Source organism: Streptomyces sp. NPDC005963 (assembly GCF_040638655.1).
Taxonomy (GTDB): Bacteria; Actinomycetota; Actinomycetes; order Streptomycetales; family Streptomycetaceae; genus Streptomyces.
Genome location: NZ_JBEXVD010000007.1, coordinates 1 through 57,671, shown reverse-complemented (window position 1 = coordinate 57,671; position 57,671 = coordinate 1). Strand labels below are relative to the sequence as shown.

Annotated in this window: 32 protein-coding genes (1 of these 32 running past the window's edge); 7 read left to right on the top strand and 25 right to left on the bottom strand. The window is 68.7% G+C overall.

Translation table 11 applies throughout. The features are described from left to right. The 7 genes from ABZ348_RS13020 to ABZ348_RS12990 form a co-directional block, all read right to left on the bottom strand. Positions 1–1,126 carry the 5' portion of a class I SAM-dependent DNA methyltransferase gene (locus ABZ348_RS13020; protein WP_358932296.1) on the bottom strand. Its footprint begins 4,454 nt before the window's first position, so the window shows 1,126 of its 5,580 coding nt (coding positions 1–1,126); the start codon lies at positions 1,124–1,126; its stop codon lies off the left edge, out of view. Position 1,127: 1 nt separating this feature from the next. Then, positions 1,128–4,148, bottom strand: a complete 3,021-nt coding sequence (locus ABZ348_RS13015) for an SNF2-related protein (RefSeq protein ID WP_358932294.1) — start codon at positions 4,146–4,148, stop codon at positions 1,128–1,130. 101 nt (positions 4,149–4,249) lie between these two features. After that, on the bottom strand, positions 4,250–5,422 hold the full coding sequence (locus ABZ348_RS13010) for a serine/threonine-protein kinase (RefSeq protein ID WP_358932292.1): 1,173 nt from the start codon (positions 5,420–5,422) through the stop codon (positions 4,250–4,252). A gap of 596 nt (positions 5,423–6,018) precedes the next feature. Continuing rightward, on the bottom strand, positions 6,019–8,751 hold the full coding sequence (locus ABZ348_RS13005) for a DUF3962 domain-containing protein (protein WP_358932290.1): 2,733 nt from the start codon (positions 8,749–8,751) through the stop codon (positions 6,019–6,021). Continuing rightward, positions 8,739–12,305: a hypothetical protein gene (locus ABZ348_RS13000; RefSeq protein ID WP_358932288.1), complete on the bottom strand. Its 3,567-nt coding sequence runs from the start codon at positions 12,303–12,305 to the stop codon at positions 8,739–8,741. Before ABZ348_RS13000 ends, ABZ348_RS13005 begins: the two co-directional genes overlap by 13 nt. Continuing rightward, positions 12,298–13,356, bottom strand: a complete 1,059-nt coding sequence (locus tag ABZ348_RS12995) for a hypothetical protein (protein WP_358932286.1) — start codon at positions 13,354–13,356, stop codon at positions 12,298–12,300. Before ABZ348_RS12995 ends, ABZ348_RS13000 begins: the two co-directional genes overlap by 8 nt. Continuing rightward, positions 13,353–14,363 carry a PD-(D/E)XK nuclease family protein gene (locus ABZ348_RS12990; protein WP_358932284.1) on the bottom strand — a complete coding sequence of 337 codons (1,011 nt, stop codon included), beginning with the start codon at positions 14,361–14,363 and terminating at the stop codon, positions 13,353–13,355. The genes ABZ348_RS12995 and ABZ348_RS12990 overlap by 4 nt, the downstream gene beginning before the upstream one ends. Before the next feature lie 676 nt (positions 14,364–15,039). On the opposite strand from ABZ348_RS12990, the gene ABZ348_RS12985 reads away from it, so the two are divergent. Next, entirely contained in the window at positions 15,040–15,897 is an 858-nt protein-coding gene (locus tag ABZ348_RS12985) for a serine/threonine-protein kinase (protein ID WP_358932282.1), read from the top strand. 22 nt (positions 15,898–15,919) lie between these two features. Here the strand turns inward: ABZ348_RS12985 and ABZ348_RS12980 are convergent, their stop codons facing one another. Together ABZ348_RS12980 and ABZ348_RS12975 are read right to left on the bottom strand one after the other, a co-directional pair. Continuing rightward, entirely contained in the window at positions 15,920–18,568 is a 2,649-nt protein-coding gene (locus ABZ348_RS12980) for a tetratricopeptide repeat protein (RefSeq protein WP_358932281.1), read from the bottom strand. Positions 18,569–21,027: 2,459 nt separating this feature from the next. After that, positions 21,028–22,698 carry a TIGR04141 family sporadically distributed protein gene (locus ABZ348_RS12975; protein ID WP_358932280.1) on the bottom strand — a complete coding sequence of 557 codons (1,671 nt, stop codon included), beginning with the start codon at positions 22,696–22,698 and terminating at the stop codon, positions 21,028–21,030. A 147-nt stretch (positions 22,699–22,845) separates the two neighbouring features. On the opposite strand from ABZ348_RS12975, the gene ABZ348_RS12970 reads away from it, so the two are divergent. Further along, entirely contained in the window at positions 22,846–24,510 is a 1,665-nt protein-coding gene (locus tag ABZ348_RS12970; protein WP_358932279.1) for an N-6 DNA methylase, read from the top strand. A gap of 73 nt (positions 24,511–24,583) precedes the next feature. Here the strand turns inward: ABZ348_RS12970 and ABZ348_RS12965 are convergent, their stop codons facing one another. The 7 genes from ABZ348_RS12965 to ABZ348_RS12935 all read right to left on the bottom strand — a co-directional run bounded on the left by ABZ348_RS12965 (position 24,584) and on the right by ABZ348_RS12935 (position 35,623). After that, positions 24,584–26,719, bottom strand: coding sequence for a UvrD-helicase domain-containing protein (locus ABZ348_RS12965; RefSeq protein ID WP_358932278.1), 2,136 nt, complete (start codon positions 26,717–26,719; stop codon positions 24,584–24,586). 27 nt (positions 26,720–26,746) lie between these two features. Further along, on the bottom strand, positions 26,747–28,072 hold the full coding sequence (locus ABZ348_RS12960; RefSeq protein WP_358932276.1) for a restriction endonuclease: 1,326 nt from the start codon (positions 28,070–28,072) through the stop codon (positions 26,747–26,749). After that, on the bottom strand, positions 28,069–29,868 hold the full coding sequence (locus ABZ348_RS12955; protein ID WP_358932274.1) for an AAA family ATPase: 1,800 nt from the start codon (positions 29,866–29,868) through the stop codon (positions 28,069–28,071). The genes ABZ348_RS12960 and ABZ348_RS12955 overlap by 4 nt, the downstream gene beginning before the upstream one ends. 112 nt (positions 29,869–29,980) lie before the next feature. After that, positions 29,981–32,500 carry an Hsp70 family protein gene (locus ABZ348_RS12950; RefSeq protein WP_358932272.1) on the bottom strand — a complete coding sequence of 840 codons (2,520 nt, stop codon included), beginning with the start codon at positions 32,498–32,500 and terminating at the stop codon, positions 29,981–29,983. A gap of 47 nt (positions 32,501–32,547) precedes the next feature. Beyond that, positions 32,548–33,141 carry a nucleotide exchange factor GrpE gene (gene grpE / locus ABZ348_RS12945; RefSeq protein ID WP_358932270.1) on the bottom strand — a complete coding sequence of 198 codons (594 nt, stop codon included), beginning with the start codon at positions 33,139–33,141 and terminating at the stop codon, positions 32,548–32,550. After that, positions 33,138–33,410: a hypothetical protein gene (locus ABZ348_RS12940; protein WP_358932268.1), complete on the bottom strand. Its 273-nt coding sequence runs from the start codon at positions 33,408–33,410 to the stop codon at positions 33,138–33,140. The genes grpE and ABZ348_RS12940 overlap by 4 nt, the downstream gene beginning before the upstream one ends. Further along, on the bottom strand, positions 33,407–35,623 hold the full coding sequence (locus ABZ348_RS12935) for a hypothetical protein (RefSeq protein ID WP_358932266.1): 2,217 nt from the start codon (positions 35,621–35,623) through the stop codon (positions 33,407–33,409). The genes ABZ348_RS12940 and ABZ348_RS12935 overlap by 4 nt, the downstream gene beginning before the upstream one ends. Positions 35,624–35,940: 317 nt before the next feature. On the opposite strand from ABZ348_RS12935, the gene ABZ348_RS12930 reads away from it, so the two are divergent. Further along, positions 35,941–36,132 (top strand): DUF397 domain-containing protein, encoded by a 192-nt coding sequence (locus ABZ348_RS12930; RefSeq protein ID WP_358932595.1) that lies wholly within the window; start codon positions 35,941–35,943, stop codon positions 36,130–36,132. 58 nt (positions 36,133–36,190) lie between these two features. On the opposite strand, the gene ABZ348_RS12925 is transcribed toward ABZ348_RS12930, so the two are convergent. The 3 genes from ABZ348_RS12925 to ABZ348_RS12915 all read right to left on the bottom strand — a co-directional run bounded on the left by ABZ348_RS12925 (position 36,191) and on the right by ABZ348_RS12915 (position 49,769). After that, the gene (locus tag ABZ348_RS12925) at positions 36,191–40,318 is read right to left on the bottom strand and encodes an N-6 DNA methylase (RefSeq protein WP_358932265.1); all 4,128 of its coding nucleotides are present in this window, start codon (positions 40,316–40,318) and stop codon (positions 36,191–36,193) included. After that, on the bottom strand, positions 40,318–43,299 hold the full coding sequence (locus tag ABZ348_RS12920) for a DEAD/DEAH box helicase (RefSeq protein ID WP_358932263.1): 2,982 nt from the start codon (positions 43,297–43,299) through the stop codon (positions 40,318–40,320). The genes ABZ348_RS12925 and ABZ348_RS12920 overlap by 1 nt, the downstream gene beginning before the upstream one ends. Before the next feature lie 92 nt (positions 43,300–43,391). Next, the gene (locus ABZ348_RS12915) at positions 43,392–49,769 is read right to left on the bottom strand and encodes a protein kinase (protein ID WP_358932261.1); all 6,378 of its coding nucleotides are present in this window, start codon (positions 49,767–49,769) and stop codon (positions 43,392–43,394) included. 661 nt (positions 49,770–50,430) lie between these two features. On the opposite strand from ABZ348_RS12915, the gene ABZ348_RS12910 reads away from it, so the two are divergent. Beyond that, positions 50,431–51,288 carry an IS982 family transposase gene (locus ABZ348_RS12910; protein ID WP_358932259.1) on the top strand — a complete coding sequence of 286 codons (858 nt, stop codon included), beginning with the start codon at positions 50,431–50,433 and terminating at the stop codon, positions 51,286–51,288. A 278-nt stretch (positions 51,289–51,566) separates the two neighbouring features. On the opposite strand, the gene ABZ348_RS12905 is transcribed toward ABZ348_RS12910, so the two are convergent. Beyond that, the gene (locus tag ABZ348_RS12905; RefSeq protein ID WP_358932593.1) at positions 51,567–52,175 is read right to left on the bottom strand and encodes a helix-turn-helix transcriptional regulator; all 609 of its coding nucleotides are present in this window, start codon (positions 52,173–52,175) and stop codon (positions 51,567–51,569) included. 1,068 nt (positions 52,176–53,243) lie between these two features. Here ABZ348_RS12905 and ABZ348_RS12900 point away from each other — a divergent pair. Continuing rightward, complete coding sequence (locus tag ABZ348_RS12900) at positions 53,244–53,636, top strand: hypothetical protein (protein WP_358932257.1); 393 nt, start codon at positions 53,244–53,246, stop codon at positions 53,634–53,636. Between the two features lie 271 nt (positions 53,637–53,907). Here ABZ348_RS12900 and ABZ348_RS12895 read toward each other — a convergent pair whose 3' ends face one another. The 3 genes from ABZ348_RS12895 to ABZ348_RS12885 all read right to left on the bottom strand — a co-directional run bounded on the left by ABZ348_RS12895 (position 53,908) and on the right by ABZ348_RS12885 (position 55,619). Further along, entirely contained in the window at positions 53,908–54,570 is a 663-nt protein-coding gene (locus ABZ348_RS12895) for a hypothetical protein (RefSeq protein WP_358932255.1), read from the bottom strand. Positions 54,571–54,939: 369 nt separating this feature from the next. After that, positions 54,940–55,320, bottom strand: a complete 381-nt coding sequence (locus tag ABZ348_RS12890; protein WP_358932253.1) for a hypothetical protein — start codon at positions 55,318–55,320, stop codon at positions 54,940–54,942. Between the two features lie 122 nt (positions 55,321–55,442). Beyond that, complete coding sequence (locus ABZ348_RS12885) at positions 55,443–55,619, bottom strand: hypothetical protein (protein ID WP_358932251.1); 177 nt, start codon at positions 55,617–55,619, stop codon at positions 55,443–55,445. Between the two features lie 323 nt (positions 55,620–55,942). Here ABZ348_RS12885 and ABZ348_RS12880 point away from each other — a divergent pair, with 323 nt between their 5' ends. Both ABZ348_RS12880 and ABZ348_RS12875 read left to right on the top strand, forming a co-directional pair. Next, positions 55,943–56,092 carry a hypothetical protein gene (locus ABZ348_RS12880; RefSeq protein WP_358932249.1) on the top strand — a complete coding sequence of 50 codons (150 nt, stop codon included), beginning with the start codon at positions 55,943–55,945 and terminating at the stop codon, positions 56,090–56,092. A gap of 539 nt (positions 56,093–56,631) precedes the next feature. Then, positions 56,632–56,871, top strand: coding sequence for a hypothetical protein (locus tag ABZ348_RS12875; RefSeq protein ID WP_358932247.1), 240 nt, complete (start codon positions 56,632–56,634; stop codon positions 56,869–56,871). A 219-nt stretch (positions 56,872–57,090) separates the two neighbouring features. On the opposite strand, the gene ABZ348_RS12870 is transcribed toward ABZ348_RS12875, so the two are convergent. Both ABZ348_RS12870 and ABZ348_RS12865 read right to left on the bottom strand, forming a co-directional pair. Beyond that, positions 57,091–57,276 (bottom strand): WD40 repeat domain-containing protein, encoded by a 186-nt coding sequence (locus ABZ348_RS12870; protein ID WP_358932245.1) that lies wholly within the window; start codon positions 57,274–57,276, stop codon positions 57,091–57,093. A gap of 128 nt (positions 57,277–57,404) precedes the next feature. Beyond that, positions 57,405–57,671, bottom strand: a 267-nt coding sequence (locus ABZ348_RS12865; RefSeq protein ID WP_358932243.1) for a transposase, incomplete at its 5' end; no start/stop codon positions are given.

The window sequence follows — 57,671 nt, the reverse complement described above, 5'->3', positions numbered from 1 at the left end:
GGTCGCCGAGACGCTGGAGCCCGTACCCCCGCTCGTACTCGGGATAGTCGGAGGGGAGGATGCCGAGGGTCGGGCTGGCCTCCGCGTACAGGAGGAAGAGGACGCGGTACAGATAGCGCAGCGACTCGCGGCTGAGTTCCTTCGCGAGACGGGCCGGGTCGTCCAGGTCGACGGGGGAGACGCCGTTCCCGGGTTCGCGCAGGCGGTCCAGGACCTCGTTGGCGATCCACTCGACGCTCAGGCGCAGACCCTCGCGCAGCTCGGTGGAGACGCCGACGGCGTGCTTGGCGGACCGGTCGAGGAAGGCGGCGAGCGGCGCGGTGCCGCCCTCGGCGGGCACGCGCAGCGCGTCGGAGCCGAAGAGCGCGGCCAGGACGTCGAGTTCGCCGCCGTGGCGGTCGTCGCGGCGGTGCAGGGCCGCGTCGAGGGCGGCCGAGAGGTAGCGGCCCTCCGGCCAGGCGAGCCGGTCGGCGAGGACGACGACACCGCCGACGAGCAGGAGGATGTGGCGCGGGGGAGCGTCGCAGCTGAAGAGGAAGTCGGCGAGGGCCTTCGCGTCCAGGATGTCGGGGGCCGAGGTCTCCGTCTCCACCGGGTGGAGCAGGCGGCCCGCGTCGTCCGGGTCGAGCGCCGCGTCGGGTTCGGTGGTCCAGCCGCAGGCGACCGCGTACAGGCCGGGTTCGGCGTGCAGGACCGGGACGGCGTACTCGCGCTCGGCGCGGTGGACGGTGACGGTCTGCTCGTGGGCGGCGGTGTACCCGAGGGCGCGGAGGGTGTCCAGATGGCTCTCGGTATACCGCTTCCGCCACCCCTCGATCGCGGGTGCGTCGGGTTCGGCGAGCGCTGCCGCGTCCTCGGCGAGCGCGGCGCGGCCCGCGAAGTAGGGGCCGTGCAGGGCGCGCAGGCCCTCACGGGGGGTACGGACACGCGGCGGCACGGAGTCGGGGGCCAAACCCTGGCGGGCGACCTCGGCGGCGGCGTCGGTGTGGCGGCGGCGTTCGGTCTCCTCGAAGGCGGCCCAGCGGGTGAGGAGCCCATCCTTCGCCTTCAGGTCCTTCGGGAGGACCTCGGCGAGATAGTGCGGCGAGAGGTAGTCGCCGTGGTTGACCAGCGAGTCGTACGTCACGTCAGTTCTTCTCCGCCTGGGCGTCGGACGGGTGGTCGGCTACCTCGGCCGGACCGGCCGGCCCGATGTCGGAGGTGTCCGGGGTGCCGGGCCGGTCGAGTACGGCGAGGACCCGCAGCAGGGGGCGACCGGTGGTGTGGAGCTGGTCCAGGAGGCGGGCCAGTTCATCGGCGGTCTCTTCGACGGCGCGCTCGCGCCGGCCGGTGAGCCCGGGGAGCAGCGAGTCGGCGCGCCACCGGGCGACATGCTCGCGGTAGGCGGCGAGCGGGCCGCTGATCTGCTCCTCCCAGGCGGCCCGGCCCGCGTCCAGATGGTGCCGGGCGGCGGCGACGGCCGCCGGGACCAGCTCCTGGAGGCGGGCCAGGTCCCGGGGGTCCCCGGTGCGGGCGAGCCTCGGGCCGACCTTCGCGTCCCGCAGCGCGTCGGCCATGGGGCGCACCTCGGGGGTGCCGGTGCCATGGGCGCCGAGCCCGGCGACGGCCATCCAGCGGACCACGGTCGGGCGGCCGAGGGCGTTGGAATGGATGCCCTGCACGAGGAAGACCGGGCCGTCCACGTGCGGCGTGGTGATGACCGGGGCCTCCTGGCGGCCGAACTCGACCAGCACCTTGTCCGTCAGCCACTCCACCACCGGGTGGATGTCGGTGAGGAAGGAGACCTCCGGCCACATGGTGCCGGAACTGTCCCGGGCCTCGGTCAGCTTGCGCTGGGCGAGGGCCCGGTCCGAGGTGACCAGCATCCGCTCGGCGACGCGCTGCTCCTTGAGATAGGAGGGCGGCAGGGCCTTGAGGCGGTGGAGCAGGTCGGGCGCCTTCGCCGGAGAGAGGGAGAAGTAGGCGCCGCCCCTGGCGTCGGTGTTCGACGCCAGCCCGATCAGGTCCTCGGCGCGCTCCTCGTACACCTCGTCCAGGGCGGTGGCGACGAAGTCGGCGGTGTCGCCGTCGAAGAGGGAGATCAGCTCGGCGCGGGCGGGCAGTTCCTGTTCGGTGATCGTGTCCACCTGGCCGAACAGGTCGGCGAGCGCCGTGTCGTCGGCGGGGTCGGAACCCAGGAACTCCTCGACCGTGCCGCCGCGCACCAGCTCCTTGATGAGCCGGCGTTCCTCCTCCTCGGCGCGGTACAGGCCGGAGACCGCCTCGGCCGTGCCGTCCAGCTTGTGCGCCTCCTCCTCGCGGCGGAGGAGCTTCTCCGCGACCGTGCGGTCGTCCTTCGCACCAGGGGTGTCCGAGGTGAGGATCAGCGCGTGGAAGCGGGGCTCGTTCTTCTGCCCGTAACGGTCGATACGGCCGTTGCGCTGCTCGATGCGGATCAGCGACCACGGGATGTCGTAGTGGACGAGGTGATGGCACTGGCGGTGCAGGTTGACGCCCTCGGAGGCGACGTCCCCGGTGAACAGCAGCCGGACGGGGGTGTCGGCGAGACCGAACACCTCGATGACCTTGCCCTGCTCGTCGTCGCTGAGGCCACCGTGCATCACGGCCACCGCCTTCGACGTACCGCCGGGCTCGACCGGGAAGCCCAGACGGGCGGGCACGACCTGGGCGAGCCAGGTCAGGGTGCGGACCCGCTCGGAGAAGACCACGGCCCGCGTGGCGGACCGGGGGCCGACGCCGATCTCCCTGAGCTGGGCGACGAGCGCGTCGAGCTTGGCCGAGTCGCCGGACGCGGTGCCGTCGCCCATGCCGGCGACGAGGTCCCGCAGCCGGGCGAGGGCGGCCTGCTCGACGGCGACGGCCGGATCGGGGCGCAGCCCCTTCTCCGCCGCCTTGCGGACCCGTGCGGAGAGGGAGGCGATGCGGTTGGTGACCGTCTCGCGCAGCGCGAGATGCGAGGAGAGGAACGTCTTGAGCAGGTTGTAGGCGAAGACCGGCTCGACGGCCACCGAGACGGGGTCCCGGCCGGCCGTACCGAACTCCGTGTCCGTGGACGGGGCGGGAATCCAGTGCTCGGCCAGCTCGGCGAAGACCCGTTCCTCCGCGTCGGTGGCCGCGCAGTGGAGGGAGACCGTGGGGCCCCGGTCGGGCCACTCGGTGCCCATCTGGTCCCGTACCTCGGGGCTGATCTTGGTACGCCGGATGTAGAGGTGCCCGAGGTCCTGCGCCGGGTCGTAGTCGTCCCGGTCGGAGATGGCCGCCGGGTCGAGGAGGGAGATCAGGTCGGCGAACGACCGCTTGTCACCGTTGTGCGGGGTGGCGCTGGCGAGCAGCAGGGCGTCCGTGCGCGGGGCCAGGATCTCGGCGAGGGCACGGCGCTGGCTCCCCGGGTTGATCAGGTTGTGCGACTCGTCGATGACGACGGCGTCCCAGCGGATGCGCTCCAGGTGGTGCCGGTACTGGCCGATGTTCTTCAGCGTGTCCACGGAGATGATCACGCGCTTGTAGTGCGTGAACGGGTTCCGGCCCGCGGGCAGCTCGCGCTGGACGCGCTGGATGCCGAGCGAGTCGAGCCGCACCAGCGGGATCGAGAACCGGGTCCACAGCTCGTGCTGGAACTGCTCCAGGATGCTCTGCGGGGTCACGACCAGGATGCGTTCGCCCCGGCCCCGGCGGATCAGCTCGGCGAGGGTCAGACCGATCTCCAGGGTCTTGCCGAGGCCGACGACATCGGCGATGAGCACCCGGGGGCGGAGATTGCGCATGGAAAGGGCCAGCTCGGCGGGGCGCTGCTGATAGCCGAGCGGGTCGAGGAGGAAGCGGTCGGCGAGGGCGAGGCCCCGCTCCGACTGGGGCAGCGGCGTCTTGCGCAGCGCTGCCTCCAGGAAGAGGCGGCTGCGCCGGAAGTACGAGGAGGTGTCGGGCACCAGACGGGTCTTCTCCGGGTCCAGGAGCTTCACCCTGTCGATGCCGCTGAAGAAGACGGCCTCCTCGTCCCGGACGAACTCGGAGACGCCGACCGCCTCGATCCGCTCCCCGTCGTGGTCGGTGCTGATGGTGTTCCGGACCAGCCACTCCTCGTCCCGTACGAGGATCTGCGCGCCCGGCGGGAACCGGGTCCCCTCCTGCGTCGCCCCCTGGTCGGTCACCCACGGCCCCTTCGTCTCGCACCTGTCGTCACGCCCACGGCCGCAAGTCTGTCACGGGGCGGAAGCGGGACGTACGGGATCGGGCACGGGGCCGTGCCTGCTCAGAAGCGCGCCTCGCGAGCGTACCCGGCCCGAATCCGCTCGGCGATCCTCAAGGGCGCGGAAGGCCGCACGGCGGTCACCCCGCCGCGTGCGCCCGGCCGGGAATCCCGCCGCGGAGGCGCGGACTCCCCGTGGGCGAAGGCGCCGTCGTCGGCGTCGTCCCCGTCTCCGTCGGGGCCCGCCGTCCGCCGCCCTGCCCCCGCGGACGGGGCGGGGCCCGCCTCCTCGTCGTCCTCGACCGCGGCCTCGTCGATGACGGCGGGCGTGTAGGCAGGTGCGTCGACTCCCCCCGGAGGTTCGGGAGCCGGCACGGGAAGCTGGGGCACGCTGAACTCGGGCGTCAGAGCGATCAGGCGGCGCTTGGCCTGGAGGGCGGTCAGACCCTGCTCCCGGATGACACGCACCAGCCGCCCGGTGACTTCGGGCAGTGCCGGCCGGGCGTCCGGCTCCAGCGCCAGCATGTCCGTGATCAGCGGCACGAGCTCGGGCGGGGCGTCCGTCAGATCGGGAGGGGTCGCCGGGTCCTCGATCTTCAGGGCGACGGCCTGCCAGGTCGGCGCCTCGTACGGGTAGTGCCCGGTCGCGGCGAACAGCAGCACCGCTCCCAGCGCGTACACGTCGGCGGACCGGTCCAGCCGGTGCTCGCCCCGGGCCTGCTCCGGAGGCATGCAGAGCACGCTGCCGACGACGAAACCGGTGGCCGTCAGGGTCGTGCGGCGTTCCGCGAGCACGGCGAGGCCGAAGTCGATCACCTTGGGGCCGTAGGGGGAGAGCAGGATGTTCTGCGGCTTCAAGTCGCGGTGGAGCAGCCCCGCGTCGTGGACCGTGCCGAGCCCCTCGGCGAGCAGTGCTCCCAGGCTGGCGGTCTCGGCGAGCGGCAGTGGCCCCTGCCCGGCGATCAGCGTGCGCAGATCGGGTCCGGCGACGTACTCGACCGCGAGCCAGGGCTGATCAGCGGTCGCGTCGGCGCCGACGAAGGCCGCGACGAAGGGGCCGTAGACGGTCCGCAGGCTCTCCACCTCGGACAGGAAGCGCGCCCGGGTGTCCTCGTCAAGCACGGAGGGCTTGATGACCTTCACCGCGGCCTGGTGGCCCGCCTCGGACTCTCCCAGGAACACCTGCCCCATGCCGCCCGACCCGATCCGACAGACGAGGCTGAAGGTTCCGATCACCCGCGGATCATCGTCTCGCAGTGGTTCCACCGTGTTGCTCCCCCCTCTACCCGGCCTACGACCGCCGGTCCGGAAAGCCGTCGGGAGCGGGGCCGAACCCTGCGAGCCAGAAGTTCCGGATCACTGCTCCGGGGCCTCAGGGCCGATCACTCTGTGAAACCGCCAGGCCGATTGTGTAGGCGCATCAGAGTACAGCGGCCGAACGACGGCCCCGGTGCCCGGTCGGGTGGCGGCCCATGGCCCGCTCCTGTCCTCGGCGCCCCCGGAAAGTCGACACGGCGACCTCGGACGACGTGTGGAGGCCTTGGACGAGGACGACCGGCCTCCGTACGCAGGCAAAGCGCTCCTTCACAGCATTGCGTGACGTTCATGGAGCAGCCGCCGCACGTGCTTGCGGAAGCGGCGGCAGGATCGTCGAGAGCGGCGGTCCGGACTTCGCGAACCGCCCGTCCCGAGTCGTCGCAGTACCAGGGGCGCGGAGAATCCCGAACACCGAATCAGGCTCAGCCGCTCACACACCGGCCCAATCCCGCTGGAGTGCTGGAAGCCGTCATGGCTTTTCCCATCTGCGCAGCGCCCGGAAGAACCTGCGTCCTCTACGGGGAGCTCTGCTCGGATACCGACGCCGGATCATGTGCAAGCGGCAGGAAGTATTCCTCGGCAAGCTTCGCGAGATGCAGGGGGAGCGGCCGGGAAAGCGGATGGTATTCGTCATGGAAACGCAGTTGGTGAGCAACGGCCGCTACCACGGCGGGACGGTCCGGGGATGCTTCGCTCCGTCCGGCTTCGATGAGTGCGGCCTTCGACAGACACCCCAGCACGGTGAGTTCCAGTGCTTGAGGGTTCCAGGCCGTCGCCGCCGGTCCGTGTGGCCAATCATTGTCAGGCACCAGCTTGCGGAGGTCGCGCCGCACCGTTCCCGCAGTCGGCGGCTTGCCGACGGTGCTGATGAACACCCGGTTGTCCGGTCCGCACCCCTGCGCTGCCCACAGGCCGGCGGAGAATCCCGGGGGGTCCTGGTCCGTTTCACCAGGTGCGTACCACTGGGGTGTCTCGTCCCGGCTGTTGGCATCCCGAATCAGCACGACCCGCAGATCCGCCCCGTGGAGGGCGACTCGCGCCGTAGTGTCCCCGGAGAAGGCGATCGAGTCCTTGATCAACTGCCCGTTCTTCAGACCGTGCCAGACCTGACGCAGGTTGCCACTGTTGGCCAGGAGCAGGGTCGGGCGGTCCCGCACCTGGTAGAGCAACGACCTGATCCGGCGCTCGATTTCATCGTGTCGTTCATCGGAGGTCGAGGCGATCCGGCCAGATCGGCTCCGTACCGGGGCCTTTGCCGTAACGCTGTCGGCGGCGAGGGTGAGCAGAAGCCGCGCGTACGGGACCCATTCCTTGCGGGTGTCGTCCCAACCCTTCACAGGATGGACCGGATCACGTGGCCGGATGCGGAGGGCGACCAAGTGCATTCCTGCCTTTCGGGTCGGTCCGGTGGCCTGCCGCCGGACGTACCAGAGCGCAAGGTGCTGGAGATCGCCCGTGATTTCCTCGTCCAGCTGCTGCTCCGGCGGGACCACGGCACCGAGCTGGCGCATTCCGTCGGCCACGGCGGACCGTGCGCGTACGTCGACGGTTCCCGCCGAATCCTCGGGGACCACCATGAACTGGCTGACTCTGCCAGCCGCGGCGAAGCCGAGGCGCAGCGCGGATTTGGGATCCGAGTCCGGTGCCGGGAAGCGATCGGGTCCCAGAATCTCCACGATCGCCAGCGCTGTCGAGTCGGCCGGAGGGCCGAGCTGCGTGGCAGTCTGCGCGGCACGCTCGCGTATGGCTTGGGCCAGTGCCACGGCCCGCGACCGGCCGGGCTCCCTGGCGGTTGCCAGCGGAGCTCCCAGGGTCTGGAGAGGACGGGTGCGAAGCAGGACGCGCAGGTTCCCCTCCTGCCACTCGCGGCCACCATCCGTTCCTGTCGGCCCCGCCGGGAGACCCAGCCAGTCACAAAGAGCCGTGATCACCTCGTCCCGGGTCTCCTCGGTCTGCCAGAGCACATCCACCCGCAGGGGGAGCCCCTCCAGGGCCGCGCTCAAGGCGTCGCGGCGGGCTTGCGCGCGCTGTCGGGAACGTGCCTCCCGCTTCTCCTCGTCCTTCGTCTGCGAGGTGGGCAGCAGGAGGGGCTTGGACTTGCGATGCGCACGTTCGAGGTCAGGTGCCCGACGGAAGTAGGGGCCAAGAGCCTTCTCGACCCAGCGGTCGACCAGTGACCGTTCGAGGGGCATGATCCCGGCGCCGACGCCGTGCCTGCCCATCGCGGTGCTGTACAGGACGCCCGCGGCGACTCCGTCCTTGCCGTCTAGCCAGTCCACCGGGTCGGCGATCAGCTCGGACGGCTTGGGGTAGGCGCGCAGTAGATCCAGTTCGGGCAGCAGGTCGATCAAGCTCCGCCGGTTCCAGACGAGCATCCCGAGGCGGTTGTCGTAGCCGAGGGCATTGGCGGTGAGCCTTCGGCGCGGTCCTTCCGTGCCCGGCCACGGCGATGGCGCGTCGAGCAGAGCCGTGGCACCGCGCCCTTCCGGCAGCCATACAGGTGAACCGGTTGCCCAGCGGCGGATTCCGTAAGAGACGTGCACCCGGAACCGTTCGGTGAACGGCACGGTCTGCATGGTGACCGTGATCCGTCCCGAGTAGTACCAGGTATCTCTTCCCCGGGTGTACGACTGTGCCGGCCAGCTGACCAGCTCGACCCCTTGGGCGCGCGTGACCATCCGGAAACTGAGACTGACACCGTCGAGACGGAGAGGGGTGGCGGCGATCCTGGCACCGATCCGCTCGGGCAGCAGTGGGTAGAGCCTGGGATCGGGCCGGGCCGTCCCGCCCGAGGTGAGTTCGGTGGCCGTGAGGTCCACGGACTCGCTCCGCCACTGCGGTGTGTGCCCATCGATCAGGGCGAGGGCGCGGCCGAGGGCCGCGCGGTGATCGGCCGCACGCCCTGTGTCGGAATCGGCACTGGGCGGAAGTGTCATCACCCACGAGGCCAGCAGGGGGGCGACCAGCTCGGCGGGCAACTCATCGGTCGCGTAGAACCAGGGGACCTCGGCTTTGCCGCCGGCCCCCCGGCCAGTGGCGACCAGCCCCGGGGCAGTGGCCCGCAGCAGATCGTTGAGCTTGCGCACCGGCAGACCCACCGGCTGTTCCCGGCGGCGCCAGCGCCGTCCGTAGAGCTCCAGGAACTCGTTCCGCCATTCCTCCGGAAAGCCGATGACCCGGTACTTTTCGGTCCACGGTCCGGCCTCGGGATCCGGCTCGTACGCGGTTGTTCTGATCAGTCGGTACATGTGGTGTTCCTTTCGTTCCCGGGTCCGGTGAGGCAGCGGTCGAGTGCTGTCCACATGGGCCGGTAGAGCGCCTGGACGATGTGCCGGTCGGCGGCGGATGTGCCGGGGACCGGGGCGAAGTAGGGCCTGAGTACGTCGTGGATGCTGTGCAGGAGGCTCGTCTCAGGGGTGTCCGGCAGACGGGGCAGCCCGCCGGCGGCCAGGTTGGGGGAGAACGCGGCGTCGACGAAGGCGACCCTGGTGGGCACTGCGCCGCGTACGGAGCGACCGATCACCTGCCAGATCAGCACGAGCAGGTCCCAGGTGATGGCCTCCCGGTCCTCACCCAGGGAGCGCCACGACATCCGTCTGGCGAGCACTCGGTACCACTGGGAACGAGCCAGGTCCCTGACCTTGCGGGCTCCGAGGCCGAGACTGGGTGCACTGCGGACCCACTTTCCGAACCTTCCGTCGTCGACCGCCCTCGTGATCCAGTCGTTGATCGTGTGCACCGCGAGGCCGAGATCGTCGGGGCGCGGGTTGGGCCGGGCGAGGAAGTAGATTGACCCGATCGCCGCGTGCTCGCGACCGAGGTCGAGGATGTTGTGCCCGCGCTCCACCGCTAGGAGGGGCGCTACCAGGATCTCCGCACCGGTGTTCGCCAGCGTTTCGACATCTCCCCGGCGCAGCACAGGAGCGTGGAGTTCATCGTCGTCCGACCAGGTGCCGGCCTCGGAGTCGTCGTCGGAGACCAGTCGGCACACCCTGCCCTTCCAGCGCTTGTTGAGGGTGTGCAGGGTGTCCGCCACGACTTTGGATTCCTCGTAGCTGCCGACGAGCAGCAGAATGTGGCGGCGACTCTCCGGGAGGAGTGTCAGCTCCTTCCGGAGCCGGCTGATCCCACGGTCCTCTCTGCCCAGGGCGACGGCCATCCGGCGCAGAATGCCAGCCCGCTGGTCAAGAGGTGCGCCGGAGAGACGTTGTGCCTCGTGTCTCGTGTCGCACAGGCAGTCCGCGCGGCAATCGCAGGCGTCGCGGATGAACTCGTAGCGAAATTCGCTCTGCTCGGCGATGTGATTCATCTGTTCCGGATCCGGTTCGATGATCACACCGATGTCCACCGGAATGTGATAGCGGCTGGAGCTCCCGGCCCAACTGCTGCCCGACATCAGCAGGACATTCGGGCCCGGACGGCCGTCCACCTTCGGTAGATCGGGCATGGCCCGCAGAAGCTCCCGTCCGACACCGCTACAGCGGAAGAAGCGGAGCTCCCCACTGCGCACTCCACCGAGGTCCGGGCCTTCCATCAGGAACTGGAAGCCGATCACATTGCCCATCGGCGCCTCGGGCACCATGGGTCCGTAGTCGAGAGGTCTGCGGTACATCTCGTTGAAGCCCAGGTTGAGGGCCGCCGCCACACGTGGCCACATGGCATTGATCAGCGCGAGTTTGGGCTCCAGTGCACTCAGCAGCAGGGTGAACTCAAAGCGGTTCATGAGCAGTTCGAGCCACGCCTCCGAGGTTTCCGGAAGACGCTCCTTCCCGCGGCGCCGGGTCTTCTTTTCACTCGTCTTCCCAGGCTTCGGTACCCCGGCAGACCTGCCCGTGGCAAGGGCACGCAGATCGCGGTAAGCCTCACTGCCCGCTGGGGTGGGCTCAAGCAAGGGGTCGAGGGCGAACAGGTCACGGAGTGTCCGTTCCAGCCGCTCCTTGGTCCGCTCCCGGTAGTTGGTGTGCAAGAGCTCATTGAGCAGCCCGGTGAGCCCGAGCCCCTCATCGGTGAGGCGCTGCCGGTCTCCGAAAGGATTCTCTCGAAAGGCGTCGAGAATCTCGGTCAGCCGTAGCCGGGCCGCGCGGTGCGCATGCTCGGCAGCGGGCCGGTCGGATTCCGCTGCCACCTCGCCGTGGTCGTCCGGAAGGGGGTATCGGTCCTCCATCAGACGGAGTTGCAGTGTCCAGGCACTGAAGTACCCGGTTCTGACCCAGTCGCGCAGATCGATATCGCGGACCAGCATGGCGACGAGACGGTCGGCGGCGGTCTGCGTGGTGTTGACGGCGGCCGACCAGCTCTCCACCTCACGGTCGGACAGCTGGATCCCTCCCGCACCCGCCAGCTCGCGGATGCGATGCTGATTGACATCGTGGAGGAAGGATCGGGTGTCGGAGCCACCGCCGATCAGCGGGATGGCCGGCGCGAACATGCGGTCGAACTGCGTCTGGACCCGGTCCGCTTCATCGACGATCACCAGATCGCTGCGTCGGCAAGCGAGCTCTAGGTAGCGCACACGCTCGTGGTTCTGTGGGTGCGGCACAGAGGAGTCGACCAGACTGGCGGGCGTGGCGACCCAGAGGGCCGCACCCACGAGCTCCCGTGCCCCGTGATGACGGGGGCAAGCCGCCCAGAAGGGACAGGCGAGCCGGTCACGTGCCCATGATTCATCCGCCAGGTCCTCACGACGGCGCGGCTTCTGCAGCCTGCCGCACGGGGCCTCCCCGAATCCCAGCAGATCATCGGTGAGCCGGTTCTCCGCACAGCGCAGCGCGTTGAGGGCGCAGGACGTGCTGAGGTAGGTGAACGCAGGGTCGTCGTGAGCGAGCAGGTTGTGACCACCGCGGCCGATCAGCCTCCGGTGTAGCCTTTCGGCGTGGCGCTCGCGTCCCGCCGCACCGAGCACGGGGGCTGCCGAACCCGGCACATATGTGTTGTACAGCTCAACCAGCTTGAGTTGTTCGGCGACGTCCCCGACGACGATGGTCGCTCGAAGCCCTCGCATGGCCAAGTGCACCGCCAGCACGTCCCGCAGAGTGCTCTTGCCCGCACCGACGATGCCCAGCAGATGCTGAATGCGTGCCACCTCAAAGCGGCGTGCGCGGCGGAATCCGTCGGGACCGGCGGTGAAGAGCCAGATCGACTGAAGCCTTCCCTGCCAGTCCGCAGACCTCACCGAGTCCATGAGGGTCGCCGTCTCCAAGAGGTCGTCCCAGCAGAAGGACAACGGCTCGCCGCCGTTCACCGGCGGCGCCGCAAGGTCGTGACCGACTGGCGGGGGCAGGGCCGACTCGGGCAACCGGACGGTGGTGAGGTGCCGACCGATCGGAAAGCCGTGCCGACCGGAGGCCGCGAACTTCATGGGCCTTCCGCTGAAATCCGGTGCCCCGTGCAGCAGCCGCTCGTACGTCTCCCAGCGGGTCGGGGCCACCGACAACGAGAGACGGCGGACCGCCGGCAGGGCCTGATCGGCGACGTCGTAGGCACGGAGCTGGCGGTCGAGCAGTTGGTACTCCTGGAGAGCCTCGGCCCAGGCCATGCGGCGGCCCCATGTCCACAGTGTGTGTCGGGCCGTTCTGAGAATCTGTTCCCCCGCCTCGTCGACGGCTCCCCAGGACCTTGCGAACGGGTAGCCGCTGAACAGCGTCCACGCGTCGGCAGCCGCTGCCCCGGCCATGAACCTCTCCTGGAGCAGCAGCCCGATCTCGATCTCGCACAACGTGACGAGCCGGGCAGTCGTCATCTGTGGGTCCGCCTGCCTCAGAAGGGCGACCACTTCTTGGAGAGACCGGGTGGTGCTACGCATGACTCCTCCTCGCCCGGACGATCGGCCCCGAGCCCGTGAACTCGCTTGCGGAGAAAATCCGCACTTGTGCGTCCGTCGGCAGCGTGAGCTCGAAGCGCTGTCGGTATCCGGGGTATGCCGGTCCGTCCGGCACCACGATGCTCAGGGGCTCGCCGAGCCGGGCGGCCGTATCCGCTGCCCGCAGTGCCGCCAGTCCCGGCTGCTCACGGTCATGAATCTGGAAAACGCGAAACGATCCGTCAGGGTGGTTGACGCGGTGGACGCCGAGACCCCGCGGAATCAGTCGGGCTCGTTCCGTGAACTGCGCACGGACAGCCAGCTCCGTGCGCCCGGGTAGGGCCAGGAGGAGCCGGAGCGAGAGCGGCAGAGCGCGGGAGAGCCGGGGCTCGTGGGACATGTCGAACTCCCGGCCCTCGGACGGGCAACCCCCTTCGCACCAGGGACCCTCCGCTGTGACGGGCTTGGCGAGCAGTCCACATCCGGTGCAGCAGTGGACCACCTCGTCGGCCCCGAAGCGGGCGGGCAAAGGACCGTAGAGCCCCTTCACCAGGTTCCAAGTCTGTGCGCGAGCCGGCTGCAGCAGGTCCATCGGGTCGAACCGGAGGATGACCGGACGCTGGATGAGGAAGTCCCGACAGTCTGCGAACCGCTCCACGGTTCCGCAGACATCGGCGAGTCCCATCAGGAGCGCCTCGGCCTCCTGTTCCGACACCCCCTGGGGGCCGACAGAAGCGAGTTCAGTGCAGGTGCGGGTCGGCTCCCAGACCGCGGGGTGGATCAGGCGGGCATCAGCGGTCAGCAGAGTGCCGGGCAGCTCCAGCGGCCATCCCGTCAGTCCCGGCCTCCGGCACCAGGCCATCAGGTCCGGAACTCCGGTCGGTATCGGTCCGTCATGCGTGAGACCTGCGAGAACCACTCGATCCAGGGCCAACTGAACGCTCGGCGGATAGGGCAGCTGGAAGGCCGGCAAGTGATTCGTCGCGGCCAGTTCGATCACACCGCGTGCCACCGCGGTCAGCAGATCGATGTCCGTCTGCTCGCTGTCCGTCACCGGGCTTCTCCCGGTGACGCAGCGAGAGCTTGTCGCGCGGAGCACCAGCGGGCCATCTCGCAACCCGCGCAGTCTGGGCCGGGTACCGCCTCGAAGGCTGTCTCGGCATGCCAGCCCGACACCTCCTCACGCACCGCGGTCAGCGCTGCCGCACGGGTGGCCGGAGCGAACGGGTCAAGGATGTGCAGATCGACCCCGCCGGGACGCAACACCTCCAGCTCGACCCGCCCCCCTTGCCGTGCCCCGCCCAGCGCGCCACCCCCGATGAGCCTCACGGCCAGGGCGAGCTGCGGGTAGGAGGCCATCGCATCACGAAGAGGGCGAACGCTGCCCGAGGTCTTGGTCTCCCTCCAGACCCAGGCACCCCCGTCCTGGTACAGCAGATCCGGCTGCGCCAGGACGACCAGGTCGGCGGCGGTGTCGTCGAAGCACAGCCTGGGCTCGATCCGGATCTGCGACCGAGACCCGGCCGTGCTCAGAGGGCAGACCTCCGCATGGTGGCGCAGCAGCTCGGCGCCCAGTTCCCGCTCGCCGTCGGGAAGCCTGTATCCCTCGGGCACCCAGTCCGCGGGGACCTCGGGAGTGCACGATGTCCCCGGCCACCGGCCGTGGCGAGCAGCGAGGAAGTCGTGGATCGCCCGCCCCCGCTCAGCGGCTGCACTCCGCTCCATCGCATCGTCGAAGGGGAGCCGCAGACCGCGCAGATGGCCGCGGGCCGGGCAGCTCCGGTGCGCGCGTCCGGTCGTCGAGGACCAGTTGCGCCTGGGCCTGCTCCGATCGACAATGCCGAGAAGTCCGTACGCCTTGGGAAGAACCGGGCAGACCGGTGCGATGGCGCACGAGACGCAGGCGGAGCCGGGGCGGAACTCACGACTCTCCAGTAGCGCCCGAACAGCCGGTTTCCCCTCGGCCCGGTACTCGGCCAGTGCTTCTTTCCGCGTCCCTTCGAAGATCGTGTCCGATCGGCCGTCGGAGAGCGCGAACTGTACGACCCTGACATGTTCCACGCGGGGGTCGGAGTCCCCCTCCGCGGCGATGAGCGCCGCTACTGCGCATTCCGCACGGCTGCGGGCGCGGAGGCGATTGACCGGAAGTCGCAGTTCTCTCAGTCGCCCGTCGGTGGACTGCAGGCAGCGCCCCCACGCGGTGATCCGGTACACCGGGCCCTCGCCGGAGGCGTTCCGGTGCTGGTAGACCCATGGGCGGCGCGCGAGGCGCAGGTCTTGATCACATGGGAATGTCTTCCGGTACATACTCAGCGCATGCTCGGTCCACTGCCGCAGGCCGTCGTGCATCGGACGTCCGCGGTCACCGCTCGGGACCGTGTGCCGTGCTCCATCCATCTGCCGATCGATTCGGTCGGCGCCGGCCATGAACGGCAGACTGGGGAAGTCTTCGAGTACTTCCGGTTTCGGGGCCCGTTGCCGAAGCGGGCGCAGCCCGTACGCCTTCAGCACGTCTGATGCCGGGCATCGGTACTGTTCCGGGCCGAACATCCCGAGCCGCACGGTGATGACGCCCGCATGCCCGGACAGACCTTCAGGTGGCCAACTCTCTGTCATAATCTCCTCGTTTTCTCCTGATCCCGGGCGTACGAAGGCGAAGTGTCAGGGATTTCTTGCGAGTGTGGAATGGGTTGAACCATTGCTTCCTGGGACTCTTCTCGACGGTCGGTACCGTGTGATGCGAAAGATCGGCCAGGGTGGTGAGGGTGATGTCTATGTTGCCCGGGACGAGCATTTGCGTTGTGATGTAGCGGTCAAAACTCAATTTCCTCGAAGCTTTGAATCCACGGAGACTTATTCCTCCGGAGCGGCTGTCATTGAAGACGAACGCGAAAGACTCAATTTTATGAGTCATCTACCGGGGATTCCTCGTGTCATGGAGGGTGAGGGTCGCTACGGGTTGAACCGGCGCGGGTACATCGTGATGGAACTAATCGATGGAGTGACGGTCGACTCCTGGATATCCGGACATCATCCCGTTCCGGCTATAGCCGCTGTGTCGATTGTCGCGCAGCTCTGCAATATTCTGGATGGAGTGCACAGCGAAAAATATGTTCACCGGGATGTCTGCCCGAGGAACGCCATGCTGCGGACCGATGGCCGGGCCTGCCTCCTGGATGTGGGGATCTCCGGGAGAGTGGATGAGGCCAACCTGGAATATCGGGGAACTCCCTATTACGCGCCCCCGGAGCAGTACGACCGCGAGTCGGTGCTGAGCCCACAGGTCGATGTCTTCTCGCTCGGTGTGATGCTGTTCGCGATGGTCGGCACGGATGTGCCGTACGGCGATCTGGAGGGCCCGCCCGATGCCACGACCTCGCCTTTCCCCAAAGGCTTGTCATCCGAAATGCCCCAACCGCTTCTGACCCTAGCGCTCTCCATGGTCTCCTTCGAACCACGGGATCGGCCGGACGGCGTGGCCGAGGTGCTGCGCGTCCTGGGCCCGATGCTTCCGAAGCCCGGCGCGTATCCGCCCCCGAAAGTCACGCGACCGGATCCGACGATGCCTTTTCGCCTCGGGCTGCCGCTGGTGTGATTCGTCCGGTGCCGTTGTTCCGTCACGGCATGTTCCGCAATGTCTCGACGGCCAGGTCGAGATCGCTCTCGCCGAGTTCTCCCATGAGTAACCGAGCCCGATCCATGGCTTCCTCGGCCTCCTCGATCCGGCCGGTGACACGGAGCGTGTCCGCGAGCCAGATCAGTGTCCGGGCCTCCCTGCTGCCGTAGGCCAGCGAACGGTACACATCACGAGCACGCTCGAAGTCGGCCAGAGCCGACTCGGGATCTCCCAGTGCCAGACGGATCCGGCCGAGACTGAACAGCAGATTCGCGAGGCCATTGTGATCGTCCGTGCCCTCCAGCAGTGCCAGCGACAGGCGACAGTGATCCAGACCCACGTCGTACTCGCCGAGGTCGTAGCGAGAGCATCCGATTCCGTTCAGTGCGGCCCCCTGCCCGAGAGGGTCGCCGAGCCGCTTGAAGTCCGACAGGGCCGCCGTGAAGTGTTCCAAGGCCTCACCCGGCGCTCCGCTCTCGCGCAGCAGAACACCGAGGATGTGCCGTCCCAGGGCGGCGCCGAGGACATCTCCGTCGTCTTCGCTGACTCGTACCGCACTTCGGAGTTCGCGCGTCGCCCGCGGGAGGTCCGCAAGGCTCCGGTGCGTACCGGCCAGCATCCGGTGCACCATGGCCACATCGGCCGGGTCGCCCTCGCGTCTGGCGGCATCGAGCGCCTGCTCCAGGTACTTGAGCGCGTCCAGATGGCGACCGGAGCGCCACTGGAAGGTCACCAGAACCATCGGCAGCAACCAAGTAAAGCGGTCGCGTCTGTACTTCGCTGCGAGATCGACAGCTGCTATGAGGGTCGAGTACTCCTCCTCGAACCAGGACATCGCATCGATCACTTGTGGTGGATCGACCACCTGGAGATCCGGGGCCTCGCCGATCGGAAGCCGGCGGGCCGGATCCAGCTTGCGGTCGCAGGCCCAGGCGTTGTGCAGGAGGAATCGCAGTACCCGTTCGACGACGCCGGCCCGTTCGTGGTCGCTCCGGCTCGTCGACTCATCGACGTAGACCCGGACCAGGTCGTGCAGTGCGTACCGTTCGAATTTCGGCTCTGTCACCAGACTCATCCGGATCAGCTCGTCGATCACGATGCCGACGCCGTCGGCGCCGACCGGTTCGAGTGCACGCAGGGCCTCCCAGCTGATCGTCGGCCCTGGGTAAACCGCCAGCCGCCAGAGGAGCTCCACCGCCGTTTCCGACAGCAGGTTGTGGGAGGTCTCCAGAGAGAGACGGACACTCAGGTCCTCCGTCCCCAGATCGAGAGAGCGCAGCCGAGTGTCCGCCTTGCGTAACTCGCGGACCAGCCCCGCAAGCGCCTGAGGTCGCTGTGCGATGCGCGCCGCCATGATCGCCAGCGCCAGAGGCATGCCCGCGCAGTGCTCGACGATGTCGTCGGCGAACGGGGCCGCCATACTCATCCGGTCGTCGCCGATCCGCGCGCGCAGCAGTTCGGTGGCATCCTCCCTGCCCAGGGGAGCGAGGTCCACGAGCTCGGCTCCCTCTCTGATCGCCAGGCCATGAAGCTGGCGGCGGCTGGTGACGATCGCCGCGCTTCGCCCGGGGCCGGGAAGCAGCGGGCGGGCGTGGTTCTCGTCGCGAGCGTTGTCCAGGATCAGCAGGACCGCGCGCTCCGCGAGCGCGGTTCGATAGGCGGAGACCATGCCGTCCATGGTCGGAGTAGCCGGGCGGACCTTGAGGTCGTTCAGGAATCTGGCCAGGACGGCGCCGTGGCGTTCCGGCTCACCCTGCGAGAATCCGCCGAGGTCGATGTAGAGGATCCCGTCCGGAAACCGTGAGGCGATCCGGGTCGCGGTCCATACGGCGAGGATGGTCTTCCCGACCCCTGGCATGCCGGTGAGTGCGGCGAGCCGACTCCGTCCCGCGGTGCGGCCCAGAAGAGTGTTGGAGATATGTTCGACCTCGCGGTGGCGGCCGATCAGGTCGACCGGCTGCGAGGGCAACTGCCGAGGCTGTGATCGGGGAACGTCTGCCCGGACACCGATCGGCGTGGGGCTGGGTTCATCTGGATCTCCGAGCAGCAGATGAACTGTGGGCCGTCCTGATCTGAGTTCCCACGAGGCGAGCAGGGGTTCCACCTGGTCCTGCCTGCCGAGGTTCTCCAGGGCGCGCACCTTGAGGCGGAGCAAGCTCTCGCACTCCGGCCAGCGATCCAGTCCTGCGCTCGCGCGCTTCAGCGAGGCGAGTACCTCGCCGCACTCCAGCTCGGTCTGGGCGCAGGCGACCGTCGCGTTCCGCAATTGGGCGACCAGCTCGCTTCGCTTCTGCTCGAATGCCTCGCCTGGTAGGTCCTCGAGCGGGGTTCCACGCCACTCCGCAAGCGCCGCACGCAGTGCCTTGAGCCGGATCGAGGGGTTTCCGGCGGCATCTGCGGCTCGCTGGAAGTCATGGAAGCGGAGATGGTCGACACTCTGCGGATCGACCTTGATCTGACAGAATCCGCGGTCGTTCGGTTGGGCGATCTGAGGAATCCCTATCCGTAAGTGATGAAAATGCTGGCGAATGCGATTGGCGTTCGGTTCTTCGTGTGGCCACAGGTATCGGGTGATGCCGGCATGCGAGATGCGATGGCCAGGGGTTATCAGCAGGGCGGTGAGAAGTTCGAGGGTCTTGGGTGACTTCACGGAAATCGGAATGCCACCTTCCATTACTGTCACTGGCCCCAATAAGCGAAATTCCATGATCGCAAACCTCTCGGGCTCGGCTCCGGTGCACCACTGTCGGCCTTCTCGGTCGAGGTGGGGAAGAGCATGCCACGGGGCGTTGGGGGGTCGTTAACGTTCGGCTAACGCTCAGGGTTTGGCGGTTGCCTGCTGAGTCTGCAACGCTTCTCGGCATCCCACCCCGACCGTTCCGGCCGTTCGGAGATGCCTGCGGATTCCCGCTGCCCCCTGGGTGCATGGGCAACGCAGACCGAAATGAGGTCGCTCTGAACGACGGGAATTGGAACACTTGAGCGAAAGGGAGCCTGTGAAGACCATGCGACGAAAGCGCCGTCAGCGAAGCAGTACCCGCCCCGCGCAGCGCGGTAGGCGAGCCAGAGCGACGGTACCCCCGCGGCGTCGACGGCGTCCCCGTCCGGTGACCCCTCCGCCACCCTCGGCAGCACAATGTGGTGGGGTTCGCAAGCCGGTGTGTCCCACAGCGCATCGCGTCTACGAACGCGAACTGTTCGACGTCGTGTAGCCGCTGAGGCGTCACCGACAGTCGGATTAAGGCGCAGTGCAGCTGAATCCGTGACGGTGCCCGCCACCGCACCAGGAGAAACGGCGAGCGCAGGAGGTGGTGTCATCCTGCGCTCGCCGCTTCTCAACGACCAGAGCCGTTGCGTTGTGGAGATGGAACTCTTCCGGCGAACAAACATCATGCCAAGTGCGTTGGGCACCTGAAGTGATCTAGGGCAGGGTGCTGAGGCTGTTGAAGAGGAAGCGCGGCACGACGAAGGCCGTGCCGCGTCCGAAGGATGCGCTGGCCCTGTCTGAGGCACGTACGGTTCACGACGGGCGGATCGAATGGTTGAGTCGCAACGAGAACGGTGCGCTCGTGACGTGACCGGGTGTGTCATAGCCATTTGAGGGATCGGGGCGCTGGGCGAATCGGCTCCGGTGTTCCGCTGGCCGGCGCCGTGTCAGACGATGATCAACGAGTGGCAAAATGAGTGTGACGGCATCGTCATGAGCGCCTCACAACGCACATCACACACATCGACAAGTGTTGCGGCTCAGGCGTCCTTCTTCACTGGCTCCAGGATCGCCACGCACTCCATGTGGTGCGTCATCGGGAAGGTGTCGGCTGGGTCTGGCTGAAGATAAGTACAGGTCAGACGCTATTTGATGTGCGCCATTGCGCCGACTTCCGTGGCCCGAGCGTCATTTGAGCGTCAAGAGAAGGAGGGCTTGGGCGAGCGTCAGGTTTCGATCGGTTGTCGGCCGAGTGGGGGTTTTCACGCTGCGTGAGGGGAGTGTGTCGCCGTCAATCCGGCAGCGCTATGGGCGGTAGCGTCCTTCCTTAGGCGCTGGTGCGGCAAAGAGCGATGGGGCATCTGGTCGTTCCGATCAGATGCCCCGAAGAGACCAGTCGGCGCTGTGACCTGCTGCCTTTGCCGAGTTCGGACTGCTGGCCTGCGCAAGTAGCCTTTCGGCTCTCTCGCGACCGTGCCCGTTGATGCAGCCGCGAGTCCCAGAGAATTCCCACTGCCAGCAGCCACTCTTTCGGCTCTATGTAAAGTGTGGGAGCGCGGTGTGGGCTGGTCCGTGTGCATCGGTGATCTGCCCTGGACGATCGGCAATGTGTCCTGCTCGAAAGCCTGGCCGCCGGCGAAGAATCCCATGCCTGGGCGCCGGGTGAATGGCCCTCGGCGTATGCCCTCCGCGACCGTGGCCTCCTGAAAATCAGTTCGCGATTCTGATGGGGTGCCAGGTGCTCAATCTGGCAGGCCATGCGCCGACGAGGTGGCCGGTATCGACGGGCACAACAGGGAAGCGACGCTGAGCGTTCGGTGCGCTGATTCCGACTGGTTAGGCTTCCCCCAGCGGGTGCAACTGAGCTGATTTGAAGACTGCCTGAACTCTTAGCGGTGACCGAGGCGAGGGTGGATTGTCGTGTGCTTCGTGAGTTCTCGACGCGGCTATCGCAGTGATGTCTCGGATAACCAGGGACGTTGATCGAGCCTATGTTCGCGGCCCGTCGAGCCGCCCGGGCCGGCCTGGCAACGAGACGCTTGTTCGACGAGCCCGTAGTCTTGCATCTAAGCGTAACGAAGGTCTGGGCTGACAGCGGCGCCAGCACAGCGTCTTCCTATACAGAGTCGCCCGAGGGTTCGACGTCGAGGTCGTGAAACGATCTGTCACCAAAGGGCGGTGCACATTCCTGTATGAGGTGGGCCAGCCCCGGACCCCCAAGGGGAATTCTGGCAAGGTGCCCAAAGGGCAATCGCCGTGCAGTCCTCACCGCCGCCGTTACAGCCCTGCTCTCGGAGGGCTCCAGACGTTTCGTGCCCTGGGTGAGCCCGACGAGCAGGTTTTCGGCACGCAGTGCACGCCTGCCTTGGCGAGCGTCGATGGACCGTTGGTGCGGGCTGCCGTCACGCCGCGGTGGTACGAGCGATCTCGGCTGCCGTCGGCACGGGAACGACCTCGATACTTACCCCGCGAGTAGTGAGCTCCCTGGCTGTCTGGTGGAGCGTGATTTGGGAGAAGGCGAAAAGCGAGTCAGGGGTGAAAGTGGCTCCGGACCTGTGCCGGACCGCAAGGATCAGCCGACGAGGTGTGAAGTCCTCGGCCAGCCTGATTCTCCTGTCGCTGTCCCGTGCGACCCGGCGGACGAACTGGCAGCGCGCCTCCGGTGAGTTGATGAGAAGGTCGACGGCGACCTGCGCTTGCCCGAGGAGGTGGCTGAAAGAGCCGGAGGAGCCGGACTGCTTGACGAGGATAAGGGTACCGTCCGGAGTCAGCAGGTCGCAGATTTCGACCCGGTCGGTGCGCTTGAGGGGGTTATTGATGAACGCGCCGTCGAGGAACAGCCAATCGGGCCGGGCCTTTGAGACCGCTCGATTGTAGGCGCGCTCGTTCGCGCTTTCGGGCCAGTGCGGCAGGCCGTACACGGCGGCATGGGTGAACATCTGTCGCAGGTTGTCTCGGACGGAGTCGATGTAGTAGGCGCCGAGCTCGTACCAGCCTCCGTCCAGAAGGCAGTACCGCCGTGGACCGAGGGAGACATCGGCCTGGATCCAGTCCAGGGCGTGGGTGGTTGCCAGCGGGACGGAGGATCTGGGTGACGGGTCGCGGTGGAGGGTCACCGTGCCGTCGCGAAGGGCGGCGATACGGGTGCCGGGGCGGTGGATCCTGGCCCGGGTGAGGACGTACTCCAGGTCGAAGTCGTCGCAAAGGTAAGCCTCGGTGCTGCCGATGCAGGTCCGGTATGCGGTGGCCTCGGCATAAGTCTCGTGCAGGTCGAGGGGTACGGAGAACGAGATCCGTCCGTCGGCGGGGGCCCCGAGCAGACGGTCGAGGGCGGCCTCGAGTGCGGCGAGGGTGACGGTGTCGGTGACCGGGACGATGTGGTCGACGAATTCCAGCTCGGGGTGCGGGATGTCGTCCTTGCAGACCCGGGTGATCGTGCGCAGGTCCTCGACCAGGTCGGCCGGCTCGATGCCGAGCGGGAGCCGCAGGCCGACACCGCCTTGGGCGGTGCAGGCTCGGCCGTTGGCGTGGCGGCTTCGGGTGAGCGGGACGTCGTCGAGGTGGCCGCCGAGGTGGCGGACCACCCGTGCCTGGTCGCGGATGCCGAGTGCCGGGACCGAGGTGCCGGCGGCTACCAGGGAGATATCGGTGCGCGGCCGGCCAAGCGCTTTGGTGACGGCACCGCTGATGTGCCGGGGGTCGATCATGCGGATGGCGAAGCGGAGGCCGAACCGCTTGTCCTTGAGGGCATCTGGAACCAGGCGGTATCCGTTGCCACAGGTGACGGCGTAGACCTGCCCGTCGACGGCGAGGAGTAGCAGGGCTCCGGTGCGTCGGACAGGTTCGAAGACTGTGATTCCGGTGGTACGGGCGTTGGCGGCGCACCAGGTGTCGGCGACGTCCTCTTTGCCGTAGGTGAGGTAGATCGCGGGCACGCAGAGGACCACGGGGTGGTGCAGTTCGGCTCCCAGCCGGTCGAGCTGTTCGTGGTTGAGGGCCTCAAACATCGCCTCGGGGGTCGGGGAGACGGTGGGGAGTCGATAGACGGTGCGGACTGCGGTGTGGGTGGCCATGGGGAGTTCTCCGAGCGTCTGCGGGGCCGGTGCAAGAAGGCTGACGAAGTTTCACCTGTATACGCAGAACGATGACAGTTGTATGTGTATGTTGTCAACGCAACGTCGATGTTCCCGTAGGTGGGCCACTGCGTGTACGGTGGCCACATGTCGGACCAAGCTGCCCCCGCCACCGGCCCCCTCGTCACCGGATCAGAGATCGCGAGGCTGGCTGGCGTCACCCGCGCCGCCGTGTCCAATTGGCGGCGCCGCTACGAGGACTTCCCTGCGCCCTCGGGAGGTGGGGCGAGCAGCCCCCTGTTTGCGCTAACCGAAGTCCAGGCGTGGCTGGAGAAGCAGCGGAAGGGGCAGGAGGTCTCGGTCGAGGTCCAGGTCTGGCAGGAGCTGCGGGCAGCCTACGGAGAGGACATGATCGCCGGACTCGCCGATGTGGCCGAGCTGCTCTCCGAAGCGCACGGTCGACGGCTGCCGGGGTTGCGCCTGCCGCCAGAGGCCGTGGCGCGCGTCCGTTCACTCGCCGAAACGGAGCGGCCCGTTGACGTCGTGAACGCACTGACCGAACGTTTCGCCGACGCCGTACGGCGCGCCGGGTCGGATCAGGTGACGTCCCCCCGCCTGGCCCTCGCCGTACGACACTTCGCGCCGCCGCTGCCGCCCGGGGCGACGGTCTTCGATCCTGCCTGCGGCATCGGGCTGTTGCTCTTCTCCGTCGCCGGGCAGGCCGGGGCGCTCTGCCGCGGGCAGGAGGCCGATGCTGACTCCGCGCGGCTCGCCAGGCTCCGTGCCGCCCTGTCGTCGATGCCCGACACGCGGATCGAGACGGGCGACTCGCTCCGTGACGACCGATGGTCCGACCTCCGGGCCGAACTCGTGGTCTGTGATCCTCCGGTGGGTGTCACCGGATGGGGCCGCGAGGAACTCCTTCTCGATCCACGCTGGGAACTCGGCACCCCGTCCAAGGCGGAGGGCGAACTTGCCTGGCTGCAGCACGCCTACGCACACACCGCGCCGGGCGGGCACGTTGTGATCGTGCTGCCCGCCTCGGTCGCCTACCGCAAGGCCGGGCGAAGGATCAGGGCCGAGCTGGTCCGCAGGGGTATCCTCACCCAGGTTGTCGCCCTGCCGCCGGGCACGGCCTCCTCGCACGCCCTCCCCGTTCACCTCTGGACTCTGCGTCGTCCCGGGCCGGCCGACGTCTCCCCGGCCACGGTGCGGATGGTGGACCTCACCGCCAACGACCCCGATGGCAGCCTCGCCCCCCGCCCCGAGCAGATCGTGGACGTCCCTTCGATCGGTCTCCTCGACGACATCGTCGACCTCACCCCGGGCAGCCACCTACAAGCCGTGCACCGCGACTACTCCGGCGAGTTCACGGCCCTCCGTGGCGATCTGGAGGAGCAGCTGCACCGTCTGGCCGCACTGCTGCCTCAGCTGCGGCCCGGTACGGGGGCAGGCTCGCTCGACGGTGCCACGGCGGGCGTCGCCGAACTTCTCCGGGCAGGCCTCGTGACCTACGAAGGCCCGGAGCCGGTCTCCGCCAGCGACCAGCTCGACACCGATTACCTCCAGGGCTTCCTGCGCAGCCCGGCCAACACCCGCCGTGCCACCAGTGCCTCCGGCACCTACCGGTTGGAGGCCAAGGGTGCCAGAATTCCGCAACTGGCCATTGAGGAACAGCGCCGCTACGGTGCGGCCTTCCGGGAGCTCACTGAATTCGAGGCGACGATGCGGGCCGTGTCCGAGCTCAGTCGTCGGCTCGCCGAGCTGGCGCGCGACGGACTCTCCTCCGGCGCTCTCGCCCCGGAGGACTGAGGACATTCGGCGGGGCGGCTCTGGGAGGCGGAGCCGCCGCGGTGCCGGGCCGCGCAGCCCCGGAGACACCCATTCACACCTGGGTCGGGAGGAAATCGCTCGGTCTTCCGGTCCAGGTCACGTTCAGTGCCTCGCGCGCTCTGGTGCAGGCGACGAAGAGCAGGCAACGCTCGCGCAGGAGGTCGGCTTCGTGCTGCGGTGCGTCCGCCTCCAGCGGGGTGATCCCGCGGGCGAAGGGCACAGTTCCCTTCGTGACACCGAGCACGGAGACCGCTCTGAACTCCAGCCCCTTCATGGCATGCATCGTGGCCAGCCGGACCCCTGGCGTCTCTGCGACGACCTGCCCCTTCACCCGCACCACCGGGATCCCGGCGTCCTTCAGCCGGGACTCCGCCGCGTCCAGTGCCTGGTTGAACCGGGCGCTTACTCCGATCTCGTGAGGTGCGAGCCCTTCACCGATCCAGGCCCGTACCCGGTCCACGAGAGCGACGTATTCCTCCGGCTGGGTGTCGTACCTGCCGGCCTCGGGGCGGCGGCCGCGCAGCAGCGAGCGGTAGCCGGCCAGGGAGTCGGCTCCGTCGCCTTCTAGGGCGTCCACGCTGACCGGTGCGAGCAGCCGCGCCGACCAGACCAGGATCTCCTCGGTGGAGCGGTAGTTGAGACGCAGTCGGAAGCTGCGGCCGGCGGTGGCGATCCCCAGCGAGCTGAGCGACACCCGTGAGTCGTAGATGCGTTGGTGCGGGTCGCCGGTGAGGAACAGATCGTCGGGACCGGGGGTGACGGCGGCCCGGAGCACCCGCCACTGCGCGGGGTGCAGGTCCTGCGCCTCGTCCACCACGACATGGTCGTACGGGGCGGGGCCGACGGCGAGCAGATCGGCCGCCCGGGCACAGACCCGCAGGTGGGTGGTGGCACCGCGCTCCAGCAGCAGCTTCTCGAACCACTCGACGCCGTTCCACACGAGCTCGCGCCTGGCTGCTCCGAGGCCGGTCCCGCGTCCGCGCCGGCTCGCCGCGAGATAGCCGTCCAGATCACGGATGTCCTGGCCGAGCACCACGTGACGGTACTCCTGCGCCAGGAAGCGGGCGTGGAACGGCAGATCCAGCTGCTTGACCGCCTTCTCCCAGAGCTGCCGCTGGTCGCGGTCGCCCATCGGCTTCGGGGTGACGCTGGTGTGCTGCCGCACGACACCGTTGGCATAGGCGTCGACGGTCGTGACATCGACCCGGGAGAGGAGGAGTTCCTCGCCTTCGAGGAGGAGACTGAGCGTGTCGCGCAGTCCGGCGGCCAGCGCGTTGGTGTACGTCGTCAGCAGGATCCGGCTGTCCGGTGACCGCCTCAGCAGGTGCCGGACCCGGTGCAGTGCGGCCACCGTCTTCCCCGTCCCCGGGCCGCCGGTTACCTGCACCGGGCCGCCGTACGAGGTGCGGTGGGCGATCCGCCGTTGGGAAGGGTGTAGGAAGACCCGCCAAGCCGCGAACGGTTTCGCCAGGATCTCCTCTAGCTCCTGAGGGCCAGTGACGAGGCGGATCCTGGCGGTGGTGTTGCTGATGACGGTGGCCAGGTCCTCGTCCGGCTCGGGCGGTGCGTCCACCGGGCGGCGTACGGCCACCACGTCCCGGTAGACCTCCTCCGGCGAGAATCCTTCCGCGAGGTACTGGAGGACCTCGAGCTGGTCCTCGGGCAGCAGCGTCGCGAACGCCTCCAGCTGCGCCTTGTCCGCCATGGAGCGCGCCGCACGCAACACCTGGGCGTCGATGCCCAGTTCGCGCAGGGCCCCGTCGGAGACACCGGAGAACAGCAGCTTCGGCGCCTTGCGGGACGCCGTCTCGTACAGAGGGGTCAGCTGGTCCAGTGCGACCGCGTCGCGTACCTCCAGGCCGCGGGTGGCGCTGTTCGTGCTGTACAGGCGTTTCGCCGCCCAGGTGTAGGCGTCGTCGTGCGGCAGCACACGGACGAGGAGGAAAAGATCGCTGCCATCGTCCGGCGCGAGGACCACGCCGCGCCAGAAGTCGGTGATCCGTATGGTGCGCATCCGCCGGTCACGGGCGTTTTCCACGGATTCCAGATGCAGCCCCTTGTCAGCGTTGAGCTCTGCCACGGTCAGGGCCTGGAACTTCGTCATGGCCTTGCGAACGCCGGCCCGGACCGGCTTCTCCAGGGTGTCGAATCCGTCCCAGAAGCTCTGGGCGAAGGCGAGTCGGGGCATGGGCCGTGGGCCCCCTTTCCGTGGGTGTCAGGCGGTGGGCCCGGCCAGGCGGGCGGCGAGCTCCCGGAAGGTCCGCAGCAGCGCCGCGGGTTCCGAGGTCAGGTCGAGACTGTGTTGGAACAGCCGTAGGCCGCTGGTGCCGCGGACCTCGGTCGTCCGCTCGGGCAGGCGGCCAGCCGCGTACACCAGATGCGCCTCGCGCAGGCCGAGCACGGTGGCGTAGGCGAGCGCCTGGTACAGGTCGGCGTTCGGGTAGCCGTGGGCCCGGTGAGGCTTCTCAATCTTGTACTTGGCGTCGACGACGGCGACAGGTGCACGCCCCTCCGCGCCGTACACCACCAGATCTGGCTTCATCCGGACCTGGCCGCCCGGGTCGAGAGCGTGTACGTCCTGCAGCCGCGCCGTCAGGCCGTACTCCCGGAGGGCCTCGCGCAGTGCGACCGTCACGAAGTCCTCGAAGAGCTGGTTCATGTCGAGTAGGAAGCCGTCCAGGGCGAGCGGGCCGGTCCGGTGCTCGGGCGAGGTGGAGCGCAGTACGGCCTCGGCGAGTAGCAGGGCGGGCTGGTAGCGGGAGTTGAGACGGGATGGCTGCCAGTGCGGCAGGTCCTGGCCGCGGACCAGGGGGCCGGCGTCCGCGAGGCGGGTGCGCTGGTGGGCGAGACGGCGGCGTACCGGCCCGGGAACGGATGGCAGACGCAGCAGCCGTTCCACCGCTGCGCGCAGGATGCGGTTCTCGGCGGTGTCGGCGGTGTACGCGTCGTAGACGATCTCGGCGGGCGGCATGCGGCCGAAGTGGAGCCGGATCTGCTCGGCCTCCCGCAGTCGGCCCCGGACCACCTGGGCGGACTCCACCGTCTCCCGGTAGCCCTGGAGCACCCCTTGCCGCAGCGCCGCGTCGATCTGCCGCTCCACCGCGTAGGCGAGCGCGGGTACCACCTCGTCGTGCTCGCCGGTGTCGACTGTGCCCTCACGTCTGTCGCGCCAGGCACCACCCGGATCGAGGCTGAAGCCGAGCAGGAAGAACAGCCGCCCCACCGGTGTCTTGGGCGCGATCCGCAGGACCGTCCCGCCCGGCAGCCGGACCGCACCGACCTGGTGGCCCGCCCGCAGCCGCCAGTGTCCGGGTCGCTCGGGGTCCGGCGCGGCACTGTCGAGGAACTTCGCCGCGACGAGGGCCCGCCCGGTGGACGCGTCCAGCGGTACGGACAAGGCGGCGCCGTACTCCCGCAGTGTGATCTCGCCCGGGACGTAGCTGAATGTTCGGCCCGCGCCGTCTGCCGCGTTGCGGTCGGCGATCACGGCCGGGACGCCACTGTGCGCCGCGACGGCACCGCCCGCCGCGTTCCCGCTCATGACCGCCGGGTCCGCTCGCGCAGCGCGTCCAGGCCGTAGCGGGCGGCGATGTCGATGCCCTCGCCGTAGTGGTGCTCCTCAAGGAGGGGGAGGATCTTGGTACGCCAGGTCCGGTCGAGGCCGCCCTCGCGGTATACGCCGGGCTTCATCAGGTAGGACGGGCCGATGGCGAAGTCGGGGTCGTCGATCGCTATGTTGAGGGCGTCGAGCAGGCGGGCCGGCTCGGAGTCCTTGCCCTCGCGCTCCAGCCAGCGGGTGAGGAGACCAGCAGTGGGCTCCACGCGGGGGGAGAGCTCCACAAAGGCGAATCGGCGCCGCATCGCAGCGTCCACCAGCGCGATCGACCGGTCCGCGGTGTTCATGGTGCCGATCACGTACAAGTTCGGCGGCAGCCCGAAGTCGTCCCCGGAGTAGGTCAGTCGCACCGAGTGCTTGCGGTACTCCAGGAGAAAGTACAGCTCGCCGAAGACCTTTGCCAGATTGGCCCGGTTGATCTCGTCGATGATCAGGAAGTGCGGCACATGCCGGTTGCCCTCCTCGGAGGCGGTGTCGGCGAGCTCGCGCAGCGGTCCCGCCGTCAGCCGGAAGGCGACCTCCCGCGTGTCGGGGTCCTCGACCGGCCGGAAACCCTCGAAGAAGTCCTCGTACGCGTACGACGGATGGAACTGGACGATCTTGACCTGCTCCGGGCCGCCGCCGAAGTACTCGGCCAGCTTCAGCGCCAGATACGTCTTTCCGGTGCCGGGCGGCCCGTAGAGAACTATCTGCCGCTCGTCGAGAAGGAGTTCACGCAGTTCGTCGAGGAAGGAGCGGTCGTGGACGAGGAGCTTCCGGGCGAATTCGTCAGTGACCTTGGGGAAGGTCAGGACGCGCTGCTCGGAGGATTCCAGGACCTGCCCGGCCTGCTCCGGCGCTGTCCCCGGGCCGCCGGTGAGCGCGGTGAGCTGCTCCAGGACGGGGGTCAGGTCGACCACGTCGTGCTGGGCGGAGAGCTTCTGCTGCACCTCCTCCGGCAGCTCCTCGTACGGATGGGCGGTCTCTTGCCAGGTCACCGGGCGCCGGAGGTTGGAGAGCCTGCCGGGGGAGCCCGACTGCACCAGGTCGCCGGTGATCCGCCCGAGGTGGAGCAGGCCGTCGCTGAGGGTGGCGACGGTATCGCCGATCCGCATCTGAGTGAAGAAGGCGTGCAGTTCTTCGACGAGACCGCGCTTCTGGTGGTACGTCGCCGAGCCCTCGTAACCCTCCTCGACGAAGCGGCGCAGCACGCTCTTGGTCGGGTCGGGCTCGTCCACCTGCGGCAGATGGGGTGCGCCGATCGAGACGAAGCCCTCCTTCAGCCAGAGCCGGCGGACCAGGTTGTGCCCGGAGACGTTGTTCCCCCGCACTAGCCAGGCCTTCTGCGGGGCCCGCCAGCTCTGCGGCAGGAAGTCGCCGAGACGGTGGCCGTCCTCGGTGCTGCGCCAAGTGCCAGGGCCGGTGGCTCCGTAGCCGAGGACCAGCGAGGCCGCGGCGGACGGTGAGTTGCACACGATGTCACAAGAGGCGGTCCAGGTACCGGGCCGGGGGCCGTCGGCCAGCGTCCCGTTCTCCCGCAGTTCGGCCCGGAGCCGGCGTGAAGATTCACTCAGCCCTGGCCAGTTCTCCGCCGAAACCGCGGACCCCGTGCTCACCAGGAACTTGTGCGAGCCGTTGTCACCAGCCACGGTGAGCAGGAAGCCGTGAGCCTCCCCGGCACCCTTGGGCAGGGTGATCCGGAAGCCCGGGAAGCCGGGAAGTCGGTCGGGGAGCTGCGGCATGGGACCTTCCGGGATGCGGGTGGTTCAGGTGACACGAAGTGCGTCCAGCCTACGTGTTGACGGTGTCAATCGGTAGGTGCGGTGTACTCGATGCTCACCACGCTCCGTTCGATTACCGGCGCTCGGGGAACACCTGGGCGCTGTCCCGCTGCTTGCGCTCCGCCGCGCTGGGTGCCTGCGAGTGACCGGCGAGCTCGTTCAGTTTCACGTGCAGCGCGTCCTGGGCGGCGTAGTCCCCGCGAGAGGCCGCGGCGCACAGGTCGTCCCAGGCGGTCAGGATGGGGCGGCGTACGGACTCCGGGAAGCGGCCGAGCTCGGCGTCATGGGCGGCGAGCATGGATCGCCAGGTCGTGATGTCGAGCTGCCGCCACAGGCCGCGGGCGTGCTCCGTCGCTGCGCGCAGCGCGGGCAGATTCGGCCGTTCGCGTGCCGCATCCAAGGCGCGCCGTGCGTCAGCCAGCTCTTCGGCTGGCGCGCCGAGGCCCAGCTCCCGGCCCCGGCGTGCGGCTATGGACGCGTTGGCCGACCAGCCGCGGGCGTCCCGGCACGTCTCCACCGTGTCGCGAGCTTCGTCGAGGAATCCGTCGAGGGACCGGCCGAGTGGTTCCCCGCGCACGATCGCGGTGAGCTGTTCTGTCAGTTCCGTGAAGGCGTCGCGCTCCGCGGCCTTGAGTTCGTCACCGAAGTCGGAGACATGGGTACGGATCTTCTCCAGCAAGTGAGCGGCTTTGCGGCCGATTCCATCGGAGACGGCGCTGCGGCGCAGCCGCACTCCCTGTTCCTCACCGTCGCCGACTCGGTAGGCGAGGTGCAGGGTGCGGTTCTCGTCGATCCGTGCCCGAAGCTCCAGCCGCTCTGCGCTTCCGGAGCCCAGGCCGAGGAGCTGGGTGTGCTGCCCGCAGAACTCGTTGCGTTCATGGGACTTCTCGTGCGGCCCCTCGATGAATCGGAAGGTCAGCGCGGTGGCGCCATCCGGCCGGACCTGAAGGTCCTCGATGTTCCGCCAGGTGGTCGGGTACGTCGTTCCGGCGGGGAAGACGACCGCGACGGTTCCGTCGTGAAGCGCGAGGCCCAGGTTCTGGGCGGTGACCTGCTCCGGCTGGTCGGTCTGGAAAGGTGTGTCACAGGCCGAACACGCCTTCAGGCCGGTGGCGTTGATCATCTGGCACTTGAGGTTGGGGCACTTCAGTCCACCCGCGTCCAGTGGCTCGTCACAGAGCCGGCACACGGTGGACGAGGTCGAGTTCTGCTCGCCGCAGTGTGGGCACTCGGCGCGGGACGCGACGGGAGCGGCCGCCCGCAGCCCGGAGAGGTCTTCGGCACAGACCGGACAGCTCATGGTCCCCTCGGCGGCGGGCACATGGCAGCCAGTGCAGTCGACTGCCGCCGTCCCGAGCAGCGAGGCGCCGCAGTCGGGGCAGGCGCTCTCGGTGAGCGGGATCCCGGTGGTCAGGCACAGCTCGGAGGGGCAGGCGAGACCGGACGCGAGCCCGGCCTCGATGCCGGCGCCCAGCGCGACGGCGGACATGGGGTCGATTCCGCTGTGGACCTTCTCCTCACCGAACAGTTCGGCCAGGCGGCGGCGGACCAGCGGGATTCGGGTCGAGCCGCCGACGAGCAGGACCTTGTCGATGTCCTCGATCGTCCTGGACGCGTCGCGCAACACGCCGCGGGTGAGCTCCAGGGTGTGGTCGATCTTGGCACCGATCAGCTCCTCGAATTCGTCGCGGGTGACCTGTCCCGTCCAGGAGCCGCCGTTCTTTCCGAGCGGCGCGAGGATGATCTCTACTGCGGTGACATCCGAGAGTTCGATCTTGGTGCGTTCGGCGGCGGCGCGGATCCGTGCCGCGTCGCCGGTCCCGGAGAGGTCATGGCCGCCGAGGCGCTTCTCGGTGAGCATCCGGTACAGCGCGGAGTCGAAGTCGGCCCCGCCGAGCGACTTGTCCCCGCCGAGCTTGTACACCCGGAAGTACCCCGACCCGATGATCAGCAGGGACACGTCGAAGGTGCCGCCGCCGAGGTCGTACACGAGCACCGAGCACATGTCGTCGTCATCCTCGACCTCGACGAGGCGCTCCACCCCGAAGGCGTGGGCCGCCGCGCTCGGTTCGGGCAGGATCCGTGCGACGGTGAAGCCCGCAAGCTCCCCGGCCTCCCGCACCGCCGCGTATTGCGGTTCCGTGAAGTACGCCGGGACGGTGATCACGGCGCGCGGGAAGGGTTCGCCGGCGGTGTTCTCGGCGTCCGTGCGCAGCCGCCGCAGCAGGATCGCCGAGATCTGTACGGGCGTCAGCCAGTGGGCGCCGAGCCGGATCTCGACCCCGCCGTCCGTGGACTCCCGTACCGGCGGCGCGTCCGCGGGCCGCTCGTCGAGCAGCCGCTTTACGTCGGTGTCGGCATGGCGGCGGCCGATCAGCCGCTTCACCTCGATGATCACGGAGCCGGGTAGGTGGTCGCGCACGCCGAGCGCCTCGCTGCCCACCAGGAGGGACCCGTCGGCGCCGGTGCCGACGGCGGACACCGTGGCCTGCTCGCCGTGACGGTTCGGGAGGACCATCGGAACGCCGCCATCCATCCAGACGGTGACGGAGTTGGTGGTGCCGAGGTCGATTCCGAGTGTGCGGTACGGCATGACGTGCCCTTCGGGTGGCAGGGACGGGGGGCGGGCGTGGAGTGGGTTCAGCGGCGGCGCTTGGAAGGCTTGCGGGGCAGCGGCTGCCGGCGCCGGGCGCGGCTGGTGCGGCGCGGCTGGTTCCGGCGCTCCCGCGTGGGTCCGCCGTCGGAGGGCGCGGCGGGTGTCGACTGTTCGGCGGCTGGCGCGGGCGCGGGCCCGGGTACGGCGAGGACGACATCGGCACGGCGTAGGCAGTCGGTCCCGCGGCGGAAGCCGATAAGGGTCTCCCGCAGGACGGTCCCCCCGGGGGCGGTCGGATGCGGCTCGGTGCCCGTCGCCCGTGCCTCCACCGGGTCGGGGATCTTCCCGACGAGGTTCATGGGATGCACGCCGTGGCGGGCGAGCTCGGCCCGGAGCATCCGATGAGCGGCGTCCGTCTGTTGTTGCACGGCGGTTGCGAGCTGTCCGGTACGGCCTGTCCCTGAGCGGTCGAACTGCTCGGACCGGTTCGCTGTGTCGGCGAGGAGATCGTCGAGTGGCAGCAACGCGCTCAGAAGGTCGGTCAGTTGGGCCACGGCCTCCTCGCGTTTACGGGAGAGGGCCGCGACGCGGACGCGCAGCTTGCGCAGCTCGTCGTTGCCGGTCGGGGTAGTGGTCACTTGGGTGCGGGGCCTCTCGGAGCTGCGGACGGAGGGAGGGGTGGTGTGAGTAGTTCACTGACGAGGGCGTCGATCGGGGTGAGGGCCGCGTCGTGGGCAGCCTTCAGGGCGCGCTCGCGGTCCGGGTTCCGATCGCGGCGGGCCCGGGAGGTCTCCACGGCCACTTGCTTCGCGAGGTTCCCCTGGCTGATGCCCGGCCCGGCACGCGGAAGGAGTTCGAACACGGTGGGGCCGAAGGAGGGCATCGGTGTGGGGGAGTGCGCGGTCACAGGGTCTCCTGGATGTACGGCGGGTCGTCCGGGTCCGGTGTTCCGGGTGAGTCGAAGAGGCCGGGGAACAGCACCGGCCCGAGCGGGAGGGAGATCTGCCGGCTGGCCTTCAACTTCAACGCGGAAGCGGCGCGTTCATCACGTACGGCACCGGCGGGGTCGCCGTCGGCACGGCGGTCGCGGGCGCGCCGGTGGTACGCGACGGCGACGAGCTGGTCGTACTCCGCGGAGCGGCGCGGGGTGATCAGCAGCCCGCCCTGGAGGGTGATCAGCTCGGAGAAGCGTCCGGTGTCGACCAGTTCGGCGGCGAACGGCAGGACGGTCTCCAGCGCCTGCCGCTCCTTCTTCTCGCCGGTGACCTGCGCGAAGGACGCGGCGGCGGAGAGCAGCAGAGGGACCTGCCGGGTGTAGTCGCCGGACCGTGTTCCGAGCTGCCGGACGGCTGCGTCGTGCAGGAGGCGGGCGATGTCACCGTCGTCGGCCTGTTCTCCCCACTCGTCCTCGGAGGGCTGGACCTCCGCCAGTTGCCGCAGGACCCGACGGGCCTCGCTCTTCTTCCCGTCGAGCGTCTTCCGCACGGCCCGTTCGATCATCCGGTCGCAGTACCAGAAGTGCACCTCGTGCAGATTCTCGGCCGGGTTCTCCGCATGGAACCCGCGGCGCAGAAGTTCCCCGACCTGTTGCAGGTCGGGCTGCTTGCCCGGCCTGTTTCCCGTGACTACGGAAGCGATGTCGGCGAGATCCAGTGCGTCCAGCGCGGCCTGTGCCATCGGATCGCCGGGGCGTACGCACAGCGCCCGTTGGAAGCGGGCACGGCCCTGATCCGTGTCCCTTGCCCCCAGCGCCTCCGTGCCGCGCCGGACCAGGGAGGCTGCCAGCTCCTTGGCGAGGGCGGTGTCACCAGGAGCGAGCGCGTGCGCTGACTCCAGCCAGAGGATGCGCTGGACGAGCGCGGCCCGCTGGTAGCCGTTGCCGTTCCGGCCGGCGCTCAGTCCGGCCTTGCGGGCCATCTCGTGGTGGTGCTGGTCGAGTACGAAGCCGAGGCTGGCGGCCGAGGTGAGGTCGGTGAGGGTGTCCTGCCAGTCGCCCTTCGCGAACTGCGCGCGGGCCCTGGCGGCCAGGGCGTCGGCGAGGAGCGGTGCGCAGGCTCGGTGGGTGTCGGAGTCCGCCTGCCAGGTGGCGGGTTCACCGTGACGGCGGGTGTACGCGGTGAGCAGGGCGCGGTGTTCACCGTATGCCGCCAGTTGCTCGATGGCGGTGTCCACGGTGACAGGGGAGCCTGCCCAGGGCCGGCCTCCGAGCAGCAGCCCCAAGCACGGGGGAGCGGTGTCGGGGGTGGGCGGCTGCCAGGTGTCGACGTCGCACCGGCAGCCGAGATCGCCGGACCACTCTTCGTCCCAGACGTCGAGCCGGTCGTCGTCGCATTGGCCGAAGCAGTCCTCGGTCCGGAGATAGGCGCGTTCGCCGCTGTACTCGGACTTCTCGACCTTCCAGACGGTTTCCCAGGCGTCGAGGACATCGCGGCCGTGGAGTTCGTCGGCCGAACGGAATGCAGTACGGATCCGCTTCGTCAGGGTGTCGCATGCGGACCGCCAGTCCTCGGCGCTGAGGGGAGCGCCGCGCCGTGCGGTCACCATGTCTTTGAAACGGAGCGGGTCATTGCTGTCGAGCAGCAGGTGCCAGATGGCGATGGCGAAGACCGCGTGAGCCGGATCGGCCTTCTCGCTCTGGGCGAGCGACCTCAGCGTGCCGACCGCGAGCGCGTGCAGCACAGCGGTGCGGCGGTTTCCGGACGGATCGGGGACGGCGTCGAGGACCTCGCCGATCGCACCCTGGCGGGCCGCCTGCCACACCAGGCGCCACAGCGCGTGTGCCGGGCAGCATCGGCAAGGGGCCTCGCCGGACGTGGCGTCCGGAGCGTCGAGCACGGTGCGGACGTCGCAGTCGCAGCCGAGGTCGCAGGGCTGGTCCTCACCGCTCGCGGGCGGAGTGCTGCCGAACACCGCGAGCCAGCGGTGGACTGCCTCGGGCCAGTTGCCCGCGCGTTCGGCGAGCAGGGCGCGCAGTGCGTCGTAGGAGGCGCGGTCGTCCACAGAAAGGCCGGGATGGTCTGCGGAGATCCGGTCCAACAGGTTGAGCGTGCGCGCGAAATTACCCGTGCTGTGGGCGTGTTCGGCCTGACGGAGCATGCGGGTGGCGTCGGTGGCGTTCAAGCAGGTCCCCCATGTGCACGTGGTGCGTGGCTGACCCTATGTGGCGTCTGTTGGCTCGGTCAACGGACCGTTAGAAACCGGACCATATGGCCAGTTCTGCTTATGCGGTCTTGCTGCTCGGCGGGCGTGGCACGCTCTCCCGCTGGTCGGCGAGGAGGGTGACGAGGGGTCAGGCTCCGGCTGCCGGTGGAGAGGTCGGGGGCTTCGCCGGCGGTTCGGGGAGGCGGTCGCCGCGGGCGTCGGAGCGTGGAGTCTGGTGATGGCGAGGGGGCGGGCGAGACGTGCGCCGCGACGGGTGGAGGATAGCTGCCAGAGCTATGACGGGCGGAACGGCTGAACCGGACTGGTTCAAGTCCAGCTACAGCGGTAGCCAGGGTGACAGCTGCGTGGAGGTGGCCATCGTAGACGCGGCCGTTCACGTAAGAGACTCCGGGAATGTGGCGCGTCCGGGCTTCGCCGTCGGTCACGACGGGTGGGGGCAGTTCGTGCGGTTCGCGGCGGAGCGCTGATATGCCGAGGGGCGCCCTCCGCTGGGTAGCGGGCGGCACCCCTCGCATGGCCCGGCGGTCAGCCGTCCCGGCGGGCCGGGTGACGTGGGCCCTGACCCGGGGGTGGGGTGAGAGTAGACCGGTAGGTGCCGGAGTCGCTCTCGTCGAGCGGGGTCTCCAGGGTGAGGCCGGCGACGGCCATGCGGTCGTACTCGGCGAGGATCAGGTCCTTGGTGCGGTAGGTGCCGTGGGCCGCCTCGTCCTTGCGCTTCACGATGGGAAAGGTGTCGAGGATGTAGGACACGTCGTCGCGGGTGATGCCGTAGAGATGGAAGAAGAGGGCGTCGAGTTCGGCGCGGATGATGGCGCGGCGGCATTCATCCCAGTGGAAGGGGGTTCCGGTGTCGTCGAGGTCTCGGGCGAAGGGAGCCATATCGTGTGCGGTGTAGGTGAGTTCGAGGACGCGGGGGGTGACGATAGCCGAATGGCGGGCGACCGCTTCTGGCGGGAGGGCTGGCAGCTGCTTCCAGATGAAGAAGTTCATGGAGGTGCCGCCTACTTTCTGCCGACTCGCGAAGTCGTACACAAAAGAGGACAGGCAAGCGATCAGCCCCGCCAGCTCTGAGGGGGAGCGGTCAGCGGTCATAAGTGGCACTTTGTTACCGGCACTGGCCTTAGGGAAGGCAAATGAAATCGCGGTGCGTTCGTCCGTGGCGCGGCAGATATCACGCCATCCGACCAGCCAGTCGCGAGTCCAACCGCGATTCGCCAGCCGCTGGCGTACTCCATCTGCTTTGAGCTCGGCCCCGTGTCTGTCGACGGCGCCGGTTGGAATGCTCTGCTCACTGGCCCAGTACCGGGGAAGCGCCACAGTGTCAGGGGCTTGCTTCTCAGCAATCGAGAAGTCGCGAGTCTCCCCCTCGTCCGTGTACGTCGCCCACCTGTGGTCGTAGTGGTGCAGCATCTTCGCTTCGTACAGCGGCAGCAGTCGCTCCTCCCCCCGCACCAGCACATTCCCTTCGAGTCGCCAGCCGTCCGCGAGCATCGAGTCGAGGGTTTCGCCGTTGGAGGCGGATGGGCGGAAAAGGTGGGAGTCGTGGGACATGTCGAACATGCGCAGGAACGACACGCCCCACGGGTTGCCGTTCGCCTTGTCCGACTCCTTGAGGAGGACCGGCACCCGGCGGTAGATGCCGAGGGTGATCTCGGCGTCGCGGCGGCTACGGAAGACCGGGCAGGTTCCGGTGTTGGGGTTAAGGAGGGTGATCTCCTCGGGGGTGAGGGTGAAGACCTTGTCGGGGGCCTCCAGCTCCGCTGGGTCATGGGCGAAGAAGGCGAATCGGGCGGCTGGTTCACGCAGTGAACGGCCTGCGAGGGACAGCACGCAGAACTTGAACGAGCGGTGCACGCCAGGGAAGAGCGGCTGCGCGTTCTCGAAGTCGAACAGCGCCGTCAGCGACCCCTTCGCCACCAGGTCCTTGAAGAAGTACTGCGTCCGTGCGTCCGTCGCGATACCCGTCGGCACGATGACACCGGTACGCCCCCGACCGCCAGTCAGGATGCGGTCGGCCTCGGCGAACAGTGCGTACAGGTTGAGGTTCCCCTGCCCCGTCAGGGGATAGCGGCCGGAGATGCGCAGGAAGTGGCTCTCGCCGTACACCCTGCGCTTGGCGGCCTCGTACTCGTTGAACAGCCCAACGGTGTCGAAATCGTCCCCGAGTGCCTGGATCTTCTTCTTCCGGGCCGCCGTGTTGTTGGTCGCCGCGATGTCCGGCGCACGTACCGCGAAGAACTCCGTCTCGGGGAAGTTGATGCTGTCCCACGGCGGATTACCCACCACCGCGTCGAACCCCCCGGCCCACCCCGTCGCCGGATCGACACCCGTCCCCGACTCCGGGACCGCGAACACCTCCGGGAACTCCAGATGCCAGTGGAAGAACCGGTACCGCTCGCTCAGCGCGAGCACCTCCGTCAGCGTCGTGTCGTTCACCGCCGCCGTCTCCCCGGAGAGGAGGCCCCGTACGACGTCGTGCGTCGGCGCCTCCGGCGCGCCCGGCTGCTTCGGCCAGACGAAGGCGGCGCACCACGCGTCCGCCGTCTCACGGTCGCGTGTGTAAGCGGTGGAGCTCACGTACGCCTTGTATGCCGCCTCTTGGGCGTTGACCTCACTGAGGTCGTCGGACGGAGCGTTGGTGATGCGGCTGAGCTGGGCCGCGAGACGTGCGTTGCTCGGCACCGTGACCTTGGACTCGGCGAACAGATCGCCCTGACCGCCGCGCTGGGCCTTGTTGCGCTTCTTGAGCGCGGCCGCGTACTTCTTGTCGTCGCCCTCGATCGCGTCGAACGCCTCGTCGGGCACCCCGCCGGCGAGGAGTGACGGTGTCGTGCCGAGCAGCGCGTTGCCGTGCCGGATGTGCGCGTCCAGGAACCCCAGCGCCTTCCCCGGCTCCATCGCCTCCAGCCACAGCGACACCTTCGCCAGCTCCACGGCCATGGGGTTGAGGTCGACGCCGTAGATGCACCGCGCCACGACCTCCCGCAGCGCGTGCCGTACCGCATCCACCGTCGGCTCCGGGTTGTGCTCACGTACCGCCGCGACCCGCTTGGCGATCCGTCGTGCCGAGGCGACCAGGAAGTGTCCGGAACCGCAGGCCGGGTCGCACACCGTCAGGCCGAGCAGCTCCGCGACGATGTCCTCGGCAGGGTCGGGGCGTCCGCCCGCCGAGGCCCGCTGCTCACCGCGCTTGACCGCGTCGTCGATGACCGGGTCGAGGGTGGTGTCGAGGAGGCACTCGATCAGCGACGACGGGGTGTAGTAACTGCCCGTTGTCTTACGGCTGTTGCCCGCCACCTCAACCAGCTCGAACGATCGGTCCGTCGCCGAGTGCTTCGGCTCCAGTTCGAGCAGTGACTCGTACACCGAGCCGAGTTCCTCCGCGTCCAGATGCCGGTAGTCGACGGCCCGCCAGCGCCGTGCCCCCGGGTCGTGGACCTGCGCCAGGTGCCCGACGGCCTTGAGCAGCGCCTCGTTGGACAGCTTCAATCCCTCCAGCGGCGCGTCCGCGTCCGTAGGCGAGAAGAGCCCGCCGAGGCCGGGCAGCCCCAGCTCGGGCCGTCCGCCCTCCGTACCCAGTGCGTCGAGTACGAGTCGCAGCGCCTGGTACTGGTCGCCGTGCGCGGTGCCCTGGCGTCGCCGGGCCCGCCTGCGCAGCCGGTCCGAGGAGAAGTACCGGGAGTACGCGTTCTTGGCGGCCTCGTCCGCAGCCGGGTCGAGCAGCGCGTCCCGGTCCTCGGCGACGAAGACAAAGAGGAGCCGGTAGACGAGCCGGAGGAGCGCCTTCTGCAGCGCCTTGGGGTCGGTGTCCTCGCGCAGCCGCATGTTGTCCGGATGCCGCAGGAACCCCGTACCGAGCACGGTCAGCGCCTGCTGGACACCGAGCCGCAGCTGGTCCAGGGCGCGGGCACCGGAGGTGACGGCCTCGGTCCGCCACTTCTCCAGCCAGCACCCGGACGGTGCCGCCCCCTCCGCCACCTCGAACCGCGACGCGTGCAGCACGCAGTACAACAGCACGAACTCGCTGAACAGCTCACCGTCGAAGATCGCCTCCAGGTCGAACTCGACGTAGGCGGCCGTCGCGAACGACGACGAGTCGCGCAGGAGTCGCAGTGTCCGACCGTTGGTGAGGACCGCCCACAGGAGGGCCTCGGTCCGGTTGAGGCAGTCCTGGACGAGGGACTGCGGCGGGACCTGCCCGGCCGCCGGCCGCTTGTCCGGTTCCTGGTTCCAGGGGATCAGGTGGAGCAGTGCGGGCCCGTGGCGGTGCGAGATCCGGAACCTGGTCTCCGTATCGGAGCCGGCGCGGATTCCCTCCGGGCCGACCTCCGTCAGCGCCCCGAAGTCCAGCTTGCGGAAGAGCTGGGAGAGCCAGTCGGAGGAGGCTCGGCCGGTCGGGTCGGCGGCGGGCGCGCCGGTCGCCGGATCGGCGGGCAGCGCGGCGCGCAGTTCGCGCCAGAGCGGCTTGAGGTACTCCCAGGCGCGCTCGGCCTCGTCGCGGACGGCGACCGAGCCCGGCAGCCCGTAATCGGCGGACTTGGTGCCCGGCAGGTTCCGTGCCTCGGCGATGCGGACGAGCATGTCGCCGGGGAGCAGTCCGCCGACGGTGGTGACGGCGGTGAAGGCCGGTGCGGTGCGGGTGGCGGCGGACATCAGGCTTCGGCTCCGGTCACGGTAGAGGTAGCAGGGACGGATACGGCGGCGGGCTGCTGCGGCAGATACACGTACACGCCGAGGACGTCGGCGGGCTCCTGCGGGACGACCTTCAGGCCGCGGACGATCTCGGCACGGTCGCTGGTGTCGGCCTTCCGTACCCGGCGGTGCGAGGCGTCGAGGTCGGCGGCGAGGGCGACACCGTAGTCGGTGATGTGACCGGACAGTTCGGGGAGTCCGTCCAGGGTGCGGGTGATCTGGTTGCGGGCCAGCTGTTCGTGGGTGTTGGCGGCTGCCCGTGCCCCGAGGAGCGCCGTGGCCGCGTCGTCGTCGAGCCAGCGGGCCCGGGACGGCAGGCCCTCGAAGGCAAGCAGCCGGGCGTCCTCGGCGACGATCTGCCGCTCCCCGGTGCGGGACGGCAGCGTCAGGTGGAAGCGGTAGCGGACCAGGAGCAGGGTGGTGCGGATGGTGACCGCGTCCGTGGTGACGACGCCGCAGCGGCGGGCCGGGCGCGGGCCCGGAGTGTTCGCGTCGAGGGCCGAGTCGAGGACGTACGAGGCGAGCGCGCCGACCGCCGGGTCGGTGCGGACCAGGGCCGCCTCGCCGCGCCCGATCGCCGGGGAGGTGCGGAACGGGATCTCCCGGTCCTCCTCCACGATCCGTCCGCCGAGGACCGCCGCGAGAGAGTCGCGCACACCGGCCGGCGTACCGCCGACCTGCGCGGCGAAGTCGCCGGAGCCGTGGCGGCCAGTGGGTGTCGCGGTGCGAACCTGGGCGTCCAGGTCGCGCAGCGCCTCCAGGACGAAGTCGCGGACCTCCTCGGAGCCGCCGAGCGCGGCCCGTACGGCGGTGACCTCGCGGGCCACCTCCTCCGGGTGGATGGCGCGCTGCGCGTACTTCGAACGGGAGGTCCGCTCGCGCTCGGCGGCAGAGTTCCACTCTCGTTCCATCCGGTCCAGGGACTCCTGGTGGCCGTCGAGGTCGAAGAGCCCTTCCTGGGTGCCCTGCCTGCCGTGCAGGAGCAGCCATTCGACCACCGCGTCGGTGACGCCCGAGGCCGTCTCGTCCGGGACGGAGACCGAGATGCCGAGGTCCTTCTTGATCTGCCGGTGCTTGGCGAAGAGGACTTCGAGGACCTTGCCGTCGATGCCGTTGTCCTCGCCGAACATGGTGATCACCCGGACCTGATCGCGCTTCTGCCCGTACCGGTCGACGCGGCCCTCCCGCTGGTCGTGCCGGGTCGGGTTCCACGCCAGGTCGTAGTGGATCACCGCGTCGAAGGCGTGCTGGAGGTTGACGCCCTCGGAGAGGCAGTCGGTGGCGATCAGGACCCGGCGGACTGCCGGGTCGTCGCTGTCCTCGGCGGCCAGCTTCTCGATACGCTCCAGGCGCTGCTGGGGGGAGAGCGTGCCGGTGACGGCCGCGATCCGCGTCTTCGCGCCCAGCTTCTTCTCCAGGTGGGTCGCCAGATACTCGGCTGTGGGGATGTAGCGGCAGAAGACGATCGGGCTGTAGCCGTCCGCGATCAGCGACTTGAGATGAGCGGTCAGCGCCTTGAGCTTGGCGTCGGACGCCGGACCGTACAACTCGGCTGCACGCGAGGCGAGTTCACGCAGTCGCGGGTCGCCCTGCTCGCTCTCCGCCGCGCCCGGCGCGACGTCCATGCCCTCCAGCCGGTCGCTGTCCGAGGAGTCACGGGTCAGCGGGGCGCCCAGGGCGTCCGCCTCGACGGCGGTCCGGGCGGCGGCCGACTCGGAACGGGTCTCCAGGGTGCGGGCTGCGGCGGCGGGCGAGGACACCATCGACCGGAGCAGCGCGATCACTGACCACCAGGCGATCCGGGCCTCCCGCTTGCCCTGGCGACCAGCGGTCTCCACCCGATCCGCGGCGTAGGCGATCGCGTCGTCGAGCAGCGCCCGGTAGGCGGGAGTCAGCTTGTACGGTTCGTCCTTGGTCCACCGGTCGGAGGGGAACGCGGTCCGCTCGACGAGGGAGTCGTCGGCGAGACCGTCCTCCTTGGTGAGGTACTGGCGCACGTCGGCCCGCTTACGGGCGACGAAGTGCTCGGCGAGACGGGCCCGGCCCGCCGGGCTCTCCAGATCGACCGTGGCCAGGTCCGGCCGGACGAGACCGAGCAGATTGCGGAACGCGGACTCCTTGCCGGAGTGCGGGGTGGCCGTGAGCAGCAGCAGATGCCGATCCTCGTCAGCGGCGACCCGCCGCAGCAGTTCGTAGCGGAGCTGGCTGGTGGACGAGGAGGCCGGGCCCTGCGCTTCGTCGGCCGCGACGCACGTGTGCGCCTCGTCCACCACCACCAGGTCAGGACAGTGCCGTACGAAGTCCTCGCGGTGCCGGGTCGACTTGATGAAGTCCGTCGAGATGATCGTGAACGGGTGCCGGTCGAAGAGCGACTGCCCCAACTCCAGGCCGCGCTCCAGTCGCGACACGGTGGAGGCGAGGACCAACTCGGCGTCGATACCGAACTTCTCCCGCAGCTCCCCCTGCCACTGCTCGGCGAGCGAGGGGGAGCAGAGCACCGCGAGGCGGATCGCCTCGCCCTGCGCGAGGAGCTCCTTGACGATCAGGCCGGCCTCGACGGTCTTGCCGATGCCGACGTCGTCCGAGATCAGCAGCCGTACGGTGCGCTGCCGCAGCGCCATGAGCAACGGCACCAGCTGGTAGGCGCGCGGCTCCACGGCGATCGACGCCAGCGCGCGGAAGGGCCCGGCCCCGGAACGGAAGCCGATCCGCAGCGCAGTCCGCAGCAGGCCGGCCGCCCGTTGGTCACCCAGGTCGGACGGGCTCGGCGCCGCGAACTGGGCGGGCCGCACCTCCTCGAAGGCGGGGAAGACCGCCGCGACGTCGTCCTCGCCGCCGCCCAGCGGACGCAGCACCAGCATGCCGGAGGCGCTCTCGGGGAGCACCACCCATTCCCGGCCGCGGGCGTTCACCAGCGAACCGGCCGTGTACGTGGGGCTCATGGGTCTCTCGGTTCCTTCGAGGTCGGCGGGGTGGAGTGGTCGGGGTGGGACCGGGGCGGTGAGCGTAAGGATCGACGCGGAGAACGGAACGGTCAACGGGTCTGGAAATACATCGCGTTGTCGTCCACCACGGCGTCCCAGTCGGATCCGGCCCGGAAACGCAGCACGTCCCAGCCGGCCTCCTCCAAGCGGTAGCCGGCCTCGCGGTCCCGGGTGGAGTCGGCGCCGTGGTCGGGAAGGTCGACGAAGACCGCGAGATGGGCACCGTCCATGCGGAACACCAGATCCGGCTTGGCGGCGGCCTCCGGAACCAGGACGTCGACCTCGTCCGGCAGCCGGTAGCCCTTCGCCTTCAGCCAGCCGAGGAGATCACCCGAGGCGATCAGGGCTCCGAGGTCGGCCTCCAGCGGAGTGGGCGCGGCGGGGCCATCGCCGTCGGCCCGCGCGGGGTCGCCGGATTTGGGCGCGGCGGCTGCCGCCAGCCGGTGGAACTGCTCGCTCTGGGATTCGCCCCGGTCCTCGCGTTCGGTCTCCGAGCCCGCGAGGCGCAGCAGCAGCGAGCGGGCCGCGTGGCGGCTTAGCAGGCGGTGGTGGGTCTGGTTGCCGTACGTCAGGAGACAGGCGTAGCAGCCGCGGGCGCACTTCTCACCGCCCTCGGGACCGCCCAGGTCCTCGCCGGTGTCCGGGTCGAAGTGGCAGATCTCCAGGGCGGCGCGGGCCGCCTTCGCCAGCGCCCCTCGCTCCTGTCGCAGCCGGCGCAGCACACCGGCTCCGCCCTCCGCAGCCTCGGTGAAGAGCAGCCGGCGGCGCGGTCCCTCGGGGGGCGGCAGGAGTTCGGCCGTCAGCTCGGAGTCCTCCAGCTCGAAGGCGGCCTCGATGCCCCGCTCCAGGGAGTACAGGACGGAGAACGCGACCGGCTCGGGCAACGGCTCGTCCAGCGTCGCCACCAGGATGTTCCGCCGGTCCTCCACGTACGGCAGGACCCGTTTCCGGCGGCGCTTCTCGTTGCCGTGCTCGTCGACCACCGGCATGCCGGTGCCCTCCACGGCGTCCGCCGCGGCCCGGTCGTTGAGCCAGCGGCCGTCGCCCAGGTCCAGCCAGTAGCCGTCCTGCACGTCCTCCTTGTCGCGGACCCGGCCCAGGTTGGTGATCCGGACCGTGGCCGAATCGCCGTAGTCGAGGGCGAGGACGGCGGCACCTCCTCCGTCCGTCACCTGCGAGGTGAGACGGCCCTTGCGGATCCCGTGGTCCTGGAAGGCATACGAGGTCTCCAGCCGGAAACCGGCCCGACGCCGCTCCTCCTCATCGGAGGAGATCCGCTCGCGGGGGGTGGTGTACACGGTGTGGAGATGGATCAGGCCGGTGCGCTTTCCGGTCAGCTCCGTACGGCACATCGCGCAGCGGTCGAGGCCGGGGCGGACCGGGTGGTGGTAACCACAGGTGTCGCAGCGGCGTGCCTCCGCCGTCGCGAGATCGCCGGAGGCATCCGGCGGTAGCTGGATCCGGGTCACCTGGTAGCGGGCGCCCTCGTGGTAGATCAGCGCACCCGGACCGAACTCGCGGATCGCCAGGAACCGCGGACGCTGGAGGTAGTCGCCGTCGGCGTTGCGCCGGTTGCCCGAACGCGGGATGTACGCGGCCAGCGGCAGGCGCGGGAAGCTGTAGCCGGGGAGGAAGCCTTCGGAGGCCAGATAGCGGTAGGGGTTAAAGTCGCTCATCACCGATTTGTTGTCGGTTGAGCGGTTGAGCAGCAGATTGGTCTGCGTCTCGGCCTCCCGGCGGCGGGTGCGGGCGCGGCCCTGCTCGCCCTGGCTGAGAGTGTGGTCCACCACTCGCTTGTTCTGCTCGTACTGGTCGAGCACGGCGGCCCTAAACAGCTCACGCCACCGGTCGAAGGACTTGTCGAACCTGTCCGCGGCCCGCTCGATACGGTCCTCGATCCACTCGTCGTACCACCAGGTCGTGTCCTGGAAGTCCGAGATCAGCGGCGCGAGCACGTTGTGCGCGGCGGTGACCGCGCGCCGCCGGGCCCCCTCGTCGAGCGACCTGTCACGGATGTGCGTGTGCAGCGGCAGCACCATCCGGGGATCGGGCCGGTCCCCGCTCTCCGGGTCGTACGCCACGTCGACGATGTCAGGTACGGCCGTACCCAGCTTCATCTCGGTCTCCGCCAGCCAGATGCTCTGGACGTGCGAGCGAACCAGGTCTTCGTTGGCGAGATCGAGGCGGGGCGGCGCGACCTGTCCGGAGACCATCGCTTCCGAGCGACGGAAGTAGTACTGGTCGTGGCTGTTACCCGTCGCGCAGTACGTGGTCACCAGCGCCGGCTGCCCCGAACGGCCCGCACGGCCGGAACGCTGGGCGTAGTTGGCCGGGGTCGGCGGCACGTTGCGCATCATCACCGCGTTGAGCGAGGAGATGTCGACGCCCAGCTCCATCGTCGGCGAGCAGTAGAGCAGCGGCAGTTCGGCCGTGCGGAACTCCTCCTCGCGCAGCAGCCGGTCCTCCGGCGGCACCTGCGCGGTGTGCTCGCGGGCGTAGAGCCCCGCGAGCTCGGTTGCGGCGTCACGGTACAGATCACGGAAGAAGGGGTTGACGCGCGGTCCCTCGCCGTGGTTGTAGGTGCGGGTCAGCGGGTCGATCGCTCCCGTCTCCCCATTTCCGGCCCGCCACACGATCGCGGCAGCCGACACCCGGTACCCGGTGCGCTTCTCTGCCGCCCGCCGGCGGAACGCCGGCCCCGAACGCTCCGGGGCCGCCTCCACCTCGCGCACCAGGTCGGCGTCGCGGAGCACGGTGAGCAGGGTCTCGATCACCCCCTGCACATCGTCCTGCGGGGCCTCGCGCAGTGCGGGCACGTTCCGGCGCAGATACTTGCCGAACTTGCCGCGCGGCGAGAGGAACAGGGCGGTGCGCTCCATGCCGGGCTTGGAGCCGTACGGGTAGGCCGTGCCGACATTCGGCTTGTCGCTTTCACTGAGGACCCAGGGGCCGGTCAGCCGCTCCTCGCTGGCGCCCTTCAGAGCGTCGAAGTCGTCCCGGAAGTACTGCACATCGATGGCCAGGCCCCGGCGCAGGAAGTCCAGGAGAGTGCGGGCGATCTCTGCACGCAGCTCCGCGTCGATTTCGCTGAGCACCGGGTGCGCCGACTCCCAGCGCTCGGCGTGGGCGGCTACCCAGGCCAGATCCTCGTAGTCGATGCGCAGTAGGCCCGTCTGCTCCAGGTTGGGCATGGTGATCCGCCAGCCGCGCTCCAGGTCGCGGTAGAGGCGGTAGCCGACGACGTCCCGGAAGGTCTTCGTCGCCCGGCGTTCCATGGACGGCGGCTGGTCGGCGACACCTGTGTACTCGCGCGGTGCAAGGCCCATCACCTCCGTCACCGCCAGAGTCAGGTCGTCGTGGCGCACCCCCTCCTCACCGGAGCGCACGACCGCGGCGTACAGTGCCCCGCGCAACTGGGTGACCTGCGCGAAGTCGTTGAAGTGGCCGGCCTGCAGTGAGGCGTCCTGACGGTTGTCGACGAAGGTGAGAAGCTTGCGGGCCTCCTTGTCCAGGCTCTTCTCCGGCACCGCGCGCAGCGACTTGAGGATGGACGCCGAGATCAGGGAGGTGGCCGAGGAGCGGCCCTCCTGGTCGAGCGTCGCCAGCTTGGCGAAGTCACGGCCGCGGGTCTGCTCGTACGACACCTGGCAATGCACACAGAACAGGAACGGCGCCGGGACGAACGCCGCCTCAAGAACCTTGCCGCTCTCCGTGCTCTCCGTGCCGAGGGGATCGACGACGACGCGCCTGGGCACCCGCTCCCGGTAGGTCTTCTTCACCACCGTCAGACCGTTCGCGTCCTGCTCCAGCCAGGACTCCGGAATCCGCCGGTCATCCACGGCCCGCTGCGGATCGGCGGGCCAGACGTAGTCCTCGTCCGGCACCCCGATGTACAGACAGCCCTCGCCCTCGCGGCCGCCGGAGGCCGAGGTGCCACGCCGGGGCTCGTAACGGAAGACACCGTCACGGCCCTCGGTGCGCCACACCGTGAGGTACTCCTGACCGCACTCCCGGCAGAACGACAACGGGTACAGCGGCATACCGCCGCTGCCCGGCTGTTCCAGCTGGAAGGTACGGGTCAGCGGGCGGGTGAGCGGGTTCTCCAGGGTCGTGTACACGGTGTCGCCCTTGGAGAGGAACTGATGCAGGCGGAAGGCGAAGAGGGGCCGCTCGGTCACCGGGTGCTTGGCCTGGGAACCAGCCTCCAAGGTGGCGCGGATCGCCTCCCGGACCTGGTCGGCGGGGACCCCGGAGCCGGTGGACAGTTCCTCGGCGGCGGACTCGATGGTCCGCGGTGCACAGCGGCGCAGCCGCCCGGTATCCGGCTCCTCCTCAAGACCGAACCGGGACTCCACCCAGCGGGCGAGGGGGTCCCGGGTGAGTGCCTCGTACGCGCGGGGCGCCGCGGGCATCCGCAGCCGCTCGGGGGGAACGGCCGCCGGGGGCTGATCGGTGGCCCTGATCAGCGTCTCGCCGATCACACGGGTGGGCAGCACTGTGGTGCCGAAGAGCCGGCCCGCGACCCGGGCGACCTCCCGCCGCTGGTCCTCCCAGGTGCCCTCGGTCGACATGGTCGCCGAGGTGCCGACGCACTGCAGGTTCTGCCCCGCACGGCATGCCTCGCGGACCCGGCGGATCAGCAGCGCGACGTCTGCGCCCTGCCGGCCCCGGTAGGTGTGCAGCTCGTCGAAGACGAGAAACTGCAGGCCTTCGGCGTTACGGATCAGACCGTCGCGGTCGTCCGGCCGGGTGAGCATCAGTTCCAGCATCACGTAGTTGGTGAGCAGGATGTCCGGCGGATTCCGGCGTAGCTCCTTGCGCCGCTCCTCGTCCTCCTGGCCCGTGTACCGGGCGAAGGTGACCGGCTCGCGGCCCTCCCCGAAGCCGTGCCGGAGGTACTTCTCCAACTCCTTGAGCTGGGAATTGGCCAGCGCGTTCATCGGGTAGACGACGATCGCCCGTACCCGTCGCGGAGCCCCCGGAGCGGCCGTGTCACGCTCCTTCAGCACCTGGTTCACGATCGGCACGATGTAGGAGAGCGACTTGCCGGAACCCGTGCCGGTGGTGAGCACGTACGAGTCGCCTTGCTGGGCCGCCTCGATCGCCTCGCGTTGATGGCGGTGGAAGGTAAGCGGCCGGCCGTCCGGACGGCGGGCGTCCTCCTTCTTGCCGGCCTGGAAGATCTCGGCACAGCGGGGATGCAACAGCCCGTCCCTGACCAGGTCGGTGACCTGGCCACCGTCGGCGAAGAACGGATTCAGCGAGAGCCAGGGATCGGGCCACTGCGACTTCGATGCCAGGTCGTCCTCGACGAAGTTCTCGATCCGGGCGTCACGGATAACGGTGGCGCTCCGCGTGAAGCTCTCATACTCCTCGATCAGGTTCTTGTGGATGCCGAAGACGTCCATGGTCTCCGGCAGGCGGGGCGAACGGCGCGGTACCGGGGTCGGCTTCACGGCGGCGGGCTGCGGCAGGTCGGTGCGGAGCCGGGCCACTGGGTCCATCGCCGTCCACTCCGGGGCGAGCAGGTCGACCGTTGCATCGGGGGCGAGCGCGTGCGGGATCAGGGCCTCGCGGATCAGGGTGGCGTTCTCCGGCCGGTTCTCCGGTTCCTTCTCCAGGAGCCGGGAGATCAGGCGCACCAGGGCGTGCGGTAGATCGGGCCGCACGATGGTCAGCCGCGGCGGCGGGTCGTACTGGTGCTGCACGGACAGCTCGTAGGCGGTCCGCGCGGAGAACGGGGGGCGGCCGATCAGCATCTCGTAGAGGACGCAGCCGAGCGCGTACAGATCGGCCGCGGCGGATACCGGCTCGGCGCGGAACTGCTCGGGCGCCATGTACCGTGCCGTGCCGACGCTCACTCCGGTGCTGGTCAGCCGTGTCTGGGTGGGGTCGTCGACGATCGAGCCCATGCCGAAGTCGAGGATCTTCACGGTGCCGTCGCGCAGCAGCATCGCGTTGGCTGGCTTTAGATCGCGGTGGACGACGCCAGCCGTGTGCGCGGCGGCGAGGCCGGACGCGATCTGCGCCCCGATCGCGGCGACCCAGGAGACCGGGAGCTGTGGCTCTTCATCCATAAGCAGGCCCAGGGTGTGGCCGTCGAGCAACTCCATTGCCAGATAAGGGAGACCGCTGGCACCCGGTGCGTCGTCGACACCGCCTGCGATCAGATGGGTGAGGTTGGGGTGACCCTGGGAAAGCATGCGCATGATCTTCACCTCGCGGTGGAAGCGCCGTGTCTCCTTGTTCCCCTCCGCAGCCTCGATCAGCAGGCCGGTGCGGTTGCGCAGCACCGTCTTGAGCGCCACCTCGTACTGGGGCGAAGCGGGTGCGGCTTCCAGGTCCACGGCCCGGTGCACCTCGCCCATGTTTCCGCGACCCAGGTCACCGGTAATCCGGAAACGTCCACCGACCTGCTCCAGTGCCACTGCTGCTCCCCGTCACTCGCGTCGTGGTGGAAGGTATCTAGCGGGAACTGTACACCAGGAGTGAGGTTATGAACTGTGAAGTACCCGTTGACTGTGTCAACAGTCTCCAATTGTGACTGCGGTAATGAAATGGAGGCGGTTGTGGTTGTCGTTTCGGTCCATGAACAGCGACGGTGTGTCAGATGGCCTGCGGGCCATGGCTACGTTTCTGGCCGGCCTGCGCCGGGCGGCGGTAGGCGGAGGGTGCTCAAGGCTGCGCTCCGGGTGCAGGTGAGAGCGCCAGTCCTCGGCGGTCATGCGCAGTAGGGCAAACGGGGGAAGCTCGGTGCCGGCGCGGCAGGCAGTGGTGCATACCGAAGTCGACCCTTCAGCCTCTTACACAGTTGCACGGCCTCATGAGGGAATGAGTGCGACAGGGGGAGTTCCCGGATGCCGCGGTGAGTTGTTGCTCGCGCAATACAGGGACAGCGAGGGGCAAGTGTTGCTGAAGCACGAGCGTCACCGGAGTCATCCGGTCACCTCGAAGATTTTCTCCTAGGCACACAGGGCGTCAGGGGAGCGGAGAAAGTCGGTCGCTACCGGGGCTGGCAGCCTCAGCCGAGACTAGATGATCGATTCCAAGGGGTAGCTGTATGGACGCGAGGGTGCCCACTCTCAGTTTGTGACGACCGAGATGGACACCCTCGCAACTGCACTGTACGTGCGGGTCGATGACCTTTTGAAGGCCTCGCCGCATCTGGCTCCGTGGCGGCCGCGAGTGGGCCTGGAGCCGAAGCTCAGCGACGCGGAGCTGGTCACCCTGGCGGTGATGCAGGTCCTGCTGGGCTTCGCCTCAGAGGCACGCTGGCTACGCCATGCGCACGCCCACCTGCGACATCTCTTCCCGTACCTGCCCCAGCAACCGGGCTGGAACAAGCGACTGCGACGGGCGGCCAGCCTGGTCAAAGCGGTCTTGCGGGAGCTGGCCACCGACACCGTCCTATGGATGGACGACGTGTGGATCGTGGACTCCACGCCCGTGGAATGCGGCCGTTCCCGCACGACCGCGAAACGCTCTGACCTGGCCGGATGGGCCGAATACGGCTACTGCCCCAGCCACTCGCGATTCTTCTGGGGCTTGCGCCTGCACTTGATCTGCACCCTGCACGGCATGCCCGTCGCGTTCGCTCTGACCGGCGCGAAGGCCGTCGAACGCGAAGTGCTGCTGGACATCCTCACCGTCGAGCCGGGCCTCCTCGCCGACCGACCCGGGCAAACTCTGCTCGCGGACAGGAACTACTACGGCCGCGAGTTCGAGCGGGATCTGGCCGGCCTGGGAGTCCTGCTGCTGCGGCCGGCCCGCAAAGGCGAACCCGAACGGGCCGGAACCGAGCTGTTCAAGCCGCTACGACAGCTGATCGAGTCGGTCAACCAGACCCTGAAGGGCCAGCTCGACCTGGAACGGCACGATGGCCGCACACCCGCCGGAGTCACCGTCCGCATCCTGCAACGACTCCTCGCCCTGACCGCCGCAATCTGACACAACCACAAGACTGGCGGACCCGTCATCCGATCACTGACCGCCTACGACCACTGACCTCGGAATCAATCATCTAGACGGCAGCGCAGGCCGCCCGGGGCGCCATGCCCGAAGCATTCGGCGCGGCTACTGGGTTAGGTACCAGGTGACTGCGGCCGACATGCCGCTGAAGAGAAGGGCGACGGCCCAGCGTGGCGGGCGCTCTACTCGGAGATAGAGCAGGCCGTGGAGGTAGATCTCAATGACAGCCCGCCGCTCTCCACTTCGGGTGCCGCGGGTCACCACGGCCACGTCGCCCGGTGCAGTGCCCGCCGCTCATACGCCAGATCGCTGCGCCGGTCGGCGCGCTTGATCCTGCTGTAAATCTCGGCCGAGCGCTGTAGCCGCGCCTCCCTGTGGGGGCGCCCCAGAGCTTCCCACGCCGCGTCCCAGGCAGCCACCGCCGCCAGGCCCGCACCGCATGTGCGCACGATCGCGAGCACAACGTCGCGACGCGCACTGCGCTCACCACGCAGTACAGCGCCCAGCGTGGACCGGCGGAGTATCCCGCTCCTATCCCGTCGTGTCAGCTCCCTCTGGGAGAGTCCAGCGGAGTCGATCAGCCCGGATAGGGCCCTGATCAGATCGCTATAACTGGCGAGCCCATCTGGGGGGCCTCCGTCCTCTCGGCACGCGCGCCCCTCCCGTCTGATCGCATCAGCGTCGGCCCACATACGCATCACCATCGGCACCTCGACATCGAGGCGCATCGCGATTGCCTCGATCAGGTGCCGGGGAGGGATCGAGCTGGCCGAGAGAGCGCGCGACACCCTTGATGGGTGACACCGGATCATCACGGCTACCTGACCTTGGCTGAGCCCGCGCTCCCGCATCCGCGACCGCAGCACTGCGACGACTCTGCGCACCAACGGATCCCACAGTTCCCGCGTCCCATGAGTACTCACTCTCGCGACTCCATCCCCCGGATCGGTATGTGGCAGCAGCGTGCCGCGCCATCCTCGCTGCGTCCAACGCAGATGTCTGGCGATGTGCACTGGTGGCCACACACCCCCTCTTTCTAGGAGGGGCGTAGCTATTTCCCCAGGTCACAGCCCCTCACTTGCTTCTCGTGCGATTCAGAGCGACAGCCTCGGCAGCCCACTGGGGACTCAGAACAGGCGGTCCAAGTTTGGTGAGGGCAGGCGGTTTGCCGTTGGGGGTGTCGAGGGCGGCGGCATGGTATCGAACTTGTGTCCTATTCGTCTGACCTTGAGAAGCTGCGGTTCCTGCGGCGGGTGCAGCTTCAGCAGCTGGCCCAGACTGACCGCTGGATCGAGGCGGCCAGACGGCGCGCTCGGGATGATGCAGCCCGTGCGGCGCGGGGGGCGGCCATGCCCGAGTCGGAGCCGAAGACCTGGAGGGCCTGCGTCCCCGCGGATGCGCGCCAGACGGTGGAGCTCCACCGAGCGGACTGCCGGGTCGAGCACCCGGAACTGGAGACTCGCGACATCACGACGACCGAGGCGCGGAAGCTCGGCGAGATGGGTGCGGAGATGTCGTGCCCGCAGTGTTGGGCGGGCGAAGCGGCCCGTAGCTGTGGCCGGGCACAGGCGCTCGGGGTCCGCCCGCCTCGTGCTAGCTGGTCTGGCGCTTGGTCTGACGCTATCTCGATTGGCTTCGTGCGTCTCTGAACTAGGAATTCATCCTCGGCCCTCTGTTGTCCGCCAGGGATTCGGGGTCGGAGCCGTGCCTTCGAACGTGCAGAGCTGGCTGAACGGCGTCGAACCAGTGAGCTTGAGTGGATTCGGACACGAGACGCGAACTACCTCGCAGGGTGGTTTATGTTCGCGATTGCGCCTACTTAGGTTGGTGGGAAATTTCCGTCGGGAGGATGTCGGTACGGAGCTACGACATGGGGGTTTCCGATGGACAGACTGCGACATTCCCTGGGGCGAGTGAGAAAGAGTTCTATTGCGGTGGTCACTGCGAGCGCGGCGGTCACGGCGTTGGGCCTGATGCCTGGCGCCGCCCACGCGGCTGACAACGACAGGCTCACGACCAGCACGGCAGGGGCGGCGGTTGGCCTGACGGTCGACTGGACCGGCCCCTCCTCTTTCACCCTCCGCAACGTCTACCTCAAGGACACCGGCAACGACGGGGAATCCGTCTACTTCTATGTTTCCTATCCGGGGTGGTGGGACTTCAAGCAGCGCTGGAACAAAAATGGATACAACACCACGGTCAGCTGGGTCAGGCTCCACGGCAGCATTCGCGGGGAAATCGCACGCCTTAAGGTGAAGGTCTGTCGCGACAAGATCAGGGACAACTGCAAGCTATCCCGCGCGTCGGATAACCCCTACGTCCACTGATTCAGGCAAGTACGACCGTGTGGATGTGGCGCTCTCATCGGAACGCAGTGCCGTTCCCATCGCTCACGACATGGCGTTTCGAGCCCGGCCGGCCTGCCTCGGTCGACCGGGCTCGGTCGGCTTCTCCTTTACTCGGCTGCGCTGCGCGGGGTCGGGTCTCAGGAGTGAGCAGCGGACGCAGGCTAATCTGAACTTCGCGGTTACAGAGCGGCCTGTCGAGTCGCCGGTGCCGGGGCAGGGTAACTGGGCATCTCGGGACTCCGGTGATCTTTCACCATGCCGCGTCCGGTGCCATCTCTGCGTAGTACTCGGCCTGTAGGGCGGCGTGGTTGTCGAGGTAGCCCCCTACGGCGCTGTAGAGCATCCAGCCTGCATCGTGTAGGCGGCGGCAATCGGCGTCGAAGTCGATGGTCTGCTGGTTCGGCCGAGCTTGCGCCACTCCTTTGCCCTTGCCGCCCTTGACGGTGCTGTATCGGAAGGTCTGCCCGTTCTCGTCGAGCTGGTGCAGCCAGTCGAGGGTCTCCTGCGTCTTTTCGGGGATGCGATTGTTTGGGGCCTCCAGGAGCCGGCCTAGGTACTGGTTCAATCGGTCCGCTAGGTGCCCGATCGCGTGCGATGCGTTGACGAGTTTGTCGGGCTCGTCGGACGACAGATCGACGCCGTTGCAGCGCAGGCAGTTCGCCGCCAGGCGGATGCACGCCTTGAGGGATAGCTCGATGCTGTGCCGGTAGTTGTTGTAGATCGGGACCGGCAGTGCGTCGTTCGTACCGCTGCGGATCCAGTGACTGGCGAGAATGTCCGCAGCTTGCAAGTAGCCGAGAGCTATGTCGAAGTCGTCCTCGTGGATGCCGCCGATGACAGCGGTGTTTTGCCAGTTCGGGCGCCGTGGAGGCAGTCCGGATAGATCGACTGGGTCGTCCAGTGCTTCGTTCACGGTCCCAGGGTGGCTGGCTCGCTAGGCGGCGCGCGCCTCATTTTCGTTCGCTGCTCGGCCCCTTGATGGGCTGCGACGTCAGTGGCCGGCGTGGCGATCTGGTAGACCGTGCCCTCCTCACGCGCTCACTAGACTGTCTCCGCGCACTGTTCCCCGTCTCTACGGGGCTTGGCAGGCTTTTCGCCGGCCCTGCTATCGCGGCCCGCCCCCTGCCTCAAAATCGCGCGGGCGGTCTTCGGGGCCGGTCCCCAGGGGCGGCGGGGTGGGGCGGTCATGCCGGGGATCGTACGGCTCCGTCCGGAGCCCCGGGCGGGGCGGGCAGAGTAGAACGTGCCGGAGGCGGCATCCTGTGGGGCCGGATTCCGAGGTTCAGTCCTTGTCGTTTCGGATGATGCCGCCTGGCACGTGCGGGTCGAATCGGCCGGCGCGCATGGCTTCGATGCATTGCAGGACACGGGCGAAGGACGTCAGCCCGTACGTGATGTATCCCGTAGGTGAGTCCCCGGAGGCGCCTTCACGCTCGATGGGAACGCCGTCCATGATTGCCCGGTACGTGTCACGCACCTCGTGCTCGGGGTGATCTCCGATCCACGCCATCTCGACATCCACCGCGAACTCGTTGGCGGACGTGCACGTGTACTGGTTCCATCTTTCTACAGGTTTGGCCGGGTCGAGCGCGGCGATCGTGTGTACCTGCTCGATACAGCGCTCGTAGATGCGGGACAGCTCGGCGCTCAGATCTTGGCTCATCAGGCTTCTCCCCCTCGCGCGCCGGACCGTCCGGCGACTGGTGAACCCTGCCCGTGGCCGCGGTGGAACATTCGCCTCGCCTCATACGCGATCCAGCGGCCCGAGGAGGCGGAATCGGTCGGCTAACCGCCGCTGGCCGATCGGTCGTACTCGCCGGTGTCGAGCTGGCCAACTTCGCACCGCGGAGGTGGCGCCTGCGGGAAGGCGGGGAAGTCCACCACGAAATCTTCGTCACCGCCGAATCCCTCACGGACGGCGCCGAGGAGGTCTTCGGCTACCTGTTGCACGAGGGTGCGCACGCAATCTGGGAGGCCCGCGGCGTGAAGGACTGCTCCGTCAGCCAGTACCACAACAAGGAGTTCGCCAAGGCAGCCGCGGAGCTGGGGCTTGTTCAGAAGCAGAATCTCAGCGCCTACTGGAAGAAGAAGTACGGGTTCGCGGATACGACGTTGGGGCCGGAGGCCAAAGAGACATACGCGCAGCAGATCGCTGCGCTGGACGGGGCGACTCGCGCGACCCGTGTGCGCGAGTTGGGGGGCGGTCGCGAGGTGGCGGCGGCAAGGGCAGCACAGCCGGCGGCGACCCCGACGAGGTGGGTACCGCCGCGGACGAGGTGCCTGAGGTGCAGGAGAAGGAAGACCGCAACTACGTCAAGGCCCAGTGCAAGTGCGCTCCGCCTGCGGTCATCCGGGTCTCCCCGAAGCCCCTGGCTCGTCGGAGCATCCTGTGCAGCGAGTGCCAGGCCGACTCTGCTCTGGCAGCGGCCGACTGAGCGATGGGGCGCATGGCCCCGCGCATCACGTAGGGAGGGGCTCGCGCCGAACGGGTGCGGGCCCTCCCCTTTTTGCGTTGCGTACGGCGAGCTTGCGGCGCTAGCAACCCGATGGTGTATGCGTGATGCCCGTCGACCGTCATCGCGAGGAAGCGGCAGGTCAGTTAGGCAGTTCGAGGATGCGGACGTCCGAGCTGAGTTCTGGATGTTCGGGGTTGCGCGGCTTGCCCCCGAACCTTGCACAGTGCTCCCCGTGACGGAGAAGCAGCCGCCCTCCGAAGTGTCGGGACCGGCCCTTGGCGGCGTCCGCGACACAAGGCGCTGGCACTTCCTTCTCCGCCCAGCGTGTAACCCCCGCCAGCCTGACTTGAGGAGCGATCATCAACAGCCAGACCTCCGACACGACCGATGCCCCGGAGCCTTTCCTGGGCCTGACCCGCGATCAATTGTTCGGCGCATGGCTCGGTCTCCTGACCCTTGCGGCCGTCTTCTATCTCGCTACGCAGCATCCGTCTATCACGGCAGCTGTAGGACGGCACGTGAACGTTTCCCCGGCGCCCGCCTTTGCGGTGGGACTGGGCTGCCTCATCGCCTACTGCGTGTACCAGCACGACAAGCCGCCGAGCACCGTCGAGGCGCCTCAGCCGAAGGGGCACATGGGCATGGCCGTCACTGCGGGTGCGGCCACGGTGACAATTTTTGCGTTGCTGCTCGGCGTAGACGACAAGCAGGAGCCGACGAATGCGGAGCCCCGCCCAGGAGTTAGCGCATCGCCTTGAACTGCCCAGCGAGCCGCGCGCAGGTGGCCCGTCGGATGGCGGAGGCCCTGGGAACCTATTCGTTCCCAGGGCCTCGTCCGGCGGTCCCCTGGAGGAGGGGATTACCGGAGCCCGCTTCGTTGTGCGGCTGCATCTGGCCTCAGGCGGCGAAGTGGTGTCGGCGGTCCGTTCGGAGGCTTGGGGATCTCGGTGCCGGGCCCAGCGGGCGGCGGGCGTAGTTCATCCTGGGAAGTTTCCTGGGGTACTGAGTTCCTGGGGAAGCGGGCCGGGCGGGATGAGGTGGAGCATGGCTGTTCCATCCCAGCCAGCGGTGGCGAGGAGGTGCCCGTCGGGGGAGAACGCCACCCCGAACACCGAGCCCTCATGGCCGGTGAATTGCCGGGACAGCCGGTAGCGGTGATTCACCGGCGTTTGGTACGGAGGGCTTCGGTAGAGGAGCGGTGGCCGGGGTTCTGGGCTGCGGGAGGGGAGCTTGTGGCTGGGTGAGTGCTGCCGGCGCTCCGGGCTGCGGGGGGGTGCCCCTATGGGTTTCGTCAACCTGTGGGGGTGGGTTGGGGGTCGTAGAAGGTGCCGTCGCGGAGCATTGCGAACAGCACGTCGGCTCGGCGTCTGGCGAGGCAGAGGAGGGCCTGGGTGTGGTGCTTTCCCTGGGCGATCTTCTTGTCGTAGTAGGTCCTGGACGCCGGGTCGGCCAGGGCGGCGAATGCGGACAGGAAGAAGGCCCGTTTGAGCTGCTTGTTTCCGCGGCGGGAGGGTTGTTCGCCGCGGATGGACGAGCCGGAACTGCGGGTTGCCGGGGC

Excerpts from the sequence above, each read along its gene's own strand:
- ABZ348_RS13005 (WP_358932290.1), bottom strand. The coding sequence starts at position 8,751 with ATGTACCGACTGATCAGAACAACCGCGTACGAGCCGGATCCCGAGGCC.
- ABZ348_RS13000 (WP_358932288.1), bottom strand. The coding sequence starts at position 12,305 with ATGCGTAGCACCACCCGGTCTCTCCAAGAAGTGGTCGCCCTTCTGAGG.
- ABZ348_RS12985 (WP_358932282.1), top strand. The coding sequence starts at position 15,040 with ATGCGAAAGATCGGCCAGGGTGGTGAGGGTGATGTCTATGTTGCCCGG.
- ABZ348_RS12975 (WP_358932280.1), bottom strand. The coding sequence starts at position 22,698 with ATGGCCACCCACACCGCAGTCCGCACCGTCTATCGACTCCCCACCGTC.
- ABZ348_RS12970 (WP_358932279.1), top strand. The coding sequence starts at position 22,846 with ATGTCGGACCAAGCTGCCCCCGCCACCGGCCCCCTCGTCACCGGATCA.
- ABZ348_RS12965 (WP_358932278.1), bottom strand. The coding sequence starts at position 26,719 with ATGCCCCGACTCGCCTTCGCCCAGAGCTTCTGGGACGGATTCGACACC.
- ABZ348_RS12960 (WP_358932276.1), bottom strand. The coding sequence starts at position 28,072 with ATGAGCGGGAACGCGGCGGGCGGTGCCGTCGCGGCGCACAGTGGCGTC.
- ABZ348_RS12955 (WP_358932274.1), bottom strand. The coding sequence starts at position 29,868 with ATGCCGCAGCTCCCCGACCGACTTCCCGGCTTCCCGGGCTTCCGGATC.
- ABZ348_RS12950 (WP_358932272.1), bottom strand. The coding sequence starts at position 32,500 with ATGCCGTACCGCACACTCGGAATCGACCTCGGCACCACCAACTCCGTC.
- ABZ348_RS12930 (WP_358932595.1), top strand. The coding sequence starts at position 35,941 with ATGACGGGCGGAACGGCTGAACCGGACTGGTTCAAGTCCAGCTACAGC.
- ABZ348_RS12925 (WP_358932265.1), bottom strand. The coding sequence starts at position 40,318 with ATGTCCGCCGCCACCCGCACCGCACCGGCCTTCACCGCCGTCACCACC.
- ABZ348_RS12920 (WP_358932263.1), bottom strand. The coding sequence starts at position 43,299 with ATGAGCCCCACGTACACGGCCGGTTCGCTGGTGAACGCCCGCGGCCGG.
- ABZ348_RS12890 (WP_358932253.1), bottom strand. The coding sequence starts at position 55,320 with ATGAGCCAAGATCTGAGCGCCGAGCTGTCCCGCATCTACGAGCGCTGT.